The organism is Pseudonocardia sp. C8 (assembly GCF_014267175.1).
GTDB lineage: Bacteria > Actinomycetota > Actinomycetes > Mycobacteriales > Pseudonocardiaceae > Pseudonocardia.
On the sequence record NZ_JACMTR010000002.1, the window covers coordinates 1,455,807 to 1,513,230 of the forward strand.

Below are 57,424 nucleotides of genomic sequence, written 5' to 3' on the forward strand. Positions count from 1 at the left end.
CCTTCCACTCGGCCATCAGGTCGCGGTAGGCGGCCGCCGTCGACGACCACTCCTCGGAGTCGGCGAGGGCCTCGGCCTGCGCGGCCAGCTCCTCCTTGCGGGCCTTCGCGGCGATCCGCTGCCGGTCCAGGTCGGCGAAGTGCGAGCCGCGCCGCCGGTTGAACGCCTCCCGGGCCTTCGAGTACCGCTTCCACAGCTGCTCGTCGGTCCGGCGGTCGACGCCCTTGATCGTCCGCCACTCGTCGAGGATCGCCTTGAACCGGTCCCCGGCCTGCTTCCACTGGGTGGAGTCCGCCGCCAGCTTCTCCGCCTCGACGGCGAGGGCCTCCTTGCGGGCGAGGGCGTCCGAGCGGGCCCGGTCCCGTTCCGCGCGGGCCGCGGCGACGCCCTGCTCGGCCAGCTCGACGAGCTCGTCCAGCCGGGCCCGCAGGCCCGCGACGTCCCCGACGACGTGAGCCTCGTCGAGCCCGTCGCGCAACGCCTGCAGCGCGGTCAGCGACGCCTTCGGGTCCCCGCCGCCGGCGATCCGGGCGGCCAGCACCTCGGTCTCGGTGACCAGCGCGTCGAACCGCTTCGCGAAGTGCTCCAGTCCCTCGGCGGGCGGTCCGGCCTGGTAGGAGCCGACGACCCGGTCGCCGTCCGGGGTGATCAGGTGGATGGTGCCGTCGGCGTCGGCCCGGCCCCAGCGGCCCGGATCGGCGGACGCCGAGGGGACCGGTGAGGGATGCGCTGCCGGCGGTGCGGGGACCGCGGGTTTCGGCCCGGGCCGGGCGCCGGGCGGTCCCGGCCGTGGCCCGCCGGGGGGCGGGCCCGGCTTCGGGGCCGCCCCGGCGGGCGGCGGCGGTCCGGGGCGTGCTCCGGAGCGGGCGGCGTTGGTCTCGGGCACCGGCGTGTCCTCCTCGTTCGGCCCGCCGGTCACGGCGGGCGCCCCGTCCGGAGATCCGTACGGGGCCGTGCGCGCACCGAGCCTCCTCGCCGCGGCGAGGGGTCGGAAACGCGATTCAAGCAGGTGGACCACCCCCGGGGGAACCGTCCCGGCCCGCCACCTGCGAGAGCGGGGTCGCGGGACGGCCGTCCGGGCGGGGCGCCGGACCGCTGGCTACGCTGGGACGCCGTGCCCGCCGCGATCGCCGTCCTTCCCCAGCCGCCGCTGCTCGTACCCGACCTGAGCGGGGACGCCGCAGTCGAGACCGAGGCGCTGCGCGACGCCGTCCGGGCCGCGGTGAAGGCGCTCGCCGCGGCGGCACCGGTGTGGGTCGCGGTCGGCGCCGACCCGGGTGGTCGCCGCACCGTCGCCCCCGGCACCCGGGGCACGTTCGCCGGGTACGGCCGGGACGTCCCGGTCGCGTTGCCGGGCCGCGGCACGGCCGACGAGGGCCCGGAGCTGCCGTTGCCGCTGCTGGTCGCCGGGTGGGCTGCGGCGGGGACCGGGGTCACGGCGGTGCGCGGCGAGCTGGTCGCGCCGGACGCGTCCCCGTCCGGATGCGCGGAGCTGGGCCGCACCCTGGCGGCCGAGGACGTCGGGCTGCTCGTGCTCGGCGACGGCGCCGCGATGCACACCCCGGCGGCCCCCGGCGGGTTCGACGAGCGCGCCGAGGCGTTCGACGCCGTCGTCGCCGCCGCGCTGGACGTGCCCGACCCGGAGGCGCTCGCCGCGCTCGACCCGGCGGCCGCCGCCGAGCTGTGGGCGGCCGGCCGCGCGCCGTGGCAGGTCATGGCCGGTGCCGCCGCCGGCCGGGCGTGGACGGCGGCGCACCGGCACACCTCGATGCCCTACGGCGTCGCCTACCACGTGGCCCTGTGGGAGCCGGTGACGCCGGCGTGAGCGGGCCGCCGCTGGTCGCCGTGGTCGGGCCGACCGCGACCGGCAAGTCCGACCTGGGGCTGGCGCTCGCCGAGGAGCTCGGCGGGGAGGTGGTCAACGCCGACGCCATGCAGCTGTACCGGGGCCTGGACATCGGCACCGCGAAGCTGCCGGTCGAGGCACGTCGCGGGATCCCGCACCACCTGCTCGACGTGCTCGACGTCCGCGAGACGGCGTCGGTGGCCGCCTACCAGCGCGAGGCCCGCGCGGTGATCGAACGGCTGCGGGCCGCCGGGCGCACCCCGGTGCTCGTGGGCGGGTCCGGGCTCTACGTCCAGGCGGTCCTCGACGAGCTCGAGTTCCCCGGCACCGACCCGGCGCTGCGGGCCGAGCTGGAGGCGGAGCTCGACCGTGTCGGGCCGGGCGTCCTGCACCGCAGGCTGGCCGACGTCGACCCGGCGGCCGCGGCCGAGGTGCTGCCGTCGAACGGGCGGCGGATCGTGCGCGCGCTCGAGGTGATCGCGCTGACCGGGAAGCCGTTCCGGGCGACCCTGCCGACCACCGGCGCGCCCCGCTACGAGGCCGTGCTGCTCGGTGTCGACCGTGACATCGACGAGCTCGACGACCGGGTCGCGGTACGGGTCGACCGGATGCTCGACGACGGGCTGGTCGAGGAGGTCCGGGGACTGCTGCCGCACGGTCTCGCCGAGGGCCGCACCGCGTCCCGGGCGCTCGGCTACCGGCAGGTGCTCGACGCGCTGGCCGCCGACCCCGAGCACCCGGACCTCGACGCGGTCCGGGAGGGCACCGTGCGGGCCACCCGGCGGTTCGTGCGCCGGCAGCGGTCCTGGTTCCGCCGTGACAAGCGCATCCACTGGCTCGACGGCGCCGACCCGGACCTGGCCGCGCACGCGCTGTCGCTGCTCGCTCGTACGCTGGCCGTATGAGCGGCGGCATCGAGTTCACCAAGGGGCACGGCACGCAGAACGACTTCGTCGTCCTGCCGGATCCGGACGCCGCGCTCGACCTCACCCCCGAGCGGGTCACGGCACTGTGCGACCGCCGGCGCGGCCTGGGTGCCGACGGCGTGCTGCGCGTCGTGCGCTGGGCGAAGCTGGCCGGCGACGGCACGGTGCCCGAGCCGGTGCCGGGCGTCGAGTGGTTCATGGACTACCGCAACGGCGACGGCTCGATCGCCGAGATGTGCGGCAACGGCGTGCGGGTCTTCGCCCGCTACCTGCACGAACGTGGCTGGGCTCCGGGCGGGGGCGCGATCGGCACCCGCGCCGGCGTGCGCACCGCGACGATCTCCGGTGACACCGTGTCGGTCGACATGGGCCCGGTCGCGATCGGCCCGGCGTCCGTCGCGACCACCGGCGGAGCCCGGTTCGACGGGGTGGCCCTCGACGTCGGCAACCCCCACCTCGCGTGCGTGATCGCCGCGGATCCGGACGCGCTGGACCTCACCGAGCCGCCCGTGTTCGATCCGCAGGCGTTCCCGCACGGGGTGAACGTCGAGTTCGTGACCCCGCTCGAGGGCCCCGCCGACGGCGGCCGGGTCCGGATGCGGGTGCACGAGCGCGGGGTGGGGGAGACCCGGGCCTGCGGCACCGGGACGGTCGCCGCCGTCGTCGCCGCGCTGCGGGCGGCCGGTCACGACGCGGGCGACGTGCACGTCACCACCCCGGGTGGGGAGCTGCGGGTGACCGTCGACGCCGGGGCCGGTGGGGCCACCGGCCGGACGGTGCTGCACGGTCCCGCGGTGCTGCTCGCCACCGGCGAGCTCGACCGGGCCTGGTGGGACGCCCCTGCCTGACGCCGGTGCCCGGCGGCCGGCGCAGCAGATCCCGGTGTGCCGCTCGCCCGGTCGGCTCGCGCGGTCCCGGTCCGGCCACGGCCGAACGCGGGCACGTCGACATGTGGGTGCGGTCGCGAGCACGGTCCGGCCCGCACTGGGCGAGAAACGCACCGATCGACCACGGGCGCGCCCGTGACGTGCACCTTTGCGCCGTTGCGGCGGCACGAGCGCGCTGATCGACGTCCGCTCGGCGTTCGGTGCGCACGGACGGGCCCCGGCCGCGACCGATGCGTCCTGCTGGTCGACCGGTGCCGGACCGGTGACCGTGCCTCGCACCCGCGGGTGATCACGGATACGGAGCGGATCCGGCCACCGGTGACCGCATTTGCTCCCGATCCGTGATCACTGCACTGACCGAGGTGCCGTGGCCGGTTGCGCACGTCCCGACGAGTCCGGTCGGGGCACGGGCTTCGGGGTGCCGGGAGGGCTCCGGCCCAGCCGGACGAAACGGACCGGACAACCGCGGTCGGACGTGGGACACTGGAGCGCAAGATGACTGAAGCCCACATGCAGGACACCCCGTCCACCGGCGAACTCGACCTGGAGGAGCGCTCGTCGCTCCGCCGCATCCACGGCCTGTCCACCGAGCTCACCGACATCACCGAGGTCGAGTACCGGCAGCTGCGACTGGAACGGGTCGTGCTGGTCGGGGTCTGGACCGAGGGGTCCGCGGAGCAGGCCGAGGCGTCCCTCGGGGAACTCGCCAGGCTGGCCGAGACCGCCGGTTCGGAAGTGCTCGACGGGCTGGTTCAGCGCCGGTCCACGCCCGACCCGGCGACGTACATCGGATCCGGGAAGGTCGACGAGCTCGGCCTCGCCGTGCGGGCGGCCGAGGCGGACACCGTGATCTGCGACGGCGAGCTCTCGCCCGGCCAGCTCCGCCAGCTGGAGGAGCGGCTCAAGGTCAAGGTGATCGACCGGACCGCGCTGATCCTCGACATCTTCGCCCAGCACGCCCGCTCCCGGGACGGCAAGGCCCAGGTGGAGCTGGCCCAGCTGTCGTACCTGCTGCCGCGGTTGCGCGGCTGGGGTGAGACCCTGTCCCGGCAGGTCGGTGGCCGCGCCGCGGGTGGTGTCGGCATCGGCGGTCGCGGCCCCGGTGAGACGAAGATCGAGCTGGACCGCCGCCGGATCCGCGCCCGCATGTCGAAGCTGCGCCGCGAGATCGGGGCGATGCGCCAGGTCCGGGAGACCCAGCGCGGTAGCCGCCGGCGCAACGAGGTCCCGTCGGTCGCGATCGTCGGCTACACCAACGCCGGCAAGTCCAGCCTGCTCAACCGGCTGACCGACGCCGGGGTCCTCGTGGAGGACGCGCTGTTCGCCACCCTGGACCCGACCACCCGGAAGGCCGAGACCCCGGACGGGCGGGCCTACACGCTCACCGACACCGTCGGGTTCGTCCGGCACCTGCCGCACCAGCTGGTCGAGGCGTTCCGCTCCACGCTGGAGGAGGCCGCCCAGGCCGATCTGCTCGTGCACGTCGCCGACGGCTCCGACGCGCTGCCCGACGACCAGATCGCCGCCGTCCGCCAGGTGCTCGTGGAGATCGGCGAGGAGCAGGGCGGCACGATGCCGCCGGAGCTGCTCGTGATCAACAAGACCGACCTCGCCGGTGACCTCGCGCTGGCCCGGTTGCGGCACGCTCAGCCGGAGGCGGTGTTCGTGTCCGCGCACGACGGTCGCGGCATCGGGAAGCTCCGCCAGCGGATCGCCGAGCGGCTGCCCCGCCCGGAGTACGAGGTCGACCTGCTGCTGCCCTACACCGAGGGGGCGCTGGTGGCCCGGCTGCACGACGAGGGCGAGGTCCTCGCCGAGGAGCACACCGGCGACGGCACCCGGATCCGGGCCCGGGTGGGGCCGGAGCTGGGCGTGGCGGTGCTGCCGTACGCCGTCGGACCTCGTGCCACGGCCGAGATGCCGGTGGCGGCGGCGCGGAACTGACCCGCCCGCCCCGGCGGACGACCCCGCGGCACGGCATGGCGTCAGGACGTTGCTCGATGCCCGGTGCCGCGGGCCGTCGTTCGGTACCTGGTGGCGCCTGGAGCCGGTGGGTGCCGGGTGCCGCCGGTCGGTCGATCCCGGGTGCCGTCGGACGTCGGCCGCTGCCGCGTCGCGCTGCCCGCCGGCCCGTCCGGAGTACCGCCCTGCTCGTGTCCGCGGTCGTGGGGCTCGCCCTCCCGGGGTCGCTCGCCGTCGCCGCGCCCGGCGCTCCCGCACCGGGGCCCGCGGTCCGGGATACCGCGGCGCCGGTCGCCGCCGGTTCCCAGGTGCCGCGGCCCGGTCCCGGCGCGCCGCGGCCGGTCTGCACGATCGACGACGACCGGATGTCGGAGCTGTCCGGCCTCGTTGCCGAGGGCGAGGTCGGTGGCCCGCCGCAGCGGTATCACGCCATCGCCGACGGCGGCGGATCCGGCACGGTCACCACCCTGGACCCGGCCACCTGCGCGGTCAGCGCGGTGCGGGACACCGGGGTGGCGGTCGAGGACGTGGAGGACCTCGGCGTCACCCCCGACGGTGCGCTGTGGCTGGCCGACATCGGGGACAACGGTGCCGGGCGCGACACGGTCCGCCTGGTCGTGCTGCCGACGTCCGGTCCGCCGCGGGTGCACGACCTCGTCTACCCGGACGGCCCGCGCGACGCCGAGGCGGTCCTGGTCGCCGACGACGGGGTGCCCCTGATCGTGGAGAAGGTGAGCGGCGCGGCCGGGGTGTACCGCCCGGACCGCCCGCTCGGCGACGGGGGGACGACAGGGCTGCGCCGGGTCGCCGAGATCGTCCTGCCGTACTCCGCCGGCGCAGGCGGCCCGCTCGGCGCCGGTGGCGCCCGCACGGTCACCGGCGGTGCGGTCGCACCACCCGGGACCGAGGGCGGGCGTGCCGCCGTCCTGCGGACGTACACCGACGCCTGGCTGTTCCCGCTCCGGAGCGACCCGGCCGGTGCCGTGACCGGGGACGCGCTGGTGGACGCCGTGCGTGGGGCGCCGATGCCGGTACCGCTGCCGGACGAAGCGCAGGGCGAGGCCGTCGCGGTGGACGGCCGCGGCACCCTGCATTCCGGCACCGAGGCCCGCGCGACGGCCCCGGCCGGGGTTCGCGCCGTGCCCGGTGCCGTGGCCGCGGCGACCGCAGCCACCGCACCGGTCGTCCCGCAACCCGCCGAGGCACCCCGGCAGCGGTCGACGCCGGAGTGGTTGCCCGCCGTCGCCGGGGCCGGCGCACTCGGTGCGCTGCTGCTGGCCGGGATCGGCGCGATGGCCCTGCACGGCCGCCGGCGCTGACCGCCGCGGGCTCAGAGCCGGCGCAGCACCGCGACGACCCGGCCCAGGATCGACGCGTCGTCGCCGGGGATGGGCTCGTAGGCGTCGTTGGCCGGCATCAGCCAGATGTGCCCGTCCTTGCGGCGGAACGTCTTCACGGTGGCCTCGCCGTCGATCATCGCGGCGACGACCTCGCCCTGCTCGGCCACCGGCTGCTGGCGGACGACGACCCAGTCCCCGTCGGTGATCGCGGCGTCGACCATGGAGTCGCCCTTGACATTGAGCAGGAACAGCGTGCCCTCGCCGACGATCTCGCGCGGGAGCGGGAACACGTCCTGCACCGCCTCCTCGGCCAGGATCGGGCCGCCGGCGGCGATGTCGCCGATCAGCGGCACGAACGCCGGCGCCGGCCGCTCGGTCCGCGCGGGCTCGGCGCTCCCGTCGGTGCCCTCCGCAGCCTGCTCCGGGCTGCGCACGTCCACCGCGCGGGTGCGGTTCGGGTCCCGGCGCAGCAGGCCCTTGCGCTCCAGCGTCCGCAGCTGGTGGTGCACCGACGAGGTGGAGGTCAGCCCCACCGCGTCACCGATCTCGCGGACGCTCGGCGGGTAGCCGTACTGGTCCACCCACTCCCGGATCACCCTCAGGACCTTCCGCTGACGCGGCGTCAGACCGCGCGTGGCGGCCGGGGGTTCGGGGAACTCCCGGACGCTCGCGGAACCCTGTCCGGTGGACGCCCCGTCTCCGGACTCGTCCGCTGCCATCGCATTCGCCTCCTCGAGGATGTACCGCCACGAGCGTAACCAATTCCGGGCCCGGACGCCAAACATGCGTTCGAAGCCCGGGGCGGCGTGTCGTGGATTCCGGCCGGGCTCCGGTGGTACAACATCGCACGGGCGTTCGATCGAACATCGATTCGATGCCCTCGGGTGCCCGGCGGGGTGTCCGGACGCGGCAGCGAAGGGTGCGATGTGGACGCGACGGTGGTGGAGCTGCGGGGCGTCGGCGGCGTCGGCAGGGGTGGAGCGGAACCGGTCCGCGCCGGCGGCCCGTGGGCGCGGCCCGCGGTCCGTGCGCGGGGAGTGCTGCGGCGCGTGGTCGCCGGTGCGGGTGTGGTGCTGGCGGCGGCGACGACCGTCGTCGGGCTGGGACTGCTCGCCGACCTGTCGGCCGCGGGGTCGCTTCCGGCCGGGCCGACAGCGCCGGCAGTGCCGGCAGCGGTCTCCTCCGGGCGCTGACGGCTCGCTGACCTGCGGCGACGCGATTCTTGTCGGTGTCCGGTGCTACACAGCTCGTACGCCCGTTCGATCGGCCTCGGGGAAGGGTCGCCCGGCGGGCACGGCGCACGGCAGGGCCGGCGTCGACGGTGATCGCGGACGGTCCGCGAGGACCATACGGAGGAGCCATGCGAGAGCTCGAGGTCCACGAGGTGGCGCGCCGGGTGCGATCCGGCGGGAGGCGCGGCCCGGTCCGGGCGCGCCGGAGGGTCAGCCGCCCGGCGGTCTGCCCCGACGGGCGCCATCCCGACGAGCCCGTGCTCGCGGCGGTCACGGCGCAGTCACTGCCGGTGGCGCGAGCGGTGCGGTCGTCCGTGCCGGCAGTGCGAGCGGAGCGGTCGCTGCGGGTGGCACGTGCCGAGCCCGAACCCGGTCCGCGCCGCGGCGGCGTCTGCGCTCGCGGCGCGCTGCCCGGCGGGCCGGCCCGGCCGGCCGCCGTGTGGCGCGGCGGTCCGGCTCCCACGCCGGGTGGCGGCGCGTCCGCCGTCCGGGAGGGCCGGGAGAGCCGGGTAGTCCGGGTGGTGCGTCCGGCGTCCCGCCGCTGCCTGGTGGCGGTGGCCCGGCGTCGTGGCCGGAGCGGGGTCCGCCCGCGCGGGGAGCGGCTGCTGGCCGGGGCCGCGGCCGTGCTCTGCTCGGCGACCGTGGTGCTGCTGCTGGGGCTGCTCGGCGACGCCGCCGCCGGCTGGAACGCCGGATCGGCCGTGCCGTCCGAGGGGTCGGCGCCGGTGCTCGTCGTCGACCGCTGAGGGGCCGGGTGGCGCGGTGGCGATCCGGCGTGCCGTCCGGCGCGTGGGTGCGGCGTGTCGCGGAACCGGGTGGCCGTCCGGCGCGGCCGGATCCGGCCGGTGGGCGGCGCCCGCACCGGCGTCGTGCCGTCTGATCAGTGGGTATGCCTCCCGGAGGGCGTCCACGGCCCCGGCAGCCGGTGAGGGCGGGTGTGCGAGTCTTCGGGTCCCGATCGGGGGAAGCTCGGCGCCACGCCGGCTCCGGATTGGCGGACCCCTAGATGTTGGGGTTACATTGGTGTCGTTCTCCCAGGGGTTGGGGGAGCTGATCGTCGCGAGGCGTTCCCGGTCGGTGACGGGAGAAGGGTGGATCCGTCGTGAGATGCCCGTTCTGCCGGCACCCGGACTCGCGGGTGATCGATTCCCGGACCGCCGACGACGGGACCTGCACCCGCCGTCGCCGGTCCTGCACCTCGTGCGGGCGGCGGTTCACCACGGTCGAGGAGACCGTGCTCGCCGTCGTCAAGCGCAGCGGGGTGAGCGAGCCCTTCAGCCGGCAGAAGGTGGTCGGCGGGGTTCGGCGGGCGTGCCAGGGCCGGCCGGTCGACGAGGACGACCTGCAGCAGCTCGCCCACCGGGTCGAGGAGACGGTCCGCGCCCGTGGCGCGGCCGAGATCCCCAGCCACGAGGTGGGGCTGGCGATCCTCGGTCCGCTGCGCGACCTCGACGAGGTCGCGTACCTGCGGTTCGCGAGCGTCTACCGATCCTTCTCCTCCATCGAGGACTTCGAGAAGGAGATCGCCGACCTCCGTTCGGCGGCTGCCGGGGAAGCAGCCGACGGCGAGGCCGGCACGCGGGGCGGCTGAGCGGGTTCGGTCGCGTCCGGGACCGGTGCGGGCTGATGGGGGCCGCACACCGGTCCCGGACGGGACTCCCGCCGGCCGGGCCGGAACGGGGCGGAACCCAGCGCCGCCCCCGGCCGTCCGCGCACCCCAGCGCGCGGGCGGACACGAGATGTCGAAGCGGAGGCAGTTCATGACCGAGACCGTCGGGGGCCCGACGACAGGCACCGGGAACGGTACGACCGGAGCCGGGGAGGCGTCGGCGAAGGCCGGGCGCGGCCGCGGGAAGGCGCGTGCCGGCCAGCGGCGCGGCCTGACCGTGCAGCGGATCTTCACCACCGAGGGCGTGCACCCGTACGAGCAGGTCGAGTGGGAGCGCCGGGACGTCGTCATGACGAACTGGCGGGACGGGACGGTCAACTTCGAGCAGCGCGGTGTGGAGTTCCCCCGTGACTGGTCGGTGAACGCCACCAACATCGTCACGAGCAAGTACTTCCGCGGTGCCGTCGGGAGCGACGCCCGCGAGTCCAGCCTCAAGCAGCTCATCGACCGCGTGGTCGGCGCCTACAAGCGGGCCGGCGTCGAGAACGGCTACTTCGCCACGGACGACGACGCCGAGATCTTCGCCCACGAGCTGACCTGGATGCTGCTCCACCAGGTGTTCAGCTTCAACTCGCCGGTGTGGTTCAACGTCGGCACGGCGAGCCCGCAGCAGGTCAGCGCCTGTTTCATCCTCTCCGTCGACGACACGATGGAGTCGATCCTGAACTGGTACCGCGAGGAGGGCCTGATCTTCAAGGGCGGCTCCGGTGCCGGGCTGAACCTGTCCCGGATCCGCTCGTCGAAGGAGCTGCTGTCCTCGGGCGGCACCGCATCGGGCCCGGTCTCGTTCATGCGCGGTGCCGACGCCTCGGCCGGCACCATCAAGTCCGGCGGCGCGACCCGCCGGGCCGCGAAGATGGTCGTCCTCGACGTCGACCACCCCGACATCGAGGAGTTCGTCGAGACCAAGGCCAAGGAGGAGGCCAAGGTCCGCGTCCTGCGCGACGCCGGCTTCGACATGGACCTCGGCGGCTCCGACATCACGTCGGTGCAGTACCAGAACGCGAACAACTCGGTCCGGGTCTCCGACGAGTTCATGCGCGCGGTCGAGGAGGGCACCGAGTTCGGCCTGCGGTCCCGCACGACCGGCGACGTGATCGACTCCGTGGACGCCCGGAAGCTGTTCCACGGCATCGCCGACGCCGCCTGGAACTGCGCCGACCCCGGCATCCAGTACGACAGCACGATCAACGACTGGCACACCTGCCCGGAGTCGGGCCGGATCACCGCGTCGAACCCGTGCTCGGAGTACATGCACCTGGACAACTCCAGCTGCAACCTGGCGTCGCTGAACCTGCTGAAGTTCCTCGACGCCGAGGACCGCTTCGACGCGGAGACGTTCGCGAAGGCCGTCGAGGTGATCATCACCGCGATGGACATCTCCATCTGCTTCGCGGACTTCCCGACCGAGCCGATCGCCGAGACCACCCGCAAGTACCGCCAGCTCGGCATCGGCTACGCGAACCTCGGTGCCCTGCTGATGGCGACCGGGCACGCCTACGACTCCGAGGGCGGGCGCGCGCTCGCGGGCGCCATCACCTCGCTGATGACCGGTGCCGCGTACAAGCGGTCCGCGGAGCTCGCCGGGATCGTCGGCCCCTACGAGGGCTACGCCCGCAACGCCGAGGCGCACCAGCGGGTCATCCGCAAGCACGCCGCGGCGAACGATCAGATCCGCAGCTTCCCGGCCAGCGGCCCGATCCAGAAGATGGCCACGCTGACCTGGCAGCAGTGCCAGGAGATCGGCGCGGCGAACGGCTGGCGCAACGCCCAGGCGTCGGTGCTGGCCCCGACCGGCACGATCGGCCTGATGATGGACTGCGACACGACCGGCATCGAGCCGGACCTGGCGCTGGTCAAGTTCAAGAAGCTGGTCGGCGGCGGCTCCATGCAGATCGTCAACCAGTCGGTGCGCCGTGCGCTGGACAACCTCGGCTACCAGCCCGAGCAGGCCGAGGCGATCGTCGAGTACGTCGCCGAGCACGGCCACGTCGTCGACGCCCCGGGCATGAAGCCCGAGCACTACGAGGTGTTCGACTGCGCCATGGGGGAGCGGTCCATCGCCCCGATGGGGCACGTGCGCATGATGGCCGCCGCGCAGCCGTTCCTGTCCGGCGCGATCTCCAAGACGGTGAACATGCCCGAGCGGGCCACCGTCGAGGACGTCGAGCGCATCTACCTCGAGGGCTGGCGGCTCGGCCTCAAGGCCCTGGCGATCTACCGGGACAACTGCAAGGTCGGCCAGCCGCTCTCGGCCGGCAAGGGCGAGTCCGGCGAGAAGAAGCCCGAGCCGGAGGTCGTGATCGAGCAGCGCCCGATCCGCAAGCGGCTCCCGAAGAAGCGCCCGAGCGAGACGGTGTCGTTCACCGTCGGCGGCGCCGAGGGCTACCTCACCGCCGGCAGCTACCCGGACGACGGCCTCGGCGAGATCTTCGTGAAGCTCGGCAAGCAGGGCTCGACCCTCGCCGGTGTGATGGACGCGTTCTCCATGTCGATCTCGGTCGGCCTGCAGTACGGCATCCCGCTCGAGTTCTACGTCTCGAAGTTCTCGAACCTGCGCTTCGAGCCGGCCGGCATGACCGACGACCCGGACGTCCGCATCGCGACCTCGGTGCTGGACTACCTGTTCCGTCGCCTGGCGCTGGACCACCTGCCGTACGAGAAGCGCGCCGAGCTGGGCATCTTCTCCGCGGACGAGCGGGCGGCCCAGGTCGAGAACGACTACGGCTCGGGCACGGAGAACCTGGACCTCGACGAGTTCCGGTCCTCGGTCCCGGCCGCGCAGGAGAAGCGCGAGGACCCGGCCGTCGAGCCGGCCCCGGCAGAGATCGGCAGCTCCACCGAGCTGCTGGAGCTGCGCCTGGGCAAGGCCGCCGACGCCCCGCTGTGCATGACCTGCGGGACGAAGATGCGGCCCGCCGGCTCCTGCTACCTGTGCGAGGGCTGCGGCTCCACCAGCGGCTGCAGCTGACGGACGCCACCATCCGCGGGGCGGCACCGGTCACCGGTGCCGCCCCGCGGTGCGTGAGCCCGACCCCGCGCACGGCCGCCCGGCCGGTCGCCACACCGCCGGCGCGGCACCCTCAGCCGAGGCGACGGCCCCACCGCTCAGGTCGCGGACACCGGCCCCGAGCGGGCGGACGTGGCGGCGGGTGCGGGGCAGCGCAGCAGCTGGCGCCACTGCTCCGGGCTCCACCGGGCGGGCTCGGTCGTCTCGACGAACTCCTCCAGCAGGCCGACGAAGCGGGCCGGGTCGGAGTGGAACGGGAAGTACCCGGCCTCGTCGAAGATCTCCAGGCGGCTGCCCGGCATGGCGCGGTGCGCGGTGTACGCGTGCCCCACGGGGACGACGGCGTCCCGCCCACCCCACACCAGCAGCGTCGGCATCCCGCGCGTGAGGTAGCAGCGGTCCAGCATGGTCACGACCTGTCCACGCCAGTCGACGACCGCACGCAGCGTCCGGATCAGCGCAGCGCGCGCGGTGGCGTCGGGGACACCGTCGAGCAGTCGCAGCAGGTCCGCCGCGTCCCGGCCGAGGCCGGTGCCCAGCACCCGCAGCGTCTCGACGACGAGTCCGGCCTGCCAGCGCACCGGCGGCAGCTGCAGTGCCGCGAGCAGCGCCTGCGCTCCCGGCAGGCTGGCCGCACGCAGCAGCGGCGTCACGTCCGGCCCGGCCCCACCGGTCCCGACCAGTACGAGCCGCTCGGTACGGTCCGGGTACTGGTAGGCGAACTGCATCACGACGCCGCCGCCGAGCGAGTGGCCGACCAGCGTCGCCCGTGGCACGCCCAGCACACCGAGCAGGTCACGGATCCCGTTGGCGTAGGCGGCCACCGAGTAGTCGGCGCGCGGCTTGTCCGAGTGGCCGTGCCCGAGCAGGTCGGGGGCGATCACCAGATGGCGCCGGGCGAGGGCCGGCAGCACCGCCTCCCAGGTGGCGGAGCTGTCGCCGATGCCGTGCACGAGCACCATCGGTGGGCCGGACCCCCCGACGCGGAACGCCCGCCGGTAGCCGTGCACGGTCCGGAACCGCAGCTCCGACCCGCGTGGCGGGACGACGCCGAGCCGGTCGCCGACCGCCCCGCGCCTGCCGTCCCGGACCGCCACCGCAGTGACGGTAGGGATGCCGGATTACCCCGGTGTTGCGTCCGCGTTCGCGCCTCGAGCGCCTGCCCCGGTGATCGTCGGGCGAGGCGCCGGGCGTGAATGCCCGCTCAGGACGGCACGAAGCTGCGGCGCGCGAACTCGCGCCGGACCGACTCGATCCGGGTGCGCTGCTGCTGCGCCCGGTCGACGAGCCGGTCCAGGTCGACGTCGGCGAGCTCGGGGTAGTCGGGCCTGATCTCGACCAGCGCCTCCCACAGGGCCCGTTTCCCCTCGATGCCCAGGGCGAGCATCTCGCACTGCAGCAGCAGGCTCAGGTCCTCCCGGCCGGTCAGCAGCTCGTTGGCCGCGAGCCGCTGGGCCTGGCCGGCGATCCAGCCCACCAGCTGCTTGACCGGGTGGGTCGAGGCCTCGATGCGCCCGATGAGGCTGCGCAGGACGTCCCGGTCGGCCTCGATGTCCTCCGCCAGCTCGGTCAGCACGGCCGGGTCGAGATGCTCGCCGGCGCGCTGCTCGAGCTGGCGGGCCAGCTCGATGCCCGCGTTCGCGCCGCCGAGGTGATCGTTGAGGTAGATGCTCAGCGCGTCGGTGGTGTCGGCCATGGAGACGTCCTTCCCGGTGGGGTCGGTCCAGGGGGTGCGGACCGCTCCGCGGCATTCCCGGTCGGGTCGAGATCATTCGTCGGCGCGTCCGGGCCGCTCCGTGGTGTGGCGCAGCGCGCCTCTAGGGTCGCTCCGGTGACCGATCGTTACCGGGTGGTCCCGGCGTCCTACGTGTTCCTGCTGCGCGGTGACGGCGACCGGGCCGAGGTCCTGCTGCAGCGGCGCGCGAACACCGGGTTCCGGGACGGCCACTGGGCGGCCGCCGCGGCCGGTCACGTCGAAGCCGGGGAGGACCCGTACACGGCCGCCGTCCGCGAGGCGCGCGAGGAGCTCGGCGTCACGGTCGACCGCGCCGACCTCGTCCCGCTGACGGCGACGCACCGCACCGAACGCACCGGCGAGCCGGTCGACGAGCGGGTCGACTTCTTCTTCGCGTGCCGCCGCTGGTCCGGGGAACCGCACGCCGCCGAGACCGGCAAGACCGCCGGGCTCGGCTGGTTCCCGCTCGGCGCGCTGCCCGAGCCGACGGTGCCGCACGAGCGCGCGGTGCTGGAGGCGGTGCGCGACGGCGGCCCGCCCGCAATCACCACCCACGGCTTCGGATGACCCGGACTACTCCGGCTCGACGAGCTGTATCTCGATCGTGACGTCGGGCGTCTCGTCGTCGGCCGGGTCCACGGCCCAGTGCAGCACCCAGTCGACCTCGTAGTCGTCGCGACGCATGCCCGGCGGCGCGAAGTTGACCCAGTCGCCGGGCCGGGGAACCTCCCGGAACCAGCGGACGTGGTCGGGCCGGCGCCCGAGCCGCACCCGGACGGGGATGCCGTGCGATGTGGAGCTCACGGGCGCAGATGCTGCCCGATCGCGATCATGCCGCGCCACCGCCGGCGGCGCGGTCGCGTGCGGTGACCGTTCAGCCTCCCGTGTAGCGGGCCGACTCGATCAACCGGTCCACCGACTCCGGGGGCACCCGGAACGACCGCCCGAACCGGACCGCCGGCAGCTCACCGGAGTGCACCAGCCGGTAGACGGTCATTCGGGACACCCGCATCCGCTCGGCCACCTCGGCCACGGTGAGGAACGGCGCGTCCTGCCCGGCCCGTTGCTCCGGGATTCCTGCCCCCATGCCTGGCCCCTCCTCGTGCCGCCCCGCTCGGCGCGGACGACCTCGCGATCACCGAACGCAGGGACCGTAGCGCGGATCCCGCCACCCTCCCGGTGCGAGTGTGTCCCACCCTCGGGTGGACTCCCCGCTCGTCCTCGGCTGTCCGTGACCGGGTGTGCACGTATGGTGAGGAGAGCGTGCGACGGAAGGGAGAGGCCGTGTCGCGACCGACCGATCAGGATCTCGAGCCCGGATGGTTCACCGACGCCGGTGCCCCGGAGGTGCGGGCCTTCGCCGCGCGGGTGACCGCGGGGCGGGACGGGCCGCGGGAGCGGGCGGTGGCGCTGTTCGACGCCGTCCGCGACGGGATCTGGTACGACCCGTTCGGCATCGTCACCGACCCCGACGCGTACCGCGCGAGCCGGGTCGTGGCGCGGTCGAGCAACTGGTGCGTGCCCAAGGCGGTGCTGCTCACCGCCGCCGCCCGGGCGTCCGGGATCCCGGCACGGCTGGGCTTCGCCGACGTCCGCAACCACCTCACCACCCCGCGGCTGCGTGAGCGGATGGGCGGAGCGGAGCTGTTCGTCTGGCACGGCTACACCGCGCTGTGGCTGGACGAGCGCTGGGTGAAGGTCACGCCGGCGTTCAACGCGGAGCTGTGCGCCCGGTTCGGCGTCGCGCCGATCGCCTTCGACGGCGTCCACGACGCGCTGCTGCACGAGTTCGACGGCACCGGCGCCCGCTACATGACCTACGAGCACGACCGCGGCACCTTCCACGACCTCCCGCTCGACGACGTCGTCGCCACCTTCCGCGCCACCTACGGCGAGGGGCTCTTCGCGGCCGGGGCCACCGCCGGTGAAGATGCGTTCACTCGTTAGCTCTGCACTACTATCTCCCGGGTGATGGCATCCACCGTGACCGACGACGACCCGGACGGCGACTGGACCGCCCCGGGCGTCTACCGCTGCGCCACCGACGTCTACCGCATCCCGCTGCCGCTGCCGAACGACGGCCTGCGGGCGGTCAACGTCTACGCGCTGGCGGACAGCACCGGGTGGACGCTGATCGACTCCGGCTGGGCGATCGACGAGGCCCGGGAGCTGCTGGAGAAGGCGCTCGCGGCCCTCGGCTCCGGCCTCGGCGACGTCCGCCGGTTCCTCATCACCCACGCCCACCGCGACCACTACACCCTCGCGTCGGTCCTGCGCCGGGAGTACGGCGCCACGGTCCTGCTGGGGGGAGGGGAGAAGCCGAACCTCGACCTCATCCAGGACCGGGACCGGGTGCCCTACGAACCGGAACGGACCCGGCTGCTGCGCTGCGGCGCGATCGGGATCGTCGAGGAGCTCGGCCGCGGCCCGTGGCCCCGCGCGGACCCGCGAGAGTGGGAGGCGCCCGACGAGTGGATCGCCGACCGCGCCGCGTTCACCGTCGGGGACCAGGCCGCGACCCGCACGCTCACCGCCGTCGAGACGCCCGGGCACACCCGCGGCCACCTGGTCTTCAGCGACGACCGCAACGGCCTGATGTTCTCCGGCGACCACATCCTGCCGCGGATCACGCCGTCGATCGGGCTGCAGCCGTCGCCGGTCGCGAGCCCGCTCGGCCAGTTCCTCGACTCGCTGCGGCTGGTGCGCGGGCTCCCCGACGCCGACCTCCTGCCGGCGCACGGCGCGGTGGGCGGCCGGGTGCACGCCCGGGTCGACGAGCTGCTGGCCCACCACGACCACCGGCTCGCCCAGTGCCGGGACGCGGTCGCGGCCGGGAACGCCAGCGCGGACGCCGTCGCGCGGGTGCTGCGCTGGACGCGGCGCGAGCGCCGGCTCGACGAGATGGACCTGTTCAACCGGATGCTCGCCGTGCTCGAGACCGGTGCGCACCTGGACGTCCTCGCCGACCGCGGCGACCTGACCCGCACCGAGCACACCGACCCGGAGACCGGCGCGACGGTCGCCACCTACACCGTCTGACCCGCGTGCCGGGCGGCGACACGCCGGTCGTCGTCCACCCGGAGGCCGTGTCGGGGTGGCCGCCCGCGCCCGGATGCGGCAGAGTGAGATCACCCGCTCCCCAGGAACCCCGGAGGTCACCGGCACCCACACGCAGCACATCCGTACCGCGCGTCTCCAGGCGCCACCGCTCACGCACGAGGACGTAGGGGAAGACGATCCTCGTCGACGACAGCGGAGGTTGGCAGTGAGCACACGCGGAGTGGTGTTCGTCCACTCGTCGCCGACTGCGGTCTGTCCGCACGTCGAGTGGGCGATCTCGGGCGTCCTCGGAACGCGGGTCTCCCTCGAGTGGTCCGCGCAGCCGGTGGCGTCCGGTCAGATGCGGGCCGAGTGCTCGTGGAGCGGCCCCGCCGGTAGCGGTGGTGCGCTCGCGGGCGCGCTGCGCGCCTGGTCGATGCTGCGGTTCGAGGTGACCGAGGAACCCAGCCCCGGCATGGACGGCGAGCGGTTCATGCACGTCCCCGGCCTGGGGATGTGGCACGGCCGGACCAGCGCCAACGGTGACGTCGTGCTGCCCGAGGACCAGCTGCGCGCGGTCATGGCCGAGACCGGCGGCACGGGCCTGTGCCGCCGCCTCGACCAGCTGCTCGGCACCGCGTGGGACGACGAGCTGGAGTCCTTCCGCTTCGCCGGCGACGGCGCCGCCGTCACCTGGCTGACCCACCGGGTCGGTTGACGGCTCCCCACCCGGCACACTGGGCGGTGTGTGCAGGGGGGAACAGTGAACGGGAGGGCTGCGGCGACGGCCGCAGCAGTGGCAGTGGCGCTCGTCGCGGTCGGGGGGACCGCGTGGACGGCGTCCGGGACGTCACCGGACGGGGTCGCGCCGACGGCGGCGCCCCCGTCGGTGCCGCCGAACGGAGCGGGGGAAGGCGTCGTCACGATCAGTGACGGGGCCGCGGAGCATCCCGCGGCACAGCTCGTGCTCGAGCAGGTCCAGCGCTACTTCAACGCGATCAACGGCCGTGACTACGCGACCTGGGCCCGGGTGGTGAGCCCGGAGCGGGCCGAGCGGCAGCCGCGCGAGGCGTGGCTGGACGGCGTCGGCACGACGATCGACGGCACGATCCGGGTGGACCGGATCGACCCGGCGCCGGGGCACGGCGTGCAGGCGCTGGTGCGGTTCGTCAGCGTCCAGAATCCGGAGGACGGGCCGCCCGGCCTGCAGGTCGGGCGGATCTGCTGGCAGGCCACCTACCCGATGGCGGGCTCGCCGCCGCGGATCCTGGTCGGCGACGCGGGCAGCGTGCTCGGCGCACCCTGCTGACCGACCGGGCACGACGACGGCGGCCCGGGTCCGCAGGGACCCGGGCCGCCGCCGTCGTCGATCTCAGGCCTTGGTGAACAGCAGCGAGGCGTTGTGCCCGCCGAAGCCGAACGAGTTGTTCAGCGCGGCGTCCACCGCGGTCTTCCGGGGCTCACCGGCGACCACGTCGAGCTCGACCTTCGGGTCCTTGTCGACCAGGTTGAGGGTGGCCGGGATGACGTCGTCGCGCACCGACAGCAGCGCGATGATGCCCTCGACCGCCCCGGCCCCGCCGACCAGGTGCCCGAGCGCCGACTTGGGCGCGGTCAGCACCGGGTGGTCGCCCAGGGCCTTCTGCACGGCCACCGACTCGCCGACGTCGCCGACCACCGTGGAGGTGGCGTGGCAGTTGACGTGGGTGACGTCCGAGGCCTGCAGCCCGGCGCTCTCGACGGCCTTGCGCATGGCGCGGACCTGGCCCTCACCCTCCGGGTCGGGCCCGGTGATGTGGTACGCGTCCGAGGTGAGGCCGATCCCGGCGAGCCGGCCGTGCACCGTCGCGCCGCGGGCCTTCGCGAACTCCTCACGCTCGAGCACCAGCACCCCCGCGCCCTCGCCGAGCACGAACCCGTCCCGCCCGGTGTCGAACGGCCGGGAGGCACGCTCCGGGTCGTCGTTGCGCGCCGAGAGGGTCCGGGCCTGGACGAAGCCGGCCACGGTGATGGGCACGATGCAGGACTCGGCCCCGCCGGCGAGGACGACGTCCACCTCGCCGGCCTGCAGCAGCCGATAGGCCCAGGCGAGTGCCTCGGCCCCGGTCGCGCACGCCGACGCGGGGGAGTGGACCCCGCCCTTGGCCTTGTACTCCAGGCTGATCATCGCCGCCGGCCCGTTGGGCATGAGCATCGGGACGGTCAGCGGGGAGACCTTGCGCAGGCCGTGCTCCTCGAGCAGGTCGTCCTGCGCGAGCAGGGTCGGGGCCCCGCCGATGCCGGCGCCGACCACGACCGCCAGGCGCTCGCCCTCGACGGCCGCGCCCTCCTCGCCCGGGACGGCGCCCAGGCTGGCGTGCTCCCACGCCTCCTTGGCGGTGACCATCGCGACCTGCTCGCAGCGGTCCATCCGGCGGGCCTGCACCCGCGGCAGGACCTCGGTGGGGTCCACCGCGAGCTGGGCCGAGATGTGCACCGGCAGGTCGAACCGCTCGGTCCACTCGGCCTGGGTGGTGCCGACTCCGGACTTGCCGGCGAGCAGCGCCTCCCACGTCGAGGCCGCGTCCCCGCCGAGCGGGGTGGTGGCCCCGAAACCGGTGACGACCACTCCGTCGGTCATGGTGTCTCCTTCTCCCCGGCGGCGCGCCGGTGCGGACGCCCTGGCGCGCCGGTCCGGATCACTGGTGCTTGGCGATGAAGTCGACGGCGTCGCCGACGGTCTTCAGCTCGGCCAGCTGGTCGTCCGGGATCTTGGCCCCGAACTTGTCCTCGGCCTGCACGGCGATCTCCACCATGGACAGCGAGTCGATGTCCAGGTCGTCCACGAAGGACTTCTCCGGGGTCACCTCGGCGGTGTCGATGCCGGCGACCTCCTCGACGATCTCGGCCAGCCCGGACAGGATCTCAGCGTTGTCAGCCACGGTGTGAATCTCCTTGCGAGGGTGTTGGGGTGGGTGTCGTGCCAGGTCGGGTCAGGGGCAGACCACGACCTGCCCGGCGTAGGACAGTCCCGCGCCGAAGCCTACGAGCAGTAGCACGTCGCCGGACCGTACCCGGCCGGCGGCGCGCATGTGGTCCAGCGCCATCGGGATCGACGCGGACGAGGTGTTGCCGGAGTACACGATGTCGTCGGCGACGACCATGTCCTCCCGCGCGCCGTGCCGGCGCAGCTTCTTGGCGATCGCCTCGACGATCCGCAGGTTCGCCTGGTGCGGGATCAGCACGTCGATGTCGGCCGGGGTCAGCCCGGCACGCTCGACCGCGTCGAGGGCGACCGGGGCGATCGCGGTGGTGGCCCAGCGGAAGACCGACTGGCCCTCCTGGTGCAGCTTGTTCGTCGACTCTCCCAGGATCCGGATCGTCGACGCGAGGTCGCCTGCGCTGCCCCAGCTGACCGGGCCGATGCCCACCTGGTCGTCGGCGTCCGCCGGGCCGACCAGGGCGGCGCCCGCCGCGTCGGCGAAGATGATGCAGGTCGAGCGGTCGTCCCAGTCGACCCAGTCGGACAGCTTCTCCGCTCCGATCACGAGCACGTGCTGGGCCGAGCCCGCGCGGATCATGTCGGAGGCGACGCCGAGCGCGTAGCAGAAGCCCGCGCAGGCGGCGTTGACGTCGAACGCCGCCACCCCGTTCGCGCCGAGGCCGGTGGCGACCTGGGCGGCCGCGTTCGGGATCGGGTTGGGCATCGTGCAGGTGGCGACGATGACGGCGTCCAGCCCGGCCGGGTCGAAGCCGGCGTCCTTGAGCGCGGCCTTCCCGGACTCGATCGCCATGTCCGGCAGCGACGTCTCGGCGTCGGCGATCCGGCGCTCGGCGATGCCGACCCGGGACCGGATCCACGCGTCGTCGGTCTCGACCCGCTTCTCCAGGTCGGCGTTGGTGACGACCTGCTCGGGCTGGACGCTGCCGAGCCCGAGGATCCGGGCCCCGGCGACCGGTGTGGCGAGACGCATGCTCCTGCTCACTTCCCGTGTTCGGCGATGAGCTCGGCGGCCGCGTCGAGCTGCTCGGGGGTCTTGACGGCGAGGGTCGGCGTGCCCTTGACCGCCCGCTTGACCAGGCCGGTCAGCGTGGCGCCCGGGGGCAGCTCGAGGGTGGCGCCGACCGAGCGGGCGGCGAGGGTCTCCATGCACGAGTCCCAGCGGACCGGCCGGGTCACCTGGGCGACCAGCCTGCGCAGCGTCTCGGTCCCCGAGGTGACGACCTCGCCGTCCGCGTTGGACAGCAGGGTCAGCGTGGGGTCGGACACCTCGACCGACGACGCGTGCGTCGCCAGCGCCTCGCGGGCCGGCTCCATGTGCGCGGTGTGGAACGCCCCGGCGACCGGGATCTCCTTGACCCGCGCGCCCTCCGGCGGCGCGGCGACCAGCTCGGTGATCGCCTCCTGGGCGCCCGCGGCGACGATCTGCCCGGCACCGTTGCGGTTGGCCGGGTCGAGGCCGAGCTCGGCCAGGCGGGCCAGCACGGTGTCCTGGTCGCCGCCGAGGACGGCGGCCATCGAGGTCGGCGCGACCGCGCAGGCGGCGGCCATCTCGCGGCCACGGACCCCGGCGAGCGCGACGGCGGCGTCGTCGGTGAGGACGCCGGCGATCGCGGACGCGGTGATCTCGCCGATCGAGTGCCCCGCGACGATCGTGCCGGCCGGCAGCTCGACCCGCTCCCGCAGCCGCCGGGCGGCCAGCAGGCCGAGCGTGACGATCAGCGGCTGGGTGACCGCGGTGTCGGTGATCTCCTCGGCGCCGGCCGTGGTGCCCAGCCGGACCAGGTCGAGCCCGACGGCCTCGGACCAGCCGGCGACGGTCTTCTCGGCGGCCGGGTCCTCCAGCCACGGGGCGAGCATGCCGGGGGTCTGGGCCCCCTGGCCGGGAGCGAGCAGGGCGATCACCGGAACATCACACACCTCACGGGGTCGGCGGCGGGATATCGGTTACGACGAACTTCGGCCCAGCGTAGTTGGAGGAAACCTCCAACGTAGCCGTGTGACCGAGGCCTCGTTACCGGCCCGTAGCGGCCGCTCTTTGTAGGGTTCACGACAAGCACATCCGATCACCCGCCGGTCCCGCCGGCGGCGACGGGGGCCTGCGGGCCGGTGTGATCCTGGTCCCCGGTGCCGTCCAGCGGGGTGAGCGGGGTGTCCGGCGGCAGCCCGGTGCGGGCCCGCTCGACCCGGTCCGCGACGACCGCCGCGCGCAGCACGAACGCCTCGCGCGGGTCGGTGGGCGAGCGGCCGACCAGCTCGCCGATGCGCCGCAGCCGGTACCGGACCGTGTTGGGGTGTACGTACAGCGTGCGGGCGCAGCCCTCCAGGCTGGCCCCGCCCTCCAGGTACGCGGACAGGGTGCGGAGGAGCTCGCCGCCGGCGTCGTGCAGGGGAGCGAGGACGTCCTCGGCGAGGCGCCGCCGGGCGGCCGGGTCCCCGCACAGGGCGCGCTCGGGGAGAAGGTCGGCCGCGTCGACCGGGCGCGGGGCGTCCGGGTGGCCGGGGGCGGCGGCGAGCCCGGCGAGGGCCTCGGCGACGGCGCCGCCCGCGGCGGCGAGGTCGGTGCTCCGCGGCCCCGCGACGACCGGGCCCGGCCCGAACCGGGCGGCGACCTCGGCGAGCACGGCCGGGGACGCACCGTCGTCCCCCGCGGTGTCGGCCGGGGCCTCCTGCGCACCGGAGCGGTCACGGTCGGTTCCGGGCGGGCCGGCCCCGCCCGGCTCGGCGCCGTCGGCGAGCCGGTCGACCCGCCGCCGCGGCGTCCGACCGGTGGCGTGCAGCAGCACCACGAGCCGCCGTCCCTGGACGCCGACGAGCACCTCGTACCCGAGCCGCGCGGCCAGCCGGCGCAGCTCCACGATCAGCTGCGGCGAGTCCGGGCCGGATCCCGGGACGGTGCCGACCAGGCACTGCACCGGCGCCGCCGGATCCCAGCCCAGCGCCGCGGCCCGGGAGACCAGGGCCTCGTCGACGTCGCCGCGCAGCACCGCGTCGACGACCAGGGCTTCGAGCCGGGCGTCCCACGCCCCACGGGACTCGGCGGCACCGGCGTAGACGGTGGCCGCGGCGAACGCGACCTCCCGGCCGAACCGCAGGACCGCCTCGGTCAGCTCGTGCCGCTCGTCCGGGTCGGCAGCGAGCGGGGGCAGGTACTCTTCGAAGACGTCCGCCGCGATCCGCACCAGCTCGACGGTCTGGCGCAGGCTGATCCGCCGGGCCAGGTCGCGGGGCGCGATCCGGAACGCCTCCGCCGTCATCGGCGTCGTGCGCTCGGGTTCCCGCAGCCACTCGACGAAGTTCGCGACCCCGGTCTGGGTCACCAGCGCCACCCCGGCCCGCTGGTCGGCGGGCAGCGCCGCGAACCACGGCCGGCGCCGTTCCATCTCCGCCAGGCACTCCGCCGCGAGCCGCGCGGAGGCGAGCTCGAGGCGACGTAGTGTCGCGGCCGCGACCGGGTGGCGGTGCACGTCGGGCAGCATGGCACGACGATGAGCACCACCGGAATCGACCAGGACCCCCGCGTCACCCTGCACCGGGCGGGGGACCGCTTCCGCACGGAGACCGGCTGGCTGGACTCGCGGCACAGCTTCTCGGCCGGGGCGCACTACGACCCGGCGAACACCCACTTCGGGCTCCTGCTGCTGCACAACGAGGACCGGGTCGTCCCCGGCCGGGGCTACGACGAGCACCCGCACCGGGACACCGAGATCCTCACCTGGGTGCTCGACGGCGAGCTCGAGCACCGCGACACCGGCAGCGGGCGGATCGAACGGGTGGCTCCCGGCGCGGTCCAGCGGCTGGGCGCGGGCTCGGGCGTGCGGCACTCCGAGCACGCGACACCCGAGCAGGGCGTCCGGTTCGTGCAGATGTGGGTGGTGCCCGACACCCCCGGCGGGGATCCCGAGTACGCCGTCCGCGACGCACCGGTGGACGTGGGCGGGCCGGTCGTGCTGGCGTCCGGGCTCGCCCGGCACCGGAGCGTGCGGATGCTGCCGCTGCGTCAGGAACGCGCGGCGCTCGCCGTCGTGCGGCTGCGGCCGGGTGGGGTCACGGAGCTGCCCGCGGCGCCGTACGTGCACGCGTTCGTGGCCCGGGGAACGGCCGGGCTGGAGGCGGTCCCGGCCGAGCTGGGCGCAGGTGACGCCGCCAGGATCGTCGACGACGGCGGCCGCCGCGTCACCGCGGGCGCGGACGGAGCCGAGATCCTGGTCTGGGAGATGCACGGCGCGCTGGGGCAGTAGGCCCGGGCGGGCGCCGCCGGACCCGGCCCGGGCCTGCCGCCCGGACCGCGGAACCGATGTGGACGGTGTCAGCCCAGTGGGGTGACCTTGCTGGCCTGCGGCCCCTTCTGGCCCTGCTCGATGTCGAACGACACGCGCTGGCCCTCGTCGAGGGTCTTGTACCCCTGGGTCTGGATCGCCGAGTAGTGCACGAACACGTCCGCACCACCACCGTCGGGAGCGAGGAAGCCGTAGCCCTTCTCGCTGTTGAACCACTTGACGGTGCCTTCTGCCATTCCTGCTCCCTCGTTCATCGGCCCGGAACACCTCGTCCCGGAACCGCCGGCCAGCGGCGCACACGGTCCACGCCCTGGTCGCGACGGCCGGTCGCGCCTCGGATGTGATCAGCCCGACCTCCGTCGGGCGGAGCCTATCGTGATCTGCGCCGCCCTGGGAGGGGCGAAAACGACCACGGCCCGCCATGCCCCTGGTCGGGGGTGTGGCGGGCCGTGGGTCGGTGTGGTGGGTGGGTGTCAGGCGACGCCGGAGTCGCTGGTTTGGGGGCCGGCGGCTTGGGGGTCGTCGATCTTGTAGCGGGTGGCGGCGTCGGCGGCGGTTTCGGTTTTGATCTGTCCTTGGCGGGCGAGTGTGGTCAGGGCGCCGACCACGATGGACTCGGCGTCGACGGCGAAGTGGCGGCGGGCGGCGGGGCGGGTGTCGGACAGGCCGAATCCGTCGGTGCCCAGGGAGGTGAACGGTGCCGGGGACCATTGGCGGATCTGGTCGGGGATGGCGCGCATCCAGTCGGAGACGGCGATGACCGGGGTGTCGGCGTGGTCGCCGTTGCCGAGTTTGCTGGTGACGTAGGGCACGACGGGGTCGGCGGCAGGGTGGAGCAGGTTGGCTCGTTCGGCGTCGACGCCGTCGCGGCGCAGTTCGCCCCAGGAGGTGACCGACCAGACCTCGGCGCGGACGTCCCAGTCGTCGGCGAGCATCTGTTGGGCGTGCAGGGCCCAGGGCATGGCGACCCCGGAGGCGAGCAGCCGGACGACGGGTCCGGTGCCGTCGGGGGCGGGTGCGTAGCGGTAGAGGCCGCGCAGCAGGCCGTCGGTGTCGAGGTCGGCCGGTTCGGCGGGTTGGACGTAGGGCTCGTTGTAGACGGTGAGGTAGTAGATGACGTTCTCGGCGTTGTCGCCGACCATGCGGCGCAGTCCGTCGCGGACGATGTGGGCGACCTCGTAGGAGAAGGCGGGGTCGTAGGCGACGACGGCGGGGTTGGTGGCGGCCAGCAGCAGGGAGTGGCCGTCGTTGTGTTGCAGGCCTTCGCCGGTCAGGGTGGTGCGTCCGGCGGTGGCGCCGACGAGGAACCCGCGGGCCATCTGGTCGGCGGCGGCCCAGATGGAGTCGCCGGTGCGTTGGAACCCGAACATGGAGTAGAAGACATAGATCGGGATCATCGGCTCGCCGTGGGTGGCATAGGAGGTGCCGGCGGCGGTGAACGTGCCGACCGAGCCGGCTTCGTTGATGCCTTCGTGCAGGATCTGGCCTTGTTCGGATTCCTTGTAGGCCAGCAGTAGTTCGGCGTCGACCGAGGTGTAGTGCTGGCCGTGCGGGTTGTAGATCTTCTGGGTGGGGAACATGGCGTCGATGCCGAAGGTGCGGGCCTCGTCCGGGATGATCGGCACGATCCGGCCGCCGACGTTTTTGTCCTTGATCAGTTCGCGGAGCAGCCGGACGAACGCCATGGTGGTGGCGACCTCCTGCTTGCCGGAGCCCTTCCGGACCGGGTCGTAGACCTTGTCCCCGGGCAGCACCAACGCCTTGGACGACGTGCGGCGTGAGGGCAGCGGGCCGCCGAGCTGGCGGCGGCGCTCCCGCAGATACTGGATCGCCTCGTCGTCGTCGCCGGGGTGGTAGTAGGGCGGCAGGTAGGGGTCGGCCTCCAGCGCCGCATCTGAGATGGGGATGCGCTGCTCGTCGCGGAACTGCTTGAGGTCGTCGAGGGTGAGCTTTTTCATCTGGTGGGTGGCGTTGCGGCCGGCGAAATGCGAGCCCAGCCCGTAGCCCTTGATGGTCTTGGCCAGGATCACCGTGGGCTGGCCGTGGTGCGCGGTCGCGGCGGCGTAGGCGGCGTGGACCTTGCGGTAGTCGTGCCCGCCGCGTTTGAGGTTCCAGATCTCGGCATCGGTCATGGGCTCGACCAGGGCCTTGGTCCGCGGGTCGCGGCCGAAGAAGTGATCCCGCACGTAGGCGCCGTCGTTGGCCTTGTAGGTCTGGTAGTCGCCGTCCGGGGTGGTGTTCATCAGGTTGATCAGGGCGCCGTCCCGGTCGGCGTGCAGCAGGGCGTCCCACTCCCGGCCCCAGATCACCTTGATCACGTTCCAGCCGGCGCCGCGGAAGAACGCCTCCAGCTCCTGGATGATCTTGCCGTTGCCGCGGACCGGGCCGTCCAGGCGCTGCAGGTTGCAGTTGATCACGAAGGTGAGGTTGTCCAGGCCCTCGTTCGCGGCCACCTGCACCATGCCCCGGGACTCCGGCTCGTCCATCTCGCCGTCGCCGAGGAACGCCCACACCCGCTGATCGGAGGTGTTGGTGATGCCGCGGTCGCCCAGGTAGCGGTTGAACCGGGCCTGCATGATCGCGTTCATCGGGCCGATCCCCATCGACACCGTGGGGAACTCCCAGAAGTCGGGCATCAACCGCGGATGCGGATACGAGGGCAGCCCCCCACCCGGGCCGGCGTGCGAGAGCTCCTGGCGGAACCCGTCCAACCGGTCCGCGGACAGGCGGCCCTCCAGGAACGCGCGCGCGTAGATGCCCGGCGAGGCATGCCCCTGGATGAAGACCTGGTCCCCGCCGCCGGGATGGTCCTTGCCCCTAAAGAAGTGGTTGAACCCCACCTCGTACAGCGTCGCCGAGGAGGCATACGAGGAGATGTGCCCGCCCACCCCGATCCCGGGACGCTGGGCGCGGTGCACCGTCATCGCCGCGTTCCACCGCAGCCAGCGGCGGTAGGTGCGCTCCACGTCCTCGTCACCGGGGAACCACGGCTCCCGCTCGGTCGGGATCGTGTTCACATAGTCGGTCGCCGTCAACGCGGGCACCCCGACATGGCGCTCCCGGGCCCGCTGCAGCATCGTCAACATCAGATACCGGGCCCGCTGCTGCCCGGCATTGTCCAGGACCGCGTCGAAGGACTCCAACCACTCGGCCGTCTCCTCCGGATCGATATCCGGAAGATGAGCCGCCAGCCCGTCCCGGATCACGTTCACGCGGCGCGGCTCGTCGCCGGCCCTGCTGCTCTGCGCGGTCAAGGGTTCTCCCTGCCTGGTCCGTCGGTGGCCGGGATCGCCCGGCCCTGCTTGCTCACGTCCGCGTCCGCACCCGTCCACCCCCGGATCGGTGGGTGGCGGACACCTGACGCTGCCGGCCGGGACGGGAGCGGGCGTGGGTGACCATCGTGCCCGTTCCGGCGCGGGCCCGAAACACGCGTCCCGGGTGGAACGCAGGGGTAACGGGGCGTTGCGGCGAGGATAGGTACTACTCCGACGTAACTGAACGGATGGTGGGGTGAGCTGCGGCTCCTCGCCGTCCCGGCCGGCGCCCCAGTTGCATCGGGTCGTTCCCCCGTGATCGGATGCCCCATCCGATTTCGTGGGAGGGCTGGCGCCCGCGCGCGGAACCGATGACGATGGGCTGCGTGAGCAGCGTGAAAGGGGAACGAGTGGTGACCGCGGCTGATGCCGGTGCGTCCGACATCGCGGGGAAGCTCGGCATCGAGCCGGGCATGATCGTCCAGGAGCTGGGATACGACACCGACGTCGACGACCGGGTCAGAGAGGCCGTCGAGGACACGACCGGTGAGGAAATGCTGGACGAGGACGCCCAGGAGGTCATCGACGTCGTCCTCCTGTGGTTCCGTGAGGGGGACGGGGACCTGGTCGACACGCTCGTCGACGCCCGAACCCCGCTGGCCGACGACGGCATGGTCTGGGTGCTGACACCGAAGACCGGCCGGGACGGGCACCTCGAGCCGTCCGAGATCGCCGAGGCGGCCCCGACCGCCGGGCTGTCGCAGACCTCGAACGCGACCCTGGGCGACGACTGGGTGGGCTCCAAGCTGGTCCCACCGAAGCAGGGGAAGGGCAAACGCTGAGCGGACCGACCGTCGGCGCCGTCGCGCCCGGGTTCGTCCTGCCCGACCAGAACCGGCAGCAGGTCTCGCTGTCGTCGGTGCTGTCGTCGGGCAGGGCGGCCCTGGTGGTCTTCTACCCGTTCGCGTTCTCCGGGATCTGTGGCGGGGAGCTCTCGGCGGTGCAGGCGTCGCTCTCCTCCTTCCAGAACTCGTCCGTGCAGGTGCTCGCGGTGTCCTGCGACCCCACCTTCGCGTTGCACGCGTGGGCCTCGTCGGCCGGCTTCACCTTCCCGCTGCTGTCGGACTTCTGGCCGCACGGCGCGGTGGCGTCGGAGTACGGGGTCTTCAACTCCGACAAGGGGATGGCCCTGCGCGGGACGTTCCTCGTGCAGCCGGACGGGGTTGTCTCGTTCGCCGAGGTGAACCAGCCGGGGGAGCCGCGGGACCAGGACGGGTGGCGCCGGGCGCTCGGTGCCATGTGAGACTGTTCCGGCCCCGTTCCTCGCGGTGCGGGGCGTCGGGCGCGTAGCTCAGCGGGAGAGCACTCGGTTTACACCCGAGCGGTCGCAGGTTCGAACCCTGCCGCGCCCACCCCTCTGGCCAGCAGGTTTGTGTCATTTGTGATCGTTGATCTACGCGCGTGACACATCTCGTGACACGGAGGCCCGTATCATCGGTCCATGCCACGGGCGAAGGCCGGTCGCCGAAGGCAGCGGGGAACGATCGATGAGCTGCCCAGCGGAGCGCTGCGTGTCCGCGTTCACGGCGGGCAGGACCCGGTATCGGGGAAGCGCAACACGCTTGTCGAGATCGTCGAGCCCGGGCCGCGACAGGAGGCCCGGGCCGAGGCCGCCCGGACGCGACTCCTCAACTCCGTCGATGAGCAGCGCAGTCCGCGCACCAGCGCGACATTGGACCAGTTGCTCGACCGCTACTTAGATACGGTTGACGTCGGCGCGACCACCCTCCGGGCCTACACCCGGTACCTGCAGCTGCACGTCCGCCCGTTCTTGGGGAAGACGAAAGCTGGCGCCGTTGGCGCCGAGGCTCTCGACTCGCTCTACGCCGAGCTGCGCCGCTGCCGGGATCACTGCGACCGCTCTGGTCGGGGCATCGACCACCGGACGCCGCGCGAGCACGCGTGCGACGACCGGTGCCGTCCGCACCGGTGCCGGCCGCTCGCTCCCGCGACGATCCGGCACATCCACTTCGTGCTCAACGGAGCGTTCTCGCGCGGCGTGCGGTGGCGGTGGGTGTCCGTCAACCCGGTTGAGTTCGTGTCGCCGCCGGCGAAGCCGCTTCCAGACCCGCAGCCACCGTCTGCAGAGGAGGCCGCTCGGATCCTGAACGAGGCGTGGCGGGATCCGGATTGGGGTGCGCTGGTCTGGCTGTTCATGACCACCGGCGCCCGGCGCGGTGAGCTGTGCGCGCTGCGCTGGTCGAACGTCGCCCTCGAGTCGGGGACGTTGACGATCCGGCGGGCGATCGCCCAGGACGGGCGGACACTGCAGGACAAGGACACCAAGACTCACCAGCAGCGGCGCCTCGCGCTCGACGCGGAGACGATCGAGGTGCTGCGCGACCACCGGGTGCGGTGCGTGGAACGTGCAGGAGCGATCGGGGTGGAACTGCGGCCGGAGGCGTTCGTGTTCTCGCTAGCGCCGGACGGGACGACGAGTCTGGTGCCGGGATCGGTGACACAGCGGTATTCGCGGCTGGCGGCCCGGCTTGGGCTCGACACCCACCTACACAACCTGCGGCATTACTCGGCGACGGAACTGATCGCGGCCGGCGTGGACGTGCGAACAGTGGCCGGCCGGCTCGGACACTCTGGAGGAGGTGTGACGACGCTGCGGGTGTATGCGGCATGGGTGTCGGAGGCGGACCAGCGAGCGGCCGACGGGCTCGGCAAACGGATGCCGCGTCTCCCGGCGCGCGGCGAGTCCGATGCGGAGCGTGTACGGCGTGATCCGCGAACGGCCCGGGACCGCTTGGCCGTCGAACTGCTCCAACTCATCGAGGCCGGAGCGGTGCCTGCCGGTGGGCACCTACCGAGTATCAAGAGACTGGCCGCAGAGAAGGGCCTGGCGCCCAGCACTGTGCATCGAGCGTTCGAGCTGCTCCGGGAGTGGGGTGTCCTCGGCGGCGAGCCGGGACAGCGTCCGCACGTGGTGAGCAGCAAGTCAGTCGACAACGAGCAGGCCGAGGGCGTCGAGAAGCCTCCTCCCGTGGACGAGCAGTCGACCGATGATCACACTCGGCGAGTCCCGAGCACGGACATCGCGCAGTACTGGACCGTCACGTTGAGAGGCCCGGACGGCCACCGATACCCGGCGAGAGTGGTCTCGGGTCGGCTCGACGATCCGGAGGCGTTTCGCCGGCATCTCATCGGCATCGCACGCGTCGAGGACCAAGACAACACCGATGACGGCGAACAGTGGATCGGCAGATACGAACTGGAAGTCCTGCCGGTCGTAGGGGACCGAGGCCCGGTGACCTTCCGATGGTAGGGACCGAATTGTCCCAAACGGGCTCGGGGGCAGCGATGTGTACCGCATGCTTGGCCGAGGAGGTGGTGGCGATGGCCGGATTCTCTGGTAACTGGTTGGCACGGCCGAGGACCGACCACGCCACCGACGACGCTGGCGGTGTCCTTCGAGCATGGCGCAAGCGCCACCGTTACACGCAGGAACACGTCGCCGAGCTGCTGGGTACCACGCAGCAGCACCTCTCTCAAATGGAGAAGGGCACGCGCGCGCTGTCCCTGGAGCAGCGGCGACAGCTGGTCGCTGAGCTGGGTATCGCACCGGAGGAGCTCGGGCTCTCGTCCGGGCAGAGCCGCTTCCTGGTCTCCAGCGAGGACGAAAGTCCTGAGATCGCGACGAGCCGGGCGCAGTGGCGGGCCGAGCGTTGCTGGCTCAACCGGAACCGTGCTGGGCTGGCTCGCCTCGCCGTCGACCTCTACTCGGCCGAGCACCGGATCCCGCGTGCACCGCTGATCGCTGCCCCTGACTGGGTCCCGCGCGAGCCCGTGCCGCTGCGTTCGGTCGCGCTGTCGCTCGACGAGACCGAGTCGCCCTGCGCCGTCGACGGCAGCGAGCCCGAGTCGGCCGGTGCGCGCCCGTTGCGGATCAGGGATGCCCGGTTCGAGTACTACACGTCGGCGATCAAACACCTGGACAGGCCGGCCTTGTTCGAGTCCCGCCCGAGTTACCGATTGCTCGGTGGGTCCCCGGCGAACGGGAACTTGTCGTTCGGCCTCGCGGCCTACTTCGACAAGCTTGACGTTTCAGAGGCACTCGGCCATGAGGTCGCCGCGGTGTGCATGGACGATTCGGCTGCTCTGGCGGCGCCGGGTCGGGCGCTGCGCGGTCGGCTCCCGTTCCGGGACCTGATTGGCGACCCGTTCGACCCGTTCCGCCGGGCCATCATTCCAGCCATCACCACGCTGACGATCCGGCTCCATCGCTATCCGGTCGAGCCGTCGTTTCTGCTGCATTGGCGCGACCCGTCGCGGGTCGCGACGGCCGGCGGCCTCTACGACGTCGTACCGGCCGGTGAGTTCCAGCCCTCCAGCGTCGCACTGTGGGACCGTCGCAACGACTTCGATCTGTGGCGCAACATCGTGCGCGAGTATTCCGAGGAGCTGCTGGGCACGCCTGAGCACGACGGTACCCGTAGCAAGGCGATCGACTACGACAGCTGGTCGCTATACCGTACGTTCGAGCAGTGCCTCGCCGCCGGAACGGCCAGCGCCCACGTGCTGGGGGTAGGCCTCGACGCCCTGACGCTCGCGGCAACGATCCTGACCGTCGTCGTGCTCGACGACGACGCGTTCAGGCAGGCGTTTGAGTCAGTCGTCCGGTACAACGAGGAGGGCGAGATCGTTGGCGTTGGTCAGGACGTCGCCGAGGGCGTTCCCTTCACCGCGGAGAGCATCGAGCGGATGCTGTCCGAGGAGCCATTGGCTTCACCCGGTGCGGCGTGCCTCTCGCTGGCTTGGCAGCATCGGGAGGTCCTGCTCGGCCTGTGACGGAAGGAGCTGCTGGTGCCCGGTGTCTACGAGCGACCCGACGTTCTCACCGACGCCGACCGGGAGTGGCTCCGAGTCCGGCACTATCTGCGCGACAACCGTTACAAGCTAGCAGTCCAGGCCTCGCGTGAGCTGTACCCGGAGGTGCCGCGGGTCGCCGACACCCCGCTGCTCGCCGACCGGTCATGGCTTCCGTCGACCCCGATCCTGCTGGAGTCGATTGAGCTGGTACTCGACACTAATGCGGCGCCTGAGACGCCACCGACGCCCGAGCCAAGGTACTCGGACCTGATCAGGCGGCTTGCTCCGCCTGCAATATTCGAAAATCGTCCAACATATCGTCTACTTTCCGTGCGACTCGATGTGGAACAGCCGTCGATGACCTTCGGACTCGGCCATTATTTCGATGCGGTCGATACTGGCGAATCTGTTGCGCACGAATTCGCTGCGATCCAGCTCGGCGTGGAAGATCAGGTGGTCCAGCGATCCATGATCGGCAACCCCGTCGATCCTAGCCGCCGTCCTACGAACGTCGCGATCAGTGCCCTCACAGTTCGGCACGACGCAGAGACTGGAGACGCGCGGTTCCTTGTGCATTGGCGCGACCCAGCCAAGGTGGGGCACGCTGGTGGTCTGTTCCAGGTGCTCCCAGTCGGGGTCTTTCAGCCGGCTACGGACCACCCTGACAGCGTCCACAATGACTTCTCCTTGTGGCGGTGCCTGCAGCGTGAGTATGCCGAAGAACTGCTCGGTGAGGAGGAGCCCCCGGCTGGCGCCGGACCGATCGACTACCCGGCATGGCCGGTGGCTGTATCTCTCGACTACGAGCGGAGGCAGGGTGCCGTCCGGACATACTGCCTCGGTATGGGAGTCGACCCGCTGACATTGGCGACCGACCTCCTGGCCGTCACGGTCATCGACGCGCGTGTGTTCGACCGCCTGTTCGCGAGCCTGGTTAGCGGCAATAGCGAGGGCGAGCTGACCTCGTCCGGTGACGGGCAGATCGGTCATCCGCTCACAGCCGCGGAGGTCGAGCGGCTTGCCTACGACGAGCCCATGCAGGCCGCAGGAGCGGCGCTCCTGGCACTCGCGTGGGAGCATCGGGAGACGCTGCTTCCAGCATAGGCACAACGGCGCGTCGTACAACACACCGTTGTTCGATCACATCTGCCTCGGCCGGTCACTCTTACCGGCATGGCTCACACCACAAATCGACCTCTGACTCAGGTAGCGGTTCCAGTTCCGGAGTCCGCGCCCCGCTTCTACAGCGTCGCCCAAGCCGCCCAGATGTTGGGCATGTCAGCGATGACGCTCTACCGCGCCATCAATTCGGGCGGCTTCCCCGCCGTCCGCATCCGCGGGCGACTGATCGTGCCTGCCAAGGCCATTGAGGTGCTTGCTGATCTCGCCGTAGCCGAACAGACCGTCGTCGACGCCGCTGACTGGGTGCCGGTGCCGCGCCGGAGCGCCGAGTGATGGGCAGTGTCGGAGTCCTGCTCCTGGTCACGGTGGTCGGTGCGGTGGTCTGTGCGAAGGCGCACTCGGCCGGTGGTGCGGTCGTGTTTTCACTGTTCGCCCTCGTGCTGTTGTTGGCGACGCCGGTCGGGGCCGGTCTGCCGGGGGCGGTGTCGACGTTCGTGTCGGCGTTCGACCGGGCTGCGACACCGGCGTTGAACCGCACTGAGCCCGTCGAGGACGCGCCGGTGGTGGCCGAGTCGCCGGGTGGTGACCGGTGAGCGCGGCCGCCGTCGGCGAGCCGGAGGAGTCTGCCCTCAAGGCCGGGCGGGCCGGGGACCTGGGTGGTCCTGCCTTCGGCAGGGCGGTGGGCCGGTCGGCCCGAGTTGGGCACGGCCTTTCTCCCCGTCAAGGGCACTGCGCTGGCGCTTCGTGTCGCTGCGCGACCGACTTGCGGCCGGCCCTGGACGGCGAGGCTCGGAGGCCGTGCGCGCCTGGGGGCGCGGTGGTGGGGCAGGTGCCGCCACCGGAGGGCCGGGCCGACCGGCCCGCGACCGTCGAGCTGGAGACCAGCATGCACACCACCGCCAGGCGCCACGACCGCACCGCGGTCGGGTGCGAGCTCGCCGACGATCTGGTCGATCTCGCAGACCTGGTGTGTCCGGGTTGTTGGGGTCCGGTAGTCGATGTCCCGCCGGTAGGGTGGCCGGTCCGGGCGGGTCGGGTGCCGGGGTTCTCGCATCCGGACGGGTCGGTGTTGTGTCCGGATGAGCAGGGCCGTGCCGGGGAGCCGATCGAGGCCGGCGGTCTGTGTTACGGGCTGACCGAGGCCGGGGCGGTCGTGTCGGTGGACGAGGCCCGGTGGTCGTGGTGAGCGGCCAGTCGCCGCGCGAATGGGCGGTCCCGGAGCGGGTCGTGCGGCCCGAGGAGATCGATTCGCGGTTGCTGGGTCCGATCGGGCGCACCGGCTTGCTGCAGATCATGGTTGACCACGACCCGCCGACGGTGGGTCGGTGCCCGGGTTGTGGGTGGGCGGTGGTGCGGCGGCGGGAGTGTCCGTCCCGGGTGATCGCGCGGGCGTTGCTGGAGAACACCCCGCTCCCGGCCCGGTTGGCGCATTTGGCCGCCGTTGTTCCTGGCGCCCGGGTCGGCCGGGATCAGGCTATGGACCGGGAGGCGCGGCGGGAGGCCGAGGACGCGTTGCCGGGGCTGTTCGCGGCACCGGCCCGGCGGCCCGAGCCGAGGAGAACCCAGTGACCAGCACCCACGGCGTAACCAGCAGGAACATCACGAAGGTGGGCCGGCCCGGCCACGGGATCTTGGCAGAACACGACCGCCGGGCCGTTCTCACCGCACCTCAGCAGGAAGTAGGCGAGATGCACAGCCTAGGACGACGCCCTGAGACGGGCAGAGACCGGGATTGGAGATCCCGGGCGGCCTGTGCGGGCACGAACCCCGAGACGTTCTTCCCGACTGCCCCGTCCGGGGCGGCGTTGGCGCGGGTGGAGGCGGCGGCGAAGCGGGTCTGTGCCGGGTGCCCGGTGCAGGCCGAGTGTCGAGTGTGGGCGCTCGAGGCGCTGCCGTTCGGGGTGGCCGGAGGGTTGAGCGAGTCCGAGCGGGCCGCCCTGCGCCGCAGGGCGACCCGATCCGGCCGTCGAGTGCCGAGGTCGAGATCGGGATCGGGGCGGGGTGGGTGGGCGAACGCGTCCCCGTTCCGGTCGGCCGGCTACGCGGCCCTGGCCGCGGGCCGGGACCGGGCCCGGATCGCGCGTGAGTGTGGGGTGTCGCGGCGGACGGTGGAGCGCTGGGCCGCGGACCTGGCCGCGACCGGCGCGGCGACGGCCGGTGGGGGTGGGTGATGAGTGTGTTCGGAGAGCCGTCCGAGCAGCAGCGTCGGGTGTGGCGGGTCCGGGACCTGGTCCGGTCGTTGGCGGTGGAGTGGTTCGCCGCGACCGAGGTTCGCGAGCCGGTCGGGGACACGGCGATCACCCGCCCGGTGTTGGCCGATCCGCTTGCCGGGCTTCGGGCCGCGGTGTTGAGCCGGTGGGTCGCGGCCGGGCAGGTGCGTGACTACGCCCTGGATGCCCGTGGTGCGGGCCGGTCGTGGGCCGAGGTGGCCTCGGTGCTCGGGTTCGACGACCACGACGCCCCGGGGGTGGTGGCGTTCGAGCACGTCGCCGAGCGCGGTGGCCGCACCGGTCCGCGCTGGGACCGGGTGTGGTGGCGCTGTGCCAGTTGCGGGCAGCGGGTCGCCGATACCGGCCCCTACTCGTCGCACCCGAGCGAGGTGGAGACCGGGCACGCCGAGACCTGCGCAAGGCATGCAGCCGATGTCGCGGCGTGGGCCGAGCGGACCGGCTGGGGGCAGTGATGGGCATCCTGTTCAGCTCCATGAGCCTGGTACTTGCCCTGTTCGCCGGCGCCGCCCTGCTCGCGCTCGCCCGTGGGGCCCGGTCGCTGGCGGCTGGGCTGGGCGCGGTGGCGCTGCTGCCGGCCGCGACGATCGTGACCGCGTTGTCGTGGCCCGCGCTGGTCGCCGTCACCGCCCTGATGGTGGTGTTGGTGTGGCATCGGTGGTCGCGGTCCTCGGCGACGGTGTCGCGCTGGGCGGCACGCTCCCGTCGCAAGGTCGGGGTGGCCTCCGGCCTGGACATTGTCCGGCATGCCGGCACCCTGGCGGTGCGGCGCCGGGCGGTGACGGTGCGCCCGTCGCTGGCCGGGGTGTCCCGGTGGGAGCGGTGGCGGGCGGCGACCACCGAGGCCGCGGTCGAGCTCTGCCGCATGGGCCTTCTGCGGGTGTGGGCGTTGGTCGAGGACGTGGTGATCGTCGTCGGTGGCCCGCGCACCGGGAAGACCGGGTGGCTGGCCGGCCGGGTGCTTGATCATCCGGGGGCGGCGCTGGTCACCTCTACCCGCACCGACCTCCTCGAGCTGTGCGCGGCGCTGCGCCGCCAGGGGCGGGGGCCGGTGTTCGTGTTCAACCCGGCCGGCCTGGGCGACCGGGCGTCGACGATCACGTTCGACCCGCTGACCGGCTGCCACAACCCGGTCACCGCCACCGAGCGGGCCACCGACATGCTCGCCGCGGTCACCTCCGGCTCGGGTGGAGACCGGGAGTTCTGGGACGGCCAGGCCCGTCGGGTGCTGGCCGCGCTGCTGCACGCGGCCGCGCTCGGGGGCAAACCGATCGCCGACGTGCTCGGCTGGGTGGCCGACCCGGATGCGGCGGGTCGGGAGGTGCCGGCCCTGTTGCGGCGGTCCGGGGTGACCGCGTTCGAGCAGGACGCGATGCAGTTCCTGACCACCAACGAGCGCACCCGCTCCTCGACCACCTCCAGCGTCATGCCCGCCCTGGGCTGGTTGACCCATCCGGCGGCGGCTGCGGCGGCCGAGCCGGGCCGCGGCTTCGACGTCGGCCAGTTGTTGGAGGAGCGGGCGACGGTGTTCCTGCTCGGCGCCGAGGAGGCCCAGACCGCACCCCTGGTCTGCGCGCTGACCGGGCACATCGCCCGCCAGGCCCGCCGGCTCGCCGCTACCCGACCGGGCGGGCGGTTGGATCCGCCGCTGGGGTTGTTCCTCGACGAGGCCGCGTTGATCTCCCCGGTGCCGTTGGAGTCCTGGACCGCGGACATGGGCGGCCGTGGGGTGACGATCCTGTGCGCGTTCCAGTCCCGCGCCCAGATCCTGGCCCGGTGGGGCGAGCACAAGGCCGCCACGATTTTGAACAACACGGCCGCGGTGATGATTTTCGGTGGGACGCGAGACAAGGCGGATCTGGAGTTCTGGTCCACCCTGGCCGGCGACCGCGACGAACGGATCACCACCACCGACGACCACGGGAGGGTGGCGTCGCGGACGGTGCGGAAGGTGCCGGTGTTGGCGCCGGCGCAGATCGCGAACCTCCCCAGCGGGCGGGTGGTGGTGATCCGGCGCGGGATCGCCCCGGTGATCGGCCGGGCCCGGATGGCGTGGCGGCGCCGCGACGTCCGCCGCCACCAACACCAGACCGGTCGAGCAGACGTGCTGGCCGCGCGTACGGCGTGGTGGGCGCAGCTGCGGCTCTACCGGGACGAGGTACGCCAGCTGGTACTCGGTGTGCTGGCTAAGCGGTGGCCCGACCACTACGGCGAGCGTTATGAGCGGGTGCGGGATGCGAACGCGATATTCCGCGAGCTCGCACTCATCCACAACCAAGCCAGCCGCACGCTGGACGACGGGGGTGTGTCATGAGCCGCCGCCGTCCGCATGTCGACGCCGCCGAGGTTCGGGCGCTGGAGGAGCGGCTGCGCGCCCTGCTCGCCGCCCGCGGCTCGATACCGGAGGAGGTGATCGCGTCCTGGGAGGCCGACCGGGAGCAGTTGTTGGACCGGATCGGGGACCAGCTCCGCGAACAGCGCGCCCACGACATCGCCCGGGCACGGCTGCGCGCCGAGCTGGACAGCCCGCCCCGGCGGGAGGCCGCCGATGGCTGGGCCGCCGGTGGGCTCGAGGACACCCACCATGCCCACCTCGATGCCCTTGCCCGGGTGGACGAACCCGTCGGCGACGATGCCCTCGCGGGGCGGGTGGGGCCGGTGGTCGATGAGGCCGGGCGAGGGTTCGACCCGGCCGACACCTCTGAGCATGCCCTCAGGGCCGACTCCGATCCCAGTGCCGAGGTGGTCGAGCGCGGCGATCAGGAGCGGGTTCGCGATGGCGGGCCGGTGGAGCCGGTCGGTGGGATGTGGTTCACCCTCGATCAGGCTGCGCCGGGTGGGATGCGGCCGCTGTCGGAGGCCGAACTGCGTGCGCTCACCGACCGGGTTCGCGCCACCCAGGCCGAGGCCCTCGCTCAGGAACTCGACCCCGCGCCGCCGCGACCGCCCGACCGCGGCCATGAGGCGGCGGACGACGCGGGGTGGGACCGGTGACCGCCCCACCGTCTCTGCCGCCGCATCCCGAACCCGGATCGCCCGAGATGCTGCTCGCCGGCCTGGCCCGCGAGGTCGACGCGCTGCGGCGTCGCCTCGACGGGCTCGACCCGCTCCGTGGGCGGGTCGACGCGCTCGGACGGCTGGTGGCGCAGATGGCCGACACCCTGGCCACCCTCGCCGCCCGCCGCCGGCCGAGGCCGGCGCCGTCCTGGCTGCTCGCCCCCTCGGATACCGACGAGGTGCGGGGGTTGCTCGAGGAGTTGTGTGCGTGGCTTTCCGTGGTGTTTCTGCGGTATCCGGACGGGGCGCAGGTGTTGCCGGAGTGCTGGCTGTGGCACCCCGACGTCGTCGAAGAACTCGTGTGGTTGATGCACGCCTGGTGTGCGGCGTATCAGGGCCCGGACGCCTCGGTCGGGCGGGCCGCCGACTGGCACGATCGCCAGCGTCCCGGGGTGGTCGCTCGGCTGCGCAAGTCGGTGGGGTCGTGCTCGCCGGAACGCCACCAGGCCCGCCCCGGCTGGCAGGCCCCAACTGACGCAGCCCCGACCGTCCCCGGCATCGACGCGGACGCCGACGCGGTCGAGATGATCGTGGGGTGGTGGGCCGAGCGCCGCGACCAGCCGGCTCCCGAACCACCCCCGGCCGCGGCGCCGAGTGCCGGGTTCGGGGGTGTGCTGTGAGTGCCGGCGACAGTCCGTGGGGCAGCGACGCCCCCGACCCGGCGAGCATCGTCGCGCGGGGCCGGGTCGGGCGATGGGGGCGCACCGCGATCTGGGTGCCGGGGTTGGCGGTGGCGGTCGGGGCGGCGGTCGCGACCGCGCATGGCCTGTTCGAGGTCGCCGCCGCCGCGGGGGTCCCGACTGGGATCGCCTGGCTCTATCCGTTGATCACTGATGGGTTGGCGTTGGTCGCCTACGCCGCCACCGCCCGGCTTCGCGGCTCGGCGGCCGGTTACGCGTGGGCGGTCGTGATCGTCTCGGCCGGGTTGTCCGGGCTGGCCCAGGCCACCTACCTCACCTCCACCGCCGACACCGCCGCGGACACGCCCGCACCAATGGGCTCCGGATCGGGATTGGTGGCGAGCGCGGTCCTGCGGTTCGGGGTCGGGGCCTGGCCGGCGATCGCCGCCGCGATCGCCGCGCACCTGCTCTACCTCCTCACCGCCACCGACCACCCGCCGGGCGCTGGCTGCGTCGCGTCGAGTTCAACCGTCCCGGGTGTTCCGAGTTCAGCCCTGTCCGGTGTTCAGCGTTCGGCCACGGGTGTTCAACCCGGCTCGCCCGGTCCGGCGTCCGCACCGGACGCGGGACCGACTGAACACTCGCGGGCACCGCGGGCCGGCGGGCCTGAACAGCGCGGTCCGGAGCCGACTGATCGGCCCTCGTCGTCGGGCCGTCCGACGGCCCGCGAGCGGGCCCGGGACGCGGCCCGCGCCCACCACCGACGGCACCGAGCATGGCCGACCGTCTCCGAACTGCAGACCGCCGCCGGCGTCTCCCGCGGCACCGCCTCCACCGCCCTGCGCGAGGCCCGCGCCGTCACCACCACCGCGCCGACACCACTGCACCTGATCACCACCCGATCAGATACCCAACCCTCCACTGAGCCCGTCGAGAGCGACCGACCATGAGCACCCAGCCGACGAAGCAGCAGACGAAACCTAGCGAGGACAGCGCGACCGAGCACAACGCCAGAACTGACAGCGACTACCCCGAACAGCCGAACAAGAGCACAAGATCAAGGCGACCACACCTTGGCATCACGATCCGACGGTGTGGTCGGCCTCCGGCCGGCCCGTGGACACCGTCCACGTTGTTGATCTTCGGAGAGCTCGGCTCACGATCGTTTCGGGGTGGTCGGGGTGTTGAAGGTGGTCAATGGCTACAGCCCGGACTATCTGCTCCAGGAGGTCGCGGCCGGGCGGGAGAACTACTACACCGGCGCGGTCGCCGACGGGGAGCCGCCCGGCCGCTGGTGGGGTGCCGGAGCCGAGCAGCTCGGCCTGACCGGGCTGGTGGACGCCCAGGACATGCAGGCGCTCTACGAACGCTTTCTGGATCCGCGCGCCGAGGGGTTCAGGGATCCGTCCCGGTGGGACGAGGTGCCGACGTTGGGACATGCGGGCCGCCGGTATGTGTCCGAGGACGAGTTGTACGCGGCGGCGCTGGAACGGGAACCGGACGCGGCGGCTGAACGCCGCGCCGAACTCCGGACGGAGGCGGGGAAGGCGGCCCGGCACAATGTGGCGTTTCTGGATGCGACGTTCAGTGTGCAGAAGTCGGTGACGCTGCTGCACACCGCGTTCGAGGCCCGCGAGGTCACCGCCCGCAACGCCGGCGACGAACAGGCCGCGGCCGCGTGGGGCGAGTTCCGCACCGCGGTCGAGGATGCGATCTGGGCGGGCAACAACGCCGCCCTGGCCTATTTGCAGGACAAGGCGGGCTATTCGCGGGTGGGGCACCACGGCGGCGCGGCCGGGCGGTGGGTGGACGCACACGGCTGGGTGGTCGGGTCGTTTTTCCAGCATGATTCGCGGGATCGGGACCCGCAGCTGCACGTCCACAACACGATCTTGAACCGGGTGGAGTGCCCGGACGGTGTCTGGCGGACCCTGGACTCGCGGGCGGTGCATCGGTGGCGGCCGGGCGCGGCCGCGGTGGGGGAGCGCACCTGCGAGGAGCGGTTGACCGACACGCTCGGAGTGCTGCTGGCAACCCGCCCGGACGGCAAGGCCCGCGAGGTCGTCGGCATCTCCCCCGAAGCCATGTCACTGATCAGTACGCGTCGGCATGCGGTGACCGCGAAAGCTGCCGAGTTGGTGGCGGCGTTCGAAGCCCGCTACGGGCGGGCACCGAACGGCTACGAGCACGAACGGTTGACCCAGCAGGCCACCCTGGTCACACGGACGGCGAAGTCCCACGACGGAGAGTCCCGCGACGCCCTGTTGGCGCGGGTCGATGCCCGGTTGCGCGCCGACATCGACGGCGGCCTGGCCGGGATCGCCGACACCGTCCTCGCCGCCCGCCGCGAGCGAGTGGAGCCGATGGCGTTCCACCCGCAGGCGGTGATCGAACTCGCCCTCGAAGACGTCCGCCAGCGCAAGTCGGCCTGGACCCGGGCGGACCTGACCCGGGCGGTCAACGCCGCCCTGCCGGACTACCTCGGAATCTCCAGAGGCGATGAGGTGGCCGCGTTGTTGGATCAGCTCACCGACGCCGCGCTCGAGCACGCCGTCGCGATGGACACCGCTAAGCCCGGCACCGACCTGCTGCCCGAGGATTTGCGTCTGGCCAACGGCCAGTCCGCCTACCAGGCGCCCGGCGGAGCGCGGTATGCGACACCGGAGCAGGTCCACACCGAACGGTTCCTGCTCGCCGCCACCACGCCCCGCGACGGCACCGCCCTCACCCGACAGTCAGCGGAGCGGTTCCTGACCCAGCTGCGCGAGGAAGGCGTCGAGCTGGGGGTTGACCAGGCCGCTGCCGTGCGCGGGATCCTGACCTCCGGTGCCCGGGTCGAGACCCTGGTCGGCCCGGCCGGGACCGGGAAGTCGTTCGTCGTGGGTGCCCTGGCCCGCGCCTGGACCGACCCCACCCTGCGCGGCGACGGCAGCGATCCGGTCGCCGGCCCGCGGGCGGCGGGGCGGGTGTTCGGGGTGGCGACCAGCCAGATGGCCACCGAGGTCCTAGCCAGCGAGGGCCTGAACGCCCGCAACGTCGCGGCGTGGCTGGCCACCCAGGACCGCCTCCGCGCGGGCGCCGCCGGGCGGGCGGCGATGGCGCACGACGAGGGGTGGCGGCTACGCGCCGGGGACCTGCTGGTGGTCGACGAGTCCGCGATGACCGACACCGCCGCGCTCGCCGCGATCCACGCTCACGCCGAGGCGGCCGGCGCCAAGCTGCTGTTGGTCGGTGATCACCGCCAACTGGCCGCGGTCGGCGCGGGAGGGGCGATGGACCTGCTCGCCACCGCGGGCTCGCGCTACGAGCTCACCGACGCCCGCCGGTTCACCCAGGGGTGGGAGCGGGAGGCGAGCCTGCGGCTCCGCGCCGGCGACGAGACCGTGCTGCGCATCTACCACCAGCACGGCCGGATCCTCGATGCCGGCACCCGCGAGCACGCTGAAGCCTCCGCGGCGCGGGCGTGGTTGGCCGACACCCTCGACGGCTGCCGGTCGCTGCTGCTGGTTGACACCAACGCCGCGGCGGCGAGCCTGTCCGCGCAGCTGCGCGCCGAACTGGTCCGCCTCGGCCGGGTCAGCGAGGACGGGGTGTGGCTGGGTCGGCAAGGTGTCGTGGCCGGGGTCGGGGATCTGGTGCAGGCCCGCCGCAACGCCTGGCACCTGGCCGGGATCGAGGGCAACCGGCGGGGGCCGATCAACCGCGAAACCCTCCGGATCACTGCCGTGCGCGGCGACGGCGGCCTCGAGGTCAGCACCGACCCCACCGGCCACACCCCCGACGGTGGGGTGCGGCTGGTGCTGCCCGCCTCCTACGTCACCGAAGACCTCGCCCTGGGCTACGCCACCACAGTGCACGCCGCCCAGGGCACCACCGTGGACACCACCCACTCGGTGATCACCCCGACCACCGGGCCGGCCGCGTTGTATGTCGGCATGTCCCGCGGCCGCACCGCGAACACCGCGCACGTCACCACCCGCACCGCCCCCGACGACCCCGCCGACGGCAGCCCGCAACGGCACGAGCTTCACCGCGACCCGGTCGCCGTCCTGGCCTCGATCCTCGACACCTCCGAGCTGGTGCTGCCCCGGTCCGCCGTGGCGGTCGCGACCGAATCCGCGCACGCGGCTGTCAGCGTCCGCACGGCCGCGGAGCTGTTCGCCGACGCCGCCCAGCTCGCTGCGACCGAACGCACCCACGATCACCTCGACCGGCTCGTCGCCGACGGCGCCCTCACCAGTGACCAGCGGGCCCGGATCGCGGCCGAGGACGGCGCCGCCTCGCTGACCCGAGTACTACGGCGGGCCGAGTTGGCAGGCCTGAACCCGCAGGATGTGCTGTCGGAGGCGGTCGGCCGGGGTCCGTTGACCGGGGCGCGGAACCTGACCAACGTGCTCTACTCCCGGATCTGGGACGCCCATCGCTTCGACCCCGTGGGGGAGACCTGGGCCGAGTGGGTGCCGCGCACCGACAACTCCGAGTGGAACGACTACCTGGGCGCGCTGGCCCGCGCCGCCGACGAACGGGTTGCCGTGTTGGGCCGGCAGGCCGCGGCCGACACCCCTGCGTGGGCCACGGCCACACTGGGTGACTGCCCGCACGATGCTGTCGAGCGCGACGACTGGTGTGCGGCCGTCGGCCGGGTGGCCGCCTACCGCGAGCTGCGCGGCCACGACGACCCCGACGACGCCCTCGGCACGGCGCCGAAGCCGGGCCAGGTCGAGGAGTTCGCCGCCTACCGCGCCGCCTGGCGGGCGCTCGGGCGCCCGGAAATCAACCGCGAACACCTGGAACTGTCCAACGGACAGCTCCGGATGCGCGTCCGCGCCTACGAACGCGAACTCGCCGCCGCCCCGCGCTATGCCGCCAACGAACTCGCCGGCACCCGCCAAGCCGCCGCCGCCCAGCAACACACCGCCGCCCTGCGCCGCGCCGAAGCCGCCACCACCACCGACCCCACCGAACGGAACCGCATCACGGCCGAAGCCGGCCAGGCCGCCGCGCTCGCCGCGGTGCTCAACGCCCGCGCCGAGCAGCTCCAACAGATCGACGACGCCCGCGCCAGCTGGCTCGCCCACACCGCCCAAACCCGCATCCAGGCCGAACTGTCCAAGGCCGAACTCTCCGCCCGCGACGCCGACGACGACCCCGACCAACGCGTCACCGCAGCCGAATGGAAAGCCGCGCACAACGCGTCAATCGCCGCCGACGAGCAGCACCGCGAGATCACCGAGGACGACGTCACCGACCACGAGGACAAGGTTCCCGACGACGCACTGGCGTTGCCGGATCCGACCGCGGACACAGGGTGGGAGGACCTACGCGAGCACGTCGAACGCGAACCGCGCCCCGGCCGTGAGGACATCGTGCGCGTCCCCGACGCGGTCGAGACGACCGACCACCTCGACCACGCCGGCCGGGTCCTCGACGAGATCCGCTACCGCGACTCCGCCGACGACCTCGACCGCGCCGGCGAACTCGCCCGCTGGCACACCGACGACCAAGCCGCCGGCCGCGCGGACGACAGAACGGGCGAGGACGCGCCGGTCGACGAGTACAGCGGTCCGGGCGGGCGGTGACGGACGCGATCAGGTGGCCGCCGGGCGCTGGTCGAACGGCACCAGCGGCGCCGGCCCCTCGCCCCGCCAGGCCCACCACAGCGTCGCCCGAATCCCTTCGACCCAGCCCGGACGCTCCACCACCAGACCGGGCTGCCGCTGCCCAAGCAGCTCCGCGGCCTGAAACTCCGCCTCGATCAACTCCTCGTACGCCGTGGCACGCGTTCGCGTCACCGGTGCCGCAGCAGGCTGGGACTGGCCCCACGACGCGCGGTGTGTGGCACCGGCCAGCCACCGACACGTCTTGACGACCCCCGCGGCGTACCAGTCCAACAGCCCACGTTCGCCCTGCTCGCGGTTGCGCGCCTCCGCTGCCTCCCACATCCTGGCGAACTCGGCGCGCGGCACTCGCAGATTTCCCAATGGGATCTGCGCGACCTGCTCAGCGGTCACCGCCATAACAGAAGAATGACAGCACACACCGACGATCGACGATAACCGGCGCCTGCCCGATGCCTCGAGATGGGCTGCCCGTCGCCGGTGATCTACGTCGCCGTGGCCACCGTCGATGGCTGCACGCGGCGGTAGGCGAGAGAGGTGAACCGTTCGGTGCCGTGGGTGTTCGCGTGGTGTCGGACGGATGGTCACGGGCTTCGCAGCACGGCCGATGTGGAACCGACTCCAGCGAGTGTTTGAGACGGGGGGCGACTGTCTGTTCTTGATCTCCGTAGGGGCCAAATCCGGTGGATCGGGCTGGTTATTGACGCGGCCCTGCCTCAGCACGCCGTGGTGGGGCCCGGTAGGGGCGGGGGCTCGGTGTCGGGCGCCGGTTCATCGCCGCGGACCCCACCGCGGCGTGCTGACGATCGGGCGTCTCCACGAGCTCCGACTCCCCGGGCAGGCACCCACCGTCCCGAGCCGTTCACCGGGACGCTGTCCGTGCACGACGCCGTCGGGTACGGGGCCAGCCCCAGCCTGCCGCTGTCGGCGGTGGTCGCGATGCTGCTGAACCTTCACCTGAGCGCCCTTGCCGTCGGTTGGAAGTGCACGGACGGCGTGCCGCCGTTCCCGTAGCACCTGCAACGAACCACCCGGGTCCTGGTTACCCCGTCCCGCCGCGGCCAGCACGAACACGGGCCGGAACCCGCCGGAGGATCGTCAAATTCGGCGTTGACGAGCCCGTGTGACGACGCGCATAGTCGTTGCGTCACGCCATGCCCATTGCGTGATGCGCAACTAGCGAAGCAGAATGACCCGGCGCCCTGGGCCCGAACAGGGGCGTCGGTGAACCCGTTCCTTTGCAAGGCGGGGTTCGATTCCCTGTTTCCACGGTTTGACCAGCGAGAACGTAGGTTGCTCTGCGGCGTCGTCGGGGACGGAGGAGCCGACCGGCGTGTCCGGAGCTTGGGCTGCCACATCGGTCTGCATGACCGCGAAGCATGGCGCGTAGCGCGTAGACGATCTTGAGGTGTTCGCCCCCCGTCGAGGGTAGTGAACGCACCGTCTTGACGGCGTGATCGTGGTAGTTGAGGCCGATCGCGATGATCTCCATGGTCGATCGTGAGTGTCGTCGGGGCTGTACGGTGCCGATGGCTGCCGCGCGGGTGGTCGAGTGGTGCGGGACGCTGGTGTGAACCGGATGCCGCCTCGCGGCGAAGACTGTGTGTGAGGAGCCTCGTGGTGGTGGGTGCCGACGCCCCGGGTGGGCGCGACCGCCGGGGAGCGCCCCCCGGAAGGTCCACTGCGGCCCGGACGTCGGATGGGCCCGGTGAGCCGGCCGATGCGGAGTTGGTCGAGGGCGTGGCTGGAGGTTCGGCGTCGGCGCTGGCGGCGTTGTATGACCGGTGGGGGGTGCGGGCGTACTCGCTGGCGCGGCGGGTGTGCGCCGATGAGGGGCTGGCTGAGGATGTGGTGCAGGAGGCGTTCGTGACGGTGTGGCGCGATCCTGGCCGGTTCGATGCGGCGCGTGGCGATTTCGGGGCGTGGCTGCTGACCCTGGTGCATCACAAGGCGGTGGATGTGGTGCGCCGACAGAGCGCGGCCCGGCGCCGCGAGGAGCGGACCGAAGGCGACCCGGCGCTCGGGTCGTCGGCGGGTCCGGGCGCGGATCTGGCTGCGCTCGACGCTGTCGCGGCGGGTCAGGTGCGGGATGCGCTGGCCCGGCTGTCCGGGCCGCAGCGTCAGGCGTTGGCGTTGATGTATTACGGCGGCTACACCCAGCGGCAGGTGGCGGCGATGACCGGGGTGGCGGTGGGGACCGTGAAGTCGCGGGTCTTCAGCGGTCTGCACCGGCTGCGGGACCTGCTCGGGTCGTCGCTCGATGACCGGGCCGACGACGCGATGTCAGATGATGATGTGCGGGGGTCGTGGTGAGCGGCGAGGAGCGGTGCCGACGCAGCGAGGACGCCGTGGCGTTGGCGTTGCACGCCCTGGAGCCGGACGAGGAGAGGGTGCTGCGGGAGCACGTGTCGGGGTGTCGATCGTGTCGCGCCGCGGTCGCCGAGGCCGAGCTCGTGGCGGGCGCGCTGGGTGAGGGCGTGGAGCAGGTCGATCCGCCGCCGCGGCTGCGGGAAAGCATCCTCGCCGAGGCGGCCCGGACCCCGCAGATCGGCGTGGGTAACGCCGCAGCGGAGGAAACCGAACGCTCCGACCTCGCCGGTGAGCGACGTCGTCGGCCAGATCCCTACCCGCCCCGAACCGCCGGCGTTGGGGCTGGCGCGGGGACTCGGACCGATGGTCGTGGCCGACGGCGGCCCGGCGCGCGCGATACGCGGGGTCAGCGCGGGCCGGCGGGCCCCGCGCGCGGCACGAGCCGACCGGGTGGTCGCCGGCTCGTTGTCGCCACGCTCGCGCTGGTGGCGGTGCTGGTCGTGGCCGGTGTGGGTGGGCTTGCGGCGTACACGGTGCAGCTGCAGCAGCAGCGCGACGCGCAGATCGCGCGCACCCAGGCCTTGGCCGAGGTGCTCACCCGGTTGGATCGCCCGGGCACGAGTCACACCACGCTGAGCACCAGCGAGGGCCGGCCGGTCGGTGCGGTGGTGGCCGACGCGTCCGGGCGGCTGGTGGTGACCGCAGGGCTTGCGGCGAACGATCGCGACACCAGCATCTACGTGCTGTGGGGAGTCAGCCCGGACGCCGCGCCGCAGCCGATCGGGACCTTCGACATCGGCTCCGACGCGGCCGGCCCGGGCGTGCAGCAGCTCGACCCGGGCGAGCCGGGGCGGCCGTTCCTCGGGTATGCGATCTCGCTCGAGCCCGGCCGCGTCGCACCCGCCTCGCCCACGACGGTGGTGGCCAGTGGCCAGACGCAGACCTGAGACTCGAGTGCGCCATCGCGACGCCCACCTTGTCGCCCACACGACCCGGCGTGTAGCGGAGCGGCTCGGTGCGGTCGGTGGTCTCGCCGCCGGGTTCGGAACATCGCCCCGGCGAGGCGTCCGGCACGCGCTCCGGGAACCGTGTGAATCAGGGCCCAGGGGTCACGCTGCGTCACCGAACGGTCGCGGTCTCCGTGCTGGTCAGGCAGCATGTTCGTCTGAGAACGACCGCGAGGAGTTCGAGCGCATCCTCGCCGAGGTCGTCGAGCGTCACCCCGGGTGCTGGAGGCGCTCGCCGAGTACGGCCGCAGCGGCGAACGTGTGCCGGTGGCGGGACTCAAGCGGCGAACAGAGGAGAGGGCGGGCAACGAGATGAAGCAGAGTGACGCCGTGACGCCGGGCGAGATCCTGGACCTGGAGTTCCTGACCCCTATGGGGCTCACTCCTGAGCTACTGGCTGAGCGGGCCGGGATGAGTCCGTCGCGCGTCCGCCACATCATCGATGGGACACACGTCATCACCGCCGGCGATGCAAACCGCCTGTCCGCGGCGCTCGGAACCTCGGACCGATTCTGGCTGAACCTGCAGGAGGCCGCCGAGGACCGCTAGGTCGGGCCCCGCCCCACGCCGCCGTGGGCCAGACCCAGGGCCATCGCCCGCCCAGCCCCGTGCCGCCTCGGTCACCAGGGCGGCCGAGCCGTCCGACGAGCCGGGACAGGTCGAGCGCGGGTGTCCGTCCGCGCGGTCGACGCCGGGCCCGCGGGCGGCGGGACGCCGAAAGTCGCGGTCTCCAGTGCCAGAGATCGAACCAAAGGGGCATGGGCTTCGAACACCGTCCATGAGCGCACCCACGGCTGACCCGTCCTCGACCGATGGTCCCTCGTGGCTCCCGCGCCTGCCCGCGGCCGCAGGTGGGGTCCTGGCCGTGGCCGCGGCGTTGGGGTTCGGGCATCTGACCGCCGGGGTGGTGTCACCCGCGTCCTCGCCGTTCCTGGCGGTCGGCGACGTGGTGATCCGATTCTCCCCGCAGTTCCTCACCGAGTTCGCCAAGGCCACCTTCGGGGTGGCGGACAAGCCGGTCCTGCTGGCCGGGATGGCGGTGGTGATCACCGCGGTGGCCGCGGTGGCCGGCCTGGTCTCCCGCCGCCGGCCCGGCCCGGGCCTGGGGGTGGTCGCGGTACTCGGGATGCTCGGGCTCGCCGCGGTGGTGGTCGCCCCGGTCTTCACCGCACGGGATCTCCTCGCCCCCATCGTGGCGCTGATGGTGGGACTGGTGACCTTCGCCGGGTTGCATGCCCTCGCGAGGCGCGCTCACCCCACGGTCACGGATGCTGGTGCCGGCGGTCGCGCCGAGGCGGAGGCGGGTGTCGGTTCGTCGCGGCGCGCGTTGCTGATCGGGTGCTCGGCCGCGGTCGCCGTGGCCGCGCTGGGCGCCGGCCTGGGCGGGCTCGTGCTCGCCGGTGTGGCGGAGGCCCGGCAACGGGTCACCGACCAGCTGGCCCGGCTGCGGCCGGTGACCGCGCGGGCACCGGCGATCCCGGCCGGGGCGGCGTTCCCGGAGCTCGGCACTCCCAGTTTCCTCACCCCGAACTCGCAGTTCTACCGGATCGACGTCGCGCTGCGGGTCCCCGCCCAGCGCGCGCAGGACTGGTCGATGCCGATCCACGGCATGGTCGACAACCCGTTCACGCTGACGTTCGACGACCTGCTCGCCCGGCCGCTGGTGGAACGCACCATCACCATGACGTGTGTGTCCAACCCGGTCGGCGGGCAGCTGATCTCGACGGCGAACTTCGTCGGGGTCGAGCTGCGTGAGCTGCTGCTCGAGGCCGGGGTCCGGCCCGGCGCCGACCAGATCTACTCCACCAGCATCGACGGCTGGTACACCGGCACCCCCACCGAGGTGCTGCTCGAACCCGGCCGTGGCGCGCTGCTGGCGATCGGCATGAACGGCGAAGCGCTGCCCCCCGAGCACGGGTTCCCGGTGCGCATGGTCGTGCCCGGCCTCTACGGCTACGTCTCGGCGACCAAGTGGATCGTCGACATGGAGGCCACCACCTTCGCGGCCAAGACCGGCTACTGGCTCGAGCGCGGGTGGGCGCAGCAGGCGCCGATCAAGACCCAGTCCCGCATCGACCGCCCGCGCGGGTTCGAAACGGTCCCCGCCGGGCGCGTGGTCGTGGCCGGGATCGCCTGGTCCCAGCCCACCGGCATCGACACCGTCGAGGTGCGCATGGACGGCGGACCGTGGCAGGCCGCCGAGCTGGCGACCGAGGTCAGCGGGCACACCTGGCGGATGTGGCGCACCGCGTTCGACCTCGCCCCCGGCAGCCACACCGTCCAGACCCGGGCCACCGACGGCACCGGTGTCACCCAGACCGCACGACGCGCCGACCCGATCCCCGACGGCGCCTCCGGCTGGCCGGCGACCATCTTCACCACCTCCTGACCCAGCTTGGCCCTGCACCGACACGAACCCGTCACCGACCCGGCGGCGACGCAGAGCACGTACGAGTTGCGGCCCTCGCCAACTCGGGGATGCCAGCGCGCAGGTCGGCGTGCTCGATACCGGCGGCCGACCAGGTCGCCTGCGCGGCCGCGGGCGCGCTCGGGCGGGCTGTACGCAGCGCTGCACAAAGGGGAGCCCACGACCCGGACTCTCACCTCCAGCGGATCCGACCCGGCCTCACTCCGGGGCGTGCCAGCGATGCCGGGCTCAGCGACAACGCCACGAACTCGGGCTAGACGGCTGTGATGGTCACTCCAGCCAGCACCGCCTGAGGCGGGCCCGCGTTGCAACGACCGCGTTGTTGAGGTTCGCGGACGCGGTCGTGCTGGCCGGCGCCCGCTCGACCGATCACTCGGCCACGAAGCCCGGGATATGTGCACCGCGTTCGCCGCGACACGTCGGCTTGCCTCCATCCATGCCGGGGGGGGCGTCGGATGGTTCACCCCAGGATTCCGTGGCTGAACCGTTACCTGATTCGGTGAACCGCCCGCCCCGTCGCCGACGAACGCTTTTCGAGCCCGGAACGCCCGGGATCCTTTGTTGAGGAGTTTCCGTGCGCAACAGCAAACGAGTCGCCGCTCTCGGCGCCCTGGCCGCACTGACCGTGACCCTTTCCGCCTGCGGCGGCGCGGATCAACAGGTAGACAACGCGCCACCGCCCGCGCCCCCGGCACCCGCCGCGCCGATGAACCCCCCGCCGGCCGCCGCCGGGGACGGGGTGACCACCAACGCCGACGTGTTCGGCCCGGCCTGCTCGCAGCTCCCGCAGGGTGATGCGCCCGGGTCGCTGAACAACATGGGCCCGCAGCCGGTGGCCAGCGCGGCGAGCACCAACCCGCTGCTCACCACCCTCGTCACCGCCGTCGGGAAGGTCGACGGGCTGGCCGACACCCTCAACTCCCAGCAGGCGATCACCGTGTTCGCCCCCTACAACGGCGCGTTCGACGAGGTCAAGAAGGCGATGGGTGACCAGGCGTTCACCGAGCTGCTGGGCAACCAGAAACAGCTCGGCGGGCTGCTGTCCTACCACGTCGTCCCGCAGCGCTACGACGCCGCCGGCCTCGTCGGGGCCAAGACGGTGACCGAACTGGCCGGCGGGCAGGTCACCATCGGCGGCACCGCCGAGGCCCCCACGGTCACCGACGGCAAGGGCAACACCGCCAACATCCTGTGCGGCAACATCCCGACCGACAACGCCACCGTGTTCGTCATCGACAAGGTCCTCATGCCCGCCAGCTGACCAGCTTTCCTCAGCAGAATGATCCGCTGACCGCAGCTCTGCATGAACCCGAGCAGGGTGGCCCCATTTCAGCGGGCCGACCTTGCCCGGGGCCTCGGTCCTCCCCGTAGTGGGGTGGGAACTCCAGAAATCCGGATCTCGGCCACCAAGAAATCGCCAGCGCCACGTTTCGTGGCGGCACAGGCCGCGATCCAGTGACAGCAATCGGTAATGACTATCAGCAGTTTCCAGTATCAGATCGAGGGAGAGGTCCTCTCATGTCGCAATCTCCTGGCGCGCGCGTCCGCGTCGGCCGTCACCCCGTCCAGCTCGCCGCCGCCGTTGTCGGCGCGGTGTTCCTGCTGGTCGGCATCCTCGGGTTCATCCCCGGCGTGACGGCCAACTACGAGCAGCTCTCGTTCGCCGGCCACGGATCCGGGGCGCTGCTGCTGGGCGTGTTCGCGGTGTCGATCCTGCACAACCTGGTGCATGCAGCCTTCGGCGTCGCCGGACTGGTGCTCGCCCGCAGCATCGCCGGCGCCCGCAACTTCCTGATCTACGGCGGTGTCATCTACGCGGTGCTCTGGATCTACGGGTTGGTCATCGACCACGACAGCGCCGCCAACTTCGTCCCGGTCAACACCGCCGACAACTGGCTGCACCTGGCCTTGGCCATCGCCATGATCGCGCTCGGAGTGCTCCTCGGCCGGCGGCACCCCGCCCGCACCACCTGAGCACGCCACTAGCACGCCCGGTCGCCGCCACGAAACGGCGCCCGGGCTGCCCCGGGCGGCGACGATCGGCCCGATCGGCTCTCGAGCACCGGGGAGCCGACCACGACGCGACGCCATCCGGACCCGACCCCTGTGCACTGCTTGCGGGGCGTGCAGGTGCGGCGGGACCGTGGTCACCATCGCCACCCTTCGGGAGAGGAGGAGGCACATCATGGGCAAGGGCGCGCGGGTAGCCGAGGTGCCGACGCTGGTCGGGCTCAGGACCGCGGCCGCGCACGACGCGGCCCTTGATGCCGGCCTGCTGGCGGTACTCCAACATCCCGCTCCTGCTGGCCCCAGCGTCGTGACGGTCACCGCCCAGCGCCCGTCACCCGGTCGCCGGCTACGCCGCGGCGCCCGGGTCCTGATCTGGGCTGTGCCCGACGACGGTCCGGGTGACGACTCGGGTGGAGGTGGTCACCGCGTCCCGGTCAACCCCCGCCCGAAGACCCCCGCAGGGACCAAACCAGGCCCGTAACGGGGCTCGACATGCCGACGTCCCGGGGTCGGAGACTCCGGCGGCTGGCGCCCGGCTGATCCGGCCGCCCTGCCGCGTCCGAGCTCGGCGCATGGCTGAGTGATCTGGATCACGTATACTGCCGCGGTGTTGAGAGGATCGCTGCAGTTCCAGGCGACCCCGTCGACAGCTGGTCGGGTTTCCCGGATGTATCGGGGTCGGAGGCTGGGGCGATGACGTTGACTCGGATATGTCAGCCCGTCCTGATCGGCGATGCGGGGCCCGCGGGGGCGGAGCGCGGGGTGCTGGCCGGGGTTGTCGAGCGGTTGTGGGTCGAGTTCGCGGCGTCGCTGGAGCGGGCGAGCGTTGCCGAGGTCGTTCGGACATGCCGCGGCTACCTGGCCGGTGTGCCGGCGGGTGCGCTGCCGGAGCTGGTCGAACGGCTGGCCCGCGAAGAGCTCGCCGACCGCACCAGGCAGCCGACCGAGGTCGAGGCTCTGTTGCTCGTCGAGCACGGACTCGAGGCCGAAGGGAACTGAGGTCCGGCTACGTGTCTCCGGTACGTGGGTAGCGCAGGCCATCGGGCGGGATCGGTTGGGCGATCATCGGCCCGGTGCCGCTCCGCGCGACCGGCGGAGGCGAATTGGTATACCGCCCTGCTGTTCCCCTGGGATGGGCGAGGTGACGAGCCCATAGATCGGGTCTACGCCCGCCTGGGCATCCTGACCCAGCGGCTCCACCGGGCGCGCCGCGAAGCCACCGGCGGCCGGTGAGGGCCGCGGCCGAACACTGGCCGTCGCGAGCGTGCGCCCCTGGTCACTGGGTCGAGTCTGGCAGTTGGTGCCCCGTGGCTGGTTTCGCGGGGCGTGGTGCGTGCTACCTGCATGTTTAGGGTCCGGCCCGGGTGCGCACGGGTGGGGCCTTAGAGCCGGTCGGTTCAGCCCATGTGCCGGCTGGCTCGTCTCGTGTCCCGGCGCCCGGTGGACACCTGTGGTCGGTTCTCGGAGCCCGAGTACCTCGCGGACGCGTTTGCCCGCGTTGCCCGGGAGATGGAGGCCGCGGCCGGCCCGGCGCAGACCCAGCAGGTGGTGACCCGGCGGGCGGTGGAGATGGTCCCGGGCTGTGGCGACGCCGGCATCAGCTTGCTCCGCCGTGATGGGCTCGGTCACCACCGTGGCCGCCACCGGCGAGGTCGCCCACCGGATCCATGTGCTCCAGCATGAGCTCGGCGAGGGCCCGTGCCTGAGCGCGATCCAGAACCGCGCCGTCTACACCGTCGACGATCTCCGGAATGATCAACGTTGGCCGCGGTTCGCCCGCCGGGTCGCCGACGAACTGCCGGTGGCCAGCATGCTGTCGTTTAGGCTGTTCACCTCCGAGGACACCACCGGCGCACTGGATCTCTACGCCGACCAGCCGCACGCGTTCGACGCCCACGCGCGCGATCGGGACCGTCCTGGCCGCGCACGCCGCGATCGCGATGCTCGCCGCCCGCGAACGCGAGCACGCCGACCACCTCGAGGCCGCCCTGCACAGCAGCCGCGAGATCGGCATCGCCATCGGCATTCTGATGCACAGCCGCCAGCTCAACCGGGACCAAGCGTTTGAGTTCCTGGTCCACGCCTCCCAACGGCTCAACCGCAAAGTCCGCGACCTCGCCTGGGCCATCGCCGAGGCCGGCGAGGTCCCCAGCGATACCGGTGCTCAGAAACGGTGAACCGTGCCTGTCCCGGGTCCACGGCGAGCACCACCTCACCGCCGCCGCAGGCGCGGCGGTCTGTAGCGGCCCGGACCCCAGGCCGCCTCGCCGCTCTACCGGGCTGTTCAGCGACGAGGCCGGCGTCGCGGGGAGCCATGGTACGACGGGGTACCGGGCCGGTCCGCGACGGCGTGTTCTGCGGTGGCCTCGGGAGGAGCTGGCGTTTGACCGGGGGTGGGGCCGGCACACCGGGCCAACCCGACACATGTGGCGTGCATGAAAGGCCTGGGCCTGCACAACTCACACGGTGGCTGTTCCGCACGGTGGTACCGGCCTGTCGCGGACTGTCCGGCCCGGCCATCGCGGGCTGGGAGCGGGTCAGCCGGCCTGCCCCCATGGTGCGCCCGGATCCGGCGGTGGGGCGCCGTCGATGATGGTCAGCGTGGGCGACCGGTGTTCGATGAGCTCCACCAACGCCCATCCGCGGCCGGGCTGGCTCACGCGGACATCGTCGACCTCGTAAGCCGCGGCGAGTCGTGGTATGAGGTCGGCGATGTCGTCGGCGAGCTGCCCCGGCCGGAGCCGGACGGTGAATCGCGTCGGTGGCCCGAGCTCGATCTGCCCGATGTGTGGGAAGGCGCGTGGTCCATCATCCGGGACCACGCGCCGGGTCAGCCGGTAGCCGGCACAGACCTCTCGCCAGATCGCGCGGATCTCGTGTCGGTTCTCGGCATCAAAGACAGTGTCCTGGCCGGGTGGCCCGGCCCACCGCCAGCTGAATCTCCCGAAGAACGGATTGGCTGCAGTGGCCATGACGTGGCTCGATTCGTGTGCGCACCATGCCGTGCGGAAAGGTGCGCACACGGCCGGCTCGGACACGCCGGGTGCCGCCACCTATTCGACATGGTGTCACAGTCATGTTGACCGCTGCCTCATCATGTTTGCTGAATCAAAGTTGGGGGACGTATGCGGTCCCAGGAGCCGGTCGGTTCAGCCCATATGCCGCTGGCTCCCCTCGCGTCCCGGCGCCCGGCGGACACCTGTGGTCGGTGGATCTAGCGTCAGGCTGGACGAGGCTCCGGCACATCGAGCAGCCTGCTGGCCGACGAGGCATCCCGCGCTGGTCAAGTCCGTTGGCGTGGTGTTCGACGGCTGGCCGGTGATCTTGCCTGGTTCTGTTAGGCACCGAGCGCCGGGGCCCGTTCACGCCGTTGTCAGGAATCGGTGAGGTGGGCCGACGAGCTCGCGTGACCGGTGCCGATCAGTGGCGACGGCCTGCACGCCGCATGAAGAACACCATCGCGCCGAGTGCCACGACGGCAACTGCTCCGAGGATCACGGCGAATGCGACGTGGATCCGATCCGCCACACCTTGGCCACCGATCACGATCGCCAACAAGATGCCCTGTGCCACGTATCCCCAGCCAAGCGCCCGGACATCGGCGACCTCGTGGGCGCGCGGCATCCACCACCGTTTGACCGGCGGGGCGTTGCCCGTAACAACGAGGCGCAGTCCCATGACTGCGATGAGCAGGGCCAAGGCGACCAGGGACCACGTGAACAGTTCCATGACGCTCATGCTGGCGCGCGCTCCTGTCCTGGCCTCGGCGACACTGGCCGCCACGTTCCGGGCCGGACGCGGCACTCGTTTCGCTGGGCCTTCGCCGATTCGTCGCGTCCGTCACCGGTGCTGTTACCGCGGGCACGTCGAGCGCCGGTCGCGCTCGTACTTGTGATCGCACCCTGGTGGCCTCCCGTATGGCGCTAGCTGAATCTCCCCAGTCCTGCTAGATCAACTTCCCCAGGTGAGCACGGGTTCCGGCGTGGCGT

General features: G+C 72.7%; 55 protein-coding genes, 1 tRNA gene and 1 pseudogene (1 of these 57 running past the window's edge). 41 read left to right on the forward strand and 16 right to left on the reverse strand.

Features of this window, described 5'->3' with window-relative positions; genetic code table 11:
- Positions 1–886 carry the 5' portion of a DUF349 domain-containing protein gene (locus H7X46_RS07420; protein ID WP_186358696.1) on the reverse strand. 506 nt of this gene lie to the left of the window's left edge, so only the first 886 of its 1,392 coding nucleotides appear in the window; the start codon lies at positions 884–886; its stop codon lies beyond the left edge, outside the window.
- A 228-nt stretch (positions 887–1,114) separates the two neighbouring features.
- Here H7X46_RS07420 and H7X46_RS07425 point away from each other — a divergent pair, with 228 nt between their 5' ends.
- From H7X46_RS07425 to H7X46_RS07445, 5 genes are all read left to right on the forward strand, one after another.
- Positions 1,115–1,825, forward strand: a complete 711-nt coding sequence (locus H7X46_RS07425) for a hypothetical protein (RefSeq protein WP_186358697.1) — start codon at positions 1,115–1,117, stop codon at positions 1,823–1,825.
- Complete coding sequence (miaA, locus tag H7X46_RS07430) at positions 1,822–2,751, forward strand: tRNA (adenosine(37)-N6)-dimethylallyltransferase MiaA (protein ID WP_186358698.1); 930 nt, start codon at positions 1,822–1,824, stop codon at positions 2,749–2,751. Before H7X46_RS07425 ends, miaA begins: the two co-directional genes overlap by 4 nt.
- Positions 2,748–3,620, forward strand: coding sequence for a diaminopimelate epimerase (gene dapF / locus H7X46_RS07435; protein WP_186358699.1), 873 nt, complete (start codon positions 2,748–2,750; stop codon positions 3,618–3,620). The genes miaA and dapF overlap by 4 nt, the downstream gene beginning before the upstream one ends.
- 534 nt (positions 3,621–4,154) lie before the next feature.
- Positions 4,155–5,603 (forward strand): GTPase HflX, encoded by a 1,449-nt coding sequence (gene hflX, locus H7X46_RS07440; RefSeq protein ID WP_186358700.1) that lies wholly within the window; start codon positions 4,155–4,157, stop codon positions 5,601–5,603.
- A gap of 209 nt (positions 5,604–5,812) precedes the next feature.
- A complete protein-coding gene (locus H7X46_RS07445; RefSeq protein WP_186358701.1) occupies positions 5,813–6,940 on the forward strand; it encodes a hypothetical protein in 1,128 nt (375 codons plus the stop codon).
- Between the two features lie 11 nt (positions 6,941–6,951).
- Here the strand turns inward: H7X46_RS07445 and lexA are convergent, their stop codons facing one another.
- Positions 6,952–7,680 (reverse strand): transcriptional repressor LexA, encoded by a 729-nt coding sequence (gene lexA / locus H7X46_RS07450; protein WP_186358702.1) that lies wholly within the window; start codon positions 7,678–7,680, stop codon positions 6,952–6,954.
- A 207-nt stretch (positions 7,681–7,887) separates the two neighbouring features.
- Between lexA and H7X46_RS07455 the strand changes: the two genes are divergently transcribed.
- The 4 genes from H7X46_RS07455 to H7X46_RS07470 all read left to right on the forward strand — a co-directional run bounded on the left by H7X46_RS07455 (position 7,888) and on the right by H7X46_RS07470 (position 12,833).
- On the forward strand, positions 7,888–8,154 hold the full coding sequence (locus H7X46_RS07455; RefSeq protein WP_186358703.1) for a hypothetical protein: 267 nt from the start codon (positions 7,888–7,890) through the stop codon (positions 8,152–8,154).
- Positions 8,155–8,507: 353 nt separating this feature from the next.
- Positions 8,508–8,939 carry a hypothetical protein gene (locus H7X46_RS07460; protein ID WP_186358704.1) on the forward strand — a complete coding sequence of 144 codons (432 nt, stop codon included), beginning with the start codon at positions 8,508–8,510 and terminating at the stop codon, positions 8,937–8,939.
- A 356-nt stretch (positions 8,940–9,295) separates the two neighbouring features.
- Positions 9,296–9,784, forward strand: a complete 489-nt coding sequence (nrdR, locus tag H7X46_RS07465) for a transcriptional regulator NrdR (RefSeq protein WP_186358705.1) — start codon at positions 9,296–9,298, stop codon at positions 9,782–9,784.
- A gap of 169 nt (positions 9,785–9,953) precedes the next feature.
- Positions 9,954–12,833, forward strand: coding sequence for a vitamin B12-dependent ribonucleotide reductase (locus H7X46_RS07470; RefSeq protein WP_186358706.1), 2,880 nt, complete (start codon positions 9,954–9,956; stop codon positions 12,831–12,833).
- A 137-nt stretch (positions 12,834–12,970) separates the two neighbouring features.
- Here H7X46_RS07470 and H7X46_RS07475 read toward each other — a convergent pair whose 3' ends face one another.
- Both H7X46_RS07475 and H7X46_RS07480 read right to left on the reverse strand, forming a co-directional pair.
- On the reverse strand, positions 12,971–13,969 hold the full coding sequence (locus H7X46_RS07475) for an alpha/beta fold hydrolase (protein WP_186358707.1): 999 nt from the start codon (positions 13,967–13,969) through the stop codon (positions 12,971–12,973).
- Between the two features lie 107 nt (positions 13,970–14,076).
- Positions 14,077–14,568 carry a hypothetical protein gene (locus tag H7X46_RS07480; protein ID WP_186358708.1) on the reverse strand — a complete coding sequence of 164 codons (492 nt, stop codon included), beginning with the start codon at positions 14,566–14,568 and terminating at the stop codon, positions 14,077–14,079.
- A 135-nt stretch (positions 14,569–14,703) separates the two neighbouring features.
- Here H7X46_RS07480 and H7X46_RS29430 point away from each other — a divergent pair, with 135 nt between their 5' ends.
- Positions 14,704–15,174, forward strand: coding sequence for an NUDIX domain-containing protein (locus H7X46_RS29430; RefSeq protein WP_186358709.1), 471 nt, complete (start codon positions 14,704–14,706; stop codon positions 15,172–15,174).
- 6 nt (positions 15,175–15,180) lie between these two features.
- Here the strand turns inward: H7X46_RS29430 and H7X46_RS07490 are convergent, their stop codons facing one another.
- Both H7X46_RS07490 and H7X46_RS07495 read right to left on the reverse strand, forming a co-directional pair.
- Positions 15,181–15,411, reverse strand: a complete 231-nt coding sequence (locus tag H7X46_RS07490; protein WP_186358710.1) for a hypothetical protein — start codon at positions 15,409–15,411, stop codon at positions 15,181–15,183.
- 70 nt (positions 15,412–15,481) lie between these two features.
- Complete coding sequence (locus H7X46_RS07495) at positions 15,482–15,694, reverse strand: helix-turn-helix domain-containing protein (protein ID WP_186358711.1); 213 nt, start codon at positions 15,692–15,694, stop codon at positions 15,482–15,484.
- A gap of 197 nt (positions 15,695–15,891) precedes the next feature.
- Here H7X46_RS07495 and H7X46_RS07500 point away from each other — a divergent pair, with 197 nt between their 5' ends.
- The 4 genes from H7X46_RS07500 to H7X46_RS07515 all read left to right on the forward strand — a co-directional run bounded on the left by H7X46_RS07500 (position 15,892) and on the right by H7X46_RS07515 (position 18,955).
- Positions 15,892–16,554: a transglutaminase family protein gene (locus H7X46_RS07500; protein ID WP_186358712.1), complete on the forward strand. Its 663-nt coding sequence runs from the start codon at positions 15,892–15,894 to the stop codon at positions 16,552–16,554.
- A 24-nt stretch (positions 16,555–16,578) separates the two neighbouring features.
- On the forward strand, positions 16,579–17,646 hold the full coding sequence (locus H7X46_RS07505; protein ID WP_186358713.1) for an MBL fold metallo-hydrolase: 1,068 nt from the start codon (positions 16,579–16,581) through the stop codon (positions 17,644–17,646).
- A gap of 226 nt (positions 17,647–17,872) precedes the next feature.
- Positions 17,873–18,364 carry a DUF3145 domain-containing protein gene (locus H7X46_RS07510; protein WP_186358714.1) on the forward strand — a complete coding sequence of 164 codons (492 nt, stop codon included), beginning with the start codon at positions 17,873–17,875 and terminating at the stop codon, positions 18,362–18,364.
- An 84-nt stretch (positions 18,365–18,448) separates the two neighbouring features.
- Positions 18,449–18,955 (forward strand): hypothetical protein, encoded by a 507-nt coding sequence (locus H7X46_RS07515; protein WP_186358715.1) that lies wholly within the window; start codon positions 18,449–18,451, stop codon positions 18,953–18,955.
- Positions 18,956–19,018: 63 nt separating this feature from the next.
- Here the strand turns inward: H7X46_RS07515 and H7X46_RS07520 are convergent, their stop codons facing one another.
- The 5 genes from H7X46_RS07520 to H7X46_RS07540 all read right to left on the reverse strand — a co-directional run bounded on the left by H7X46_RS07520 (position 19,019) and on the right by H7X46_RS07540 (position 24,105).
- The gene (locus H7X46_RS07520; RefSeq protein WP_186358716.1) at positions 19,019–20,266 is read right to left on the reverse strand and encodes a beta-ketoacyl synthase; all 1,248 of its coding nucleotides are present in this window, start codon (positions 20,264–20,266) and stop codon (positions 19,019–19,021) included.
- Between the two features lie 58 nt (positions 20,267–20,324).
- A complete protein-coding gene (locus H7X46_RS07525; protein WP_010231572.1) occupies positions 20,325–20,567 on the reverse strand; it encodes an acyl carrier protein in 243 nt (80 codons plus the stop codon).
- A 51-nt stretch (positions 20,568–20,618) separates the two neighbouring features.
- Positions 20,619–21,599: a beta-ketoacyl-ACP synthase III gene (locus tag H7X46_RS07530; RefSeq protein WP_186358717.1), complete on the reverse strand. Its 981-nt coding sequence runs from the start codon at positions 21,597–21,599 to the stop codon at positions 20,619–20,621.
- Between the two features lie 8 nt (positions 21,600–21,607).
- Positions 21,608–22,531 (reverse strand): ACP S-malonyltransferase, encoded by a 924-nt coding sequence (locus tag H7X46_RS07535; protein WP_186358718.1) that lies wholly within the window; start codon positions 22,529–22,531, stop codon positions 21,608–21,610.
- A 161-nt stretch (positions 22,532–22,692) separates the two neighbouring features.
- Positions 22,693–24,105, reverse strand: a complete 1,413-nt coding sequence (locus tag H7X46_RS07540) for a CdaR family transcriptional regulator (protein ID WP_186358719.1) — start codon at positions 24,103–24,105, stop codon at positions 22,693–22,695.
- A gap of 9 nt (positions 24,106–24,114) precedes the next feature.
- On the opposite strand from H7X46_RS07540, the gene H7X46_RS07545 reads away from it, so the two are divergent.
- Positions 24,115–24,867, forward strand: a complete 753-nt coding sequence (locus H7X46_RS07545; RefSeq protein WP_186358720.1) for a pirin family protein — start codon at positions 24,115–24,117, stop codon at positions 24,865–24,867.
- A 68-nt stretch (positions 24,868–24,935) separates the two neighbouring features.
- Here the strand turns inward: H7X46_RS07545 and H7X46_RS07550 are convergent, their stop codons facing one another.
- Positions 24,936–25,142: a cold-shock protein gene (locus H7X46_RS07550; protein ID WP_186358721.1), complete on the reverse strand. Its 207-nt coding sequence runs from the start codon at positions 25,140–25,142 to the stop codon at positions 24,936–24,938.
- 237 nt (positions 25,143–25,379) lie between these two features.
- The gene (aceE, locus tag H7X46_RS07555) at positions 25,380–28,160 is read right to left on the reverse strand and encodes a pyruvate dehydrogenase (acetyl-transferring), homodimeric type (RefSeq protein WP_186358722.1); all 2,781 of its coding nucleotides are present in this window, start codon (positions 28,158–28,160) and stop codon (positions 25,380–25,382) included.
- A gap of 410 nt (positions 28,161–28,570) precedes the next feature.
- Between aceE and H7X46_RS07560 the strand changes: the two genes are divergently transcribed.
- The 17 genes from H7X46_RS07560 to mobF all read left to right on the forward strand — a co-directional run bounded on the left by H7X46_RS07560 (position 28,571) and on the right by mobF (position 45,641).
- Positions 28,571–29,002, forward strand: a complete 432-nt coding sequence (locus H7X46_RS07560) for a DUF3052 domain-containing protein (RefSeq protein ID WP_186362510.1) — start codon at positions 28,571–28,573, stop codon at positions 29,000–29,002.
- On the forward strand, positions 28,999–29,463 hold the full coding sequence (locus H7X46_RS07565) for a redoxin domain-containing protein (protein ID WP_186362511.1): 465 nt from the start codon (positions 28,999–29,001) through the stop codon (positions 29,461–29,463). Before H7X46_RS07560 ends, H7X46_RS07565 begins: the two co-directional genes overlap by 4 nt.
- Before the next feature lie 37 nt (positions 29,464–29,500).
- A tRNA-Val gene (locus tag H7X46_RS07570) sits at positions 29,501–29,572 on the forward strand.
- An 89-nt stretch (positions 29,573–29,661) separates the two neighbouring features.
- Positions 29,662–31,491, forward strand: a complete 1,830-nt coding sequence (locus tag H7X46_RS07575; protein WP_186358723.1) for a tyrosine-type recombinase/integrase — start codon at positions 29,662–29,664, stop codon at positions 31,489–31,491.
- A 50-nt stretch (positions 31,492–31,541) separates the two neighbouring features.
- Positions 31,542–33,014 carry a helix-turn-helix domain-containing protein gene (locus H7X46_RS07580; protein WP_186358724.1) on the forward strand — a complete coding sequence of 491 codons (1,473 nt, stop codon included), beginning with the start codon at positions 31,542–31,544 and terminating at the stop codon, positions 33,012–33,014.
- 15 nt (positions 33,015–33,029) lie between these two features.
- Complete coding sequence (locus H7X46_RS07585) at positions 33,030–34,139, forward strand: transcriptional regulator (protein WP_186358725.1); 1,110 nt, start codon at positions 33,030–33,032, stop codon at positions 34,137–34,139.
- Between the two features lie 69 nt (positions 34,140–34,208).
- Positions 34,209–34,490, forward strand: coding sequence for a helix-turn-helix domain-containing protein (locus H7X46_RS07590; RefSeq protein ID WP_186358726.1), 282 nt, complete (start codon positions 34,209–34,211; stop codon positions 34,488–34,490).
- A complete protein-coding gene (locus H7X46_RS07595; RefSeq protein ID WP_186358727.1) occupies positions 34,490–34,750 on the forward strand; it encodes a hypothetical protein in 261 nt (86 codons plus the stop codon). Before H7X46_RS07590 ends, H7X46_RS07595 begins: the two co-directional genes overlap by 1 nt.
- A gap of 236 nt (positions 34,751–34,986) precedes the next feature.
- On the forward strand, positions 34,987–35,343 hold the full coding sequence (locus H7X46_RS07600; RefSeq protein ID WP_186358728.1) for a hypothetical protein: 357 nt from the start codon (positions 34,987–34,989) through the stop codon (positions 35,341–35,343).
- Positions 35,340–35,726 carry a hypothetical protein gene (locus tag H7X46_RS07605; protein ID WP_186358729.1) on the forward strand — a complete coding sequence of 129 codons (387 nt, stop codon included), beginning with the start codon at positions 35,340–35,342 and terminating at the stop codon, positions 35,724–35,726. The genes H7X46_RS07600 and H7X46_RS07605 overlap by 4 nt, the downstream gene beginning before the upstream one ends.
- A 119-nt stretch (positions 35,727–35,845) precedes the next feature.
- On the forward strand, positions 35,846–36,328 hold the full coding sequence (locus tag H7X46_RS30550) for a WhiB family transcriptional regulator (protein WP_186358730.1): 483 nt from the start codon (positions 35,846–35,848) through the stop codon (positions 36,326–36,328).
- Complete coding sequence (locus H7X46_RS07615; protein ID WP_186358731.1) at positions 36,328–36,840, forward strand: hypothetical protein; 513 nt, start codon at positions 36,328–36,330, stop codon at positions 36,838–36,840. The genes H7X46_RS30550 and H7X46_RS07615 overlap by 1 nt, the downstream gene beginning before the upstream one ends.
- Before the next feature lie 20 nt (positions 36,841–36,860).
- A complete protein-coding gene (locus H7X46_RS30360; RefSeq protein WP_186358732.1) occupies positions 36,861–38,699 on the forward strand; it encodes a type IV secretory system conjugative DNA transfer family protein in 1,839 nt (612 codons plus the stop codon).
- Positions 38,696–39,379 (forward strand): hypothetical protein, encoded by a 684-nt coding sequence (locus H7X46_RS07625; RefSeq protein WP_186358733.1) that lies wholly within the window; start codon positions 38,696–38,698, stop codon positions 39,377–39,379. The genes H7X46_RS30360 and H7X46_RS07625 overlap by 4 nt, the downstream gene beginning before the upstream one ends.
- A complete protein-coding gene (locus H7X46_RS07630) occupies positions 39,376–40,062 on the forward strand; it encodes a hypothetical protein (protein ID WP_370588651.1) in 687 nt (228 codons plus the stop codon). The genes H7X46_RS07625 and H7X46_RS07630 overlap by 4 nt, the downstream gene beginning before the upstream one ends.
- Positions 40,059–41,012 carry a hypothetical protein gene (locus tag H7X46_RS07635; RefSeq protein ID WP_186358734.1) on the forward strand — a complete coding sequence of 318 codons (954 nt, stop codon included), beginning with the start codon at positions 40,059–40,061 and terminating at the stop codon, positions 41,010–41,012. The genes H7X46_RS07630 and H7X46_RS07635 overlap by 4 nt, the downstream gene beginning before the upstream one ends.
- Positions 41,013–41,234: 222 nt before the next feature.
- The gene (mobF, locus tag H7X46_RS07640) at positions 41,235–45,641 is read left to right on the forward strand and encodes a MobF family relaxase (protein ID WP_186358735.1); all 4,407 of its coding nucleotides are present in this window, start codon (positions 41,235–41,237) and stop codon (positions 45,639–45,641) included.
- Positions 45,642–45,650: 9 nt separating this feature from the next.
- On the opposite strand, the gene H7X46_RS07645 is transcribed toward mobF, so the two are convergent.
- Positions 45,651–46,073: a hypothetical protein gene (locus H7X46_RS07645; RefSeq protein ID WP_186358736.1), complete on the reverse strand. Its 423-nt coding sequence runs from the start codon at positions 46,071–46,073 to the stop codon at positions 45,651–45,653.
- A gap of 1,335 nt (positions 46,074–47,408) precedes the next feature.
- Between H7X46_RS07645 and H7X46_RS07650 the strand changes: the two genes are divergently transcribed.
- From H7X46_RS07650 to H7X46_RS07690, 9 genes and pseudogenes are all read left to right on the forward strand, one after another.
- The gene (locus H7X46_RS07650; protein ID WP_304633389.1) at positions 47,409–47,993 is read left to right on the forward strand and encodes a sigma-70 family RNA polymerase sigma factor; all 585 of its coding nucleotides are present in this window, start codon (positions 47,409–47,411) and stop codon (positions 47,991–47,993) included.
- Positions 47,990–48,937 (forward strand): anti-sigma factor, encoded by a 948-nt coding sequence (locus tag H7X46_RS07655; RefSeq protein ID WP_186358737.1) that lies wholly within the window; start codon positions 47,990–47,992, stop codon positions 48,935–48,937. Before H7X46_RS07650 ends, H7X46_RS07655 begins: the two co-directional genes overlap by 4 nt.
- Before the next feature lie 279 nt (positions 48,938–49,216).
- Positions 49,217–49,546, forward strand: coding sequence for a HigA family addiction module antitoxin (locus tag H7X46_RS07660; RefSeq protein WP_186358738.1), 330 nt, complete (start codon positions 49,217–49,219; stop codon positions 49,544–49,546).
- 229 nt (positions 49,547–49,775) lie between these two features.
- Positions 49,776–51,386: a molybdopterin-dependent oxidoreductase gene (locus H7X46_RS07665; RefSeq protein ID WP_186358739.1), complete on the forward strand. Its 1,611-nt coding sequence runs from the start codon at positions 49,776–49,778 to the stop codon at positions 51,384–51,386.
- A gap of 613 nt (positions 51,387–51,999) precedes the next feature.
- Positions 52,000–52,686, forward strand: coding sequence for a fasciclin domain-containing protein (locus tag H7X46_RS07670; RefSeq protein WP_186358740.1), 687 nt, complete (start codon positions 52,000–52,002; stop codon positions 52,684–52,686).
- 257 nt (positions 52,687–52,943) lie between these two features.
- Complete coding sequence (locus H7X46_RS07675; protein WP_186358741.1) at positions 52,944–53,399, forward strand: DUF4383 domain-containing protein; 456 nt, start codon at positions 52,944–52,946, stop codon at positions 53,397–53,399.
- A gap of 798 nt (positions 53,400–54,197) precedes the next feature.
- Complete coding sequence (locus tag H7X46_RS07680; RefSeq protein ID WP_222131226.1) at positions 54,198–54,434, forward strand: hypothetical protein; 237 nt, start codon at positions 54,198–54,200, stop codon at positions 54,432–54,434.
- A 616-nt stretch (positions 54,435–55,050) separates the two neighbouring features.
- A pseudogene (locus H7X46_RS30555) lies at positions 55,051–55,278 on the forward strand (antitermination regulator); the annotation flags it as partial.
- Positions 55,279–55,375: 97 nt separating this feature from the next.
- Positions 55,376–55,612, forward strand: a complete 237-nt coding sequence (locus tag H7X46_RS07690; RefSeq protein WP_186358743.1) for an ANTAR domain-containing protein — start codon at positions 55,376–55,378, stop codon at positions 55,610–55,612.
- A 360-nt stretch (positions 55,613–55,972) separates the two neighbouring features.
- Here the strand turns inward: H7X46_RS07690 and H7X46_RS07695 are convergent, their stop codons facing one another.
- Together H7X46_RS07695 and H7X46_RS07700 are read right to left on the reverse strand one after the other, a co-directional pair.
- Entirely contained in the window at positions 55,973–56,407 is a 435-nt protein-coding gene (locus tag H7X46_RS07695) for a hypothetical protein (RefSeq protein WP_186358744.1), read from the reverse strand.
- 448 nt (positions 56,408–56,855) lie between these two features.
- Entirely contained in the window at positions 56,856–57,173 is a 318-nt protein-coding gene (locus H7X46_RS07700) for a hypothetical protein (protein ID WP_222131227.1), read from the reverse strand.
- Between the last annotated feature and the right edge of the window lie 251 nt (positions 57,174–57,424).

Bases quoted from the DNA above. Each gene is read 5' to 3' on its own strand.
- H7X46_RS07540 (WP_186358719.1), bottom strand. From the start codon at position 24,105: ATGCTGCCCGACGTGCACCGCCACCCGGTCGCGGCCGCGACACTACGT.
- H7X46_RS07590 (WP_186358726.1), top strand. From the start codon at position 34,209: ATGGCTCACACCACAAATCGACCTCTGACTCAGGTAGCGGTTCCAGTT.
- H7X46_RS07575 (WP_186358723.1), top strand. From the start codon at position 29,662: ATGCCACGGGCGAAGGCCGGTCGCCGAAGGCAGCGGGGAACGATCGAT.
- H7X46_RS30550 (WP_186358730.1), top strand. From the start codon at position 35,846: ATGCACAGCCTAGGACGACGCCCTGAGACGGGCAGAGACCGGGATTGG.
- H7X46_RS07505 (WP_186358713.1), top strand. From the start codon at position 16,579: ATGGCATCCACCGTGACCGACGACGACCCGGACGGCGACTGGACCGCC.
- lexA (WP_186358702.1), bottom strand. From the start codon at position 7,680: ATGGCAGCGGACGAGTCCGGAGACGGGGCGTCCACCGGACAGGGTTCC.
- H7X46_RS07550 (WP_186358721.1), bottom strand. From the start codon at position 25,142: ATGGCAGAAGGCACCGTCAAGTGGTTCAACAGCGAGAAGGGCTACGGC.
- H7X46_RS07700 (WP_222131227.1), bottom strand. From the start codon at position 57,173: ATGAGCGTCATGGAACTGTTCACGTGGTCCCTGGTCGCCTTGGCCCTG.
- dapF (WP_186358699.1), top strand. From the start codon at position 2,748: ATGAGCGGCGGCATCGAGTTCACCAAGGGGCACGGCACGCAGAACGAC.
- H7X46_RS07675 (WP_186358741.1), top strand. From the start codon at position 52,944: ATGTCGCAATCTCCTGGCGCGCGCGTCCGCGTCGGCCGTCACCCCGTC.
- H7X46_RS07595 (WP_186358727.1), top strand. From the start codon at position 34,490: ATGGGCAGTGTCGGAGTCCTGCTCCTGGTCACGGTGGTCGGTGCGGTG.
- H7X46_RS07530 (WP_186358717.1), bottom strand. From the start codon at position 21,599: ATGCGTCTCGCCACACCGGTCGCCGGGGCCCGGATCCTCGGGCTCGGC.
- H7X46_RS07695 (WP_186358744.1), bottom strand. From the start codon at position 56,407: ATGGCCACTGCAGCCAATCCGTTCTTCGGGAGATTCAGCTGGCGGTGG.
- H7X46_RS07665 (WP_186358739.1), top strand. From the start codon at position 49,776: ATGAGCGCACCCACGGCTGACCCGTCCTCGACCGATGGTCCCTCGTGG.
- H7X46_RS07545 (WP_186358720.1), top strand. From the start codon at position 24,115: ATGAGCACCACCGGAATCGACCAGGACCCCCGCGTCACCCTGCACCGG.
- H7X46_RS07470 (WP_186358706.1), top strand. From the start codon at position 9,954: ATGACCGAGACCGTCGGGGGCCCGACGACAGGCACCGGGAACGGTACG.
- hflX (WP_186358700.1), top strand. From the start codon at position 4,155: ATGACTGAAGCCCACATGCAGGACACCCCGTCCACCGGCGAACTCGAC.
- H7X46_RS07495 (WP_186358711.1), bottom strand. From the start codon at position 15,694: ATGGGGGCAGGAATCCCGGAGCAACGGGCCGGGCAGGACGCGCCGTTC.
- H7X46_RS07615 (WP_186358731.1), top strand. From the start codon at position 36,328: ATGAGTGTGTTCGGAGAGCCGTCCGAGCAGCAGCGTCGGGTGTGGCGG.
- H7X46_RS07625 (WP_186358733.1), top strand. From the start codon at position 38,696: ATGAGCCGCCGCCGTCCGCATGTCGACGCCGCCGAGGTTCGGGCGCTG.
- H7X46_RS07520 (WP_186358716.1), bottom strand. From the start codon at position 20,266: ATGACCGACGGAGTGGTCGTCACCGGTTTCGGGGCCACCACCCCGCTC.
- H7X46_RS07480 (WP_186358708.1), bottom strand. From the start codon at position 14,568: ATGGCCGACACCACCGACGCGCTGAGCATCTACCTCAACGATCACCTC.
- H7X46_RS30360 (WP_186358732.1), top strand. From the start codon at position 36,861: ATGAGCCTGGTACTTGCCCTGTTCGCCGGCGCCGCCCTGCTCGCGCTC.
- H7X46_RS07690 (WP_186358743.1), top strand. From the start codon at position 55,376: ATGCTCGCCGCCCGCGAACGCGAGCACGCCGACCACCTCGAGGCCGCC.